This is a genomic window from Aeromonas sp. s5 (assembly GCF_040907865.1).
Lineage (GTDB): Bacteria > Pseudomonadota > Gammaproteobacteria > Enterobacterales > Aeromonadaceae > Aeromonas > Aeromonas dhakensis.
The window spans coordinates 113,482-170,904 of the sequence record NZ_JBFOCO010000023.1 but is presented as its reverse complement, the minus strand read 5'-3'; the positions used below and the strand labels follow the sequence as shown (position 1 = coordinate 170,904).

Sequence of the window (57,423 nt, the reverse complement as noted above, 5' to 3'; positions counted from 1 at the left end):
CCTTGCGATACTGGGTGCCCTCTATCCCGCCTGAGCCATACCTGATCCAAGGCGCCGCCTGAACAAGGCACCTGCAACCCAGGCGGCCAACCTCTCAAACACCAGACCCTGTCGCGCCGCCCATGGGGCGATGCCGGGTTTTTCCGCCAGAACAGGGCAACGCGGCAGCGCTATCTTGTCCGGGCTCCAGGCACAAGGTTCACACCCGCTGAACCTGCCTGCCCCCCCTGTTGCATCCTTCGCCCGATATCGGCTGGGCTGGAACATCCGTCCTGATATTTGCTCCTGATGGCGCTTGTCCCACGCTGCAATTTCATTGCATAAACCTGACGGGTGCCATCTGGAAAATAACGGCAGCCAATATCTGGCGAATAACGGCTGCCCGCGGCGAGCTTTGCCTGCAAATAAGCCGACAGCCATGCAAAATCACTGAATGATATGTCAGGAGCCGACGAATGGGCACAATAACCGCCCCCAGCTAGCATATTTTCCATGCATATAACAGCCCCTTTCAACGCAATGAAATGCATAGCCATGCATAGTTTTTTGCATTAACAGCGAAATAGTGCCAATCATTAACGCTTTATTCACAGGGCCGATCGCTGAGCATGATGGCGGGAAGCCGCGCCATTCGGCCTTCACCACCATAACGCACTATATGAAGCCATTTATCCCGTCATTTATCGTGCATTGAATGCCATTCTGGCTATATTTCAGAGCGTTGAGCCACCTCATAGAAATGCGATCCCGGTTTGCATCCCCTGAATACCCTTCATAGAATCCTCTCGTCTGAGATAACCAACCCAATCCATACCTCTGTTATCCGATCGCCTGCACAGGCGACCTTGACTCAATATGCGAGGCGATGTTTGCCACCCGTCATAATTGGCGGGAATGGCCGGCTATTGCCGAAATAAAGAGGAGAGCCCGCTCGTTGGCGAGCCGGGCGGCCATCAGAAGATGAGGGAGGGTGACCCGTACCTACACCAATAATGATTGAAAAAGGAGTATCGCCATGAGTGGTACCATCATCAAGTCAGCCAGAAATACCGCCAATGCACCGCAGGATCTGAGCCCCAGCACCCAGAGCGTGGCGTTCTCCCACTACAACAATATCTCCGCCCAGCTGCCGGTCGACCCGAAAACGGGCGCGCTGGTCGCAGGGGATATCAAGGCGCAGGCCAGACAGTGCCTCACCAATATCAAGGCCATCGTCGAGAGCATCGATCATGTGATGGATGACGTGGTCAAAATCACGGTATTTCTCAAAGAAATTGCCGATCTCGACGCGGTCAACGCCGTCTATGGCGAGTTTTTCCCCCACCTGCTGCCGACCCGCACAGTGCTGGCGGTGGCCGGTCTGCCGCTCGGCGCCGCCGTGCAGATGGATGCGCTCATCTCCAACGGCGAAGGCACCTTCCCGCAGGCGCCGTGCCCGCTGGTGAAGCTCGCCCGCAACAGCGACAAGGCGCCGCAGGATCCGCTCTCCACCCAGACCGTCGCCTTCTCCCACTACAACAATATCGGTGCCCAGCTGCCGGTCGATGCCGCGTCGGGCCAGCTGGTCGCCGGCGGTATCCAGCAGCAGGCGGCCCAGTGCCTGAATAACATCAAGGCCATTCTGGAGGGGATCGACGTGCCCTTCGACGATATCGTCAAGGTGACCGTCTATCTGAAAAACCTCACCGATCTGGATGCCGTCAACGAGGTCTACACTACCTTCTTCCCGGATTCCGCCATCGCCCGCGCCGCCGCCTATCTGCCGGCCCGCAGCGTGATTGCCGCCTCTGCCCTGCCGATGGACGCCCTGGTGCAGATGGATGCGGTCATCTCCCACGGTGACGGCACCCCGCCGCAGCTGGTGGAAGACAGACACAATCTGGTGATCCGCGCCCGCAATACTGACAAGGCACCGCGCAGCCCCCTGCACACCCAGACCGTCGCCTTCTCCCACTACAACCATATCGCCGGGCAGCTGCCGGTCGATCTCGCCACCGGCAAGATCCTGACGGGTTGCGTCAAGGAGCAGACCGCCCAGTGCCTGAACCATATCAAGGCGATTGTGGAGAGCATCGACCATGTGATGGACGATATCGTCAAGGTCAATATCCAGCTGAAGAACATCGCGGATCTGGCGGAGGTGGATGCCATCTACACCAAATACTTCCCGGCCTATCTGCCCGCCCGCACCGTGATTGGCGTGAGCGCGCTGCCCGCCGGCGCCCTGGTGCAGATTGATGCGGTGATGTCCAACGCGGAAAGTACCCCGCCGCAGGCGTAAGGTTTGCGGAAATAACAAAGAGACCGGCTATATGCCGGTCTCTTTTTTGGTAACAGGAAGGGGTATTATTTTTATGGCATCGTCTTAAAGAACGCGAACGTCCGATTACGCTTCGCTAATCGAACCTACGAGCTATTTAGATAGCTCTACTGCAATTTTTGGTTAAAAATATATGTGAAACCGCTTTTCCCATCAGTACGACAAAAATGCAAACTATCCAAAGCCACACATATTTCAAAGCTGAGTAATGCAACTAGCTTTTGCTTTGAAGATGCCAATGTCATTTTAAATAAGGAATCATCAACCGCTGACAGCCCTATTAATACAGGGTATATAGCCTCCCATATATCAAGTGCCTGTGGCATTACCTTATGAATATCAATGGCAATATTCTTCATATCCATTGAACATAGATTTTCATGGCTACAAAACATAAACTTTTCGTGCAGTACAGCCCTCAATGGCACATTACCGACCAGTGATTCATCAAGAATATTAGATAACTGCGATGCATAAAACTCGATATCTTCTCGTGCTTGCTGTAAATAATACTGGTCATTCATCTGTTTCTGTAAAGAAAGCTGACGAATCAAAACTACTAACGTAAAAAATCCGAGTATTGGTGCATAGATACCTCCAATTGCCGAGCCAAATTCAGCCCATCGAGAGTGGTCTTGTGACAAATCTCCGCCAAATGTATTTACATATAAAGCAATAGGGGAAAATAAAAGTACAAAAACAACAACTATAATAACCCAACCTCTTATAACCATAGCTTAGCCTTTATTAAGACAATGAAGATTAATCATCAAGAGAAAGTACTATCAACTCTCAGGCATTGAAATATATTTTTAATTTATTATTTTCCTTTGCCAATAAAAACGCCCCCCATCTTGCGATGGGGGGCGTTTTATCGTTCTGGCTATTGGGCCAGAGTGGCCCAATGGTCAGCTATTACAGGGATTCAGCGGTCGCAACCACGTTTTCCACGGTAAAACCGAATTCCTTGAACAGCAGCTCGGCCGGTGCGGACTCACCGAAGGTGGTCATACCGATGATCTTGCCGCCAAAGCCCACGTACTTGTACCAGTAGTCAGCGATGCCGGCTTCGATGGCCACACGCTTGGTGACGGAAGACGGCAGGACGGACTCTTTGTACTCGGCAGACTGGGCGTCGAACACGTCGGTAGACGGCAGAGAGACCACGCGCACGGCACGGCCCTTGGCAGTCAGCTGCTCATAGGCGGCAACGGCCAGTTCCACTTCGGAACCGGTGGCGATCAGGATCAGCTCCGGCGTACCGGCGCAATCCTTCAGCACGTAGCCACCCTTGGCTGTATCGGCCAACTGCTGGGCGGTGCGGTCCATCTGGGCCAGGTTCTGACGAGAGAAGATCAGAGAGGTCGGGCCGTCGGTACGCTCGATGGCGTGTTTCCAGGCGATGGCAGATTCAACCTGGTCACACGGGCGCCAGGTGCTCATGTTCGGAGTCAGACGCAGGGAGGCGATCTGCTCGACCGGCTGATGAGTCGGGCCATCTTCACCCAGACCGATGGAGTCGTGGGTGTAAACGAAGATGGCGCGCTGCTTCATCAGGGCGGCCATGCGCAGGGCGTTGCGGGCGTATTCCATGAACATCAGGAAGGTGGCGCCGTAGGGGATGAAACCACCGTGCAGGGCGATACCGTTCATGATGGCGGACATGCCGAACTCGCGTACACCGTAGTGGATGTAGTTGCCGGAGGCGTCGTCGTTGGTCAGGGACTTGGAACCGGACCACATGGTCAGGTTGGACGGCGCCAGGTCAGCGGAGCCACCCATGAACTCCGGCAGCAGCTTGCCGAAGGCTTCCAGGGCGTTTTGGGACGCTTTACGGGTGGCGATCTTGGCCGGGTTGGCCTGCAGGTTTTCGATGATCTTGGCGGAGTCGGCAGCCCAGTTGGCCGGCAAGTCGCCTGCGGTGCGGCGCTTGAACTCGGCAGCCAGTGCCGGGTGAGCGGCTTCATAGGCGGCGAACTTGGCAGCCCAGTCGGATTCCAGCTTGGCGCCCTTCTCCTGACCGTTCCACTCGGCAGCGATGTCGGCCGGGATAACGAACGGTGCGTGGTCCCACTTCAGGAAGGCACGAGCGGCGGCGATCTCGTCGTTGCCGAGCGGTGAGCCGTGGCAGTCGTGAGAGCCGGACTTGTTCGGGGAACCGTAACCGATGATGGTGCGGCAGCAGATCAGGGTCGGCTTGCCGGTCTCGGCCTTGGCGGCTTCGATGGCAGCGTTGATCGCTTCCGGGCTGTGACCGTCAACGGCCGGGATGACGTGCCAGCCGTAGGCTTCGAAGCGCTTGACGGTGTCGTCGGTGAACCAGCCTTCCACGTGACCGTCGATGGAGATGCCGTTGTCATCCCAGAACGCGATCAGCTTGCCCAGTTGCAGGGTACCGGCCAGGGAGCAAGCCTCGTGGGAGATACCTTCCATCAGGCAGCCGTCGCCCATGAAGGCGTAGGTGTAGTGGTCAACGATGTCGTGACCCGGCTGGTTGAACTGCTCGGCCATGGCCTTCTCGGCGATCGCCATGCCCACGGCGTTGGTGATGCCCTGACCCAGCGGACCAGTGGTGGTCTCAACACCCGGCGCGTAACCGTACTCCGGGTGACCCGGGGTGCGAGAGTGCAGCTGGCGGAAGTTTTTCAGATCGTCGATGGAGAGGTCATAACCGGAGAGGTGCAGCAGGGAGTACAGCAGCATGGAGCCGTGGCCGTTGGAGAGGATGAAACGGTCGCGGTCGGCCCACTTGGGGTTGTTCGGGTTATGTTTCAGGTGGCTGCGCCACAATACTTCGGCGATATCCGCCATTCCCATGGGGGCGCCCGGGTGACCGGAGTTGGCTTTTTGAACGGCATCCATACTCAATGCGCGAATGGCATTGGCAAGCTCTTTACGAGAAGGCATCTGTATCTCCTGCGATTGCTTCATTTGATGGCCAAGATTAAGGCGCGTCATTGTCCCAGCAGGGGGCGCGGCGTGCAAATATTATCTGGGCGAATAAAGCCGCTTTGGGAGCTCAATCGCTTTTCTTGACGGGGCAAACGATTGAGTCATGACCACTATCTACCCCAAATGGGGTGAAGAACGGATCTTGTTCGGCCAGGGGGCGGCAAAACCAAAATAGTGCTGGCAATCGAGGGGGTCGCTAACTAAAATGGACGTCCAGATGTAGATACCTCTACAATCATCCTATCATCACCCGGTTATTGCTGCGGCGATAACCCCAGACAAGCTGAGAATCCCATCATGGCAAAGCTGTTTACTTCCGAGTCGGTCTCCGAAGGCCATCCCGACAAGATTGCGGATCAGATCTCCGATGCGGTCCTGGACGCCATCCTCAAGCAAGACACCAAGGCACGCGTTGCCTGCGAGACCCTGGTCAAGACCGGCATGGTCATGGTGGCCGGTGAAGTAACCACCACCGCCTGGGTAGACATCGAGCAGATCGTGCGCGACACAGTGCGCGAGATCGGCTACACCCACTCCGACATGGGCTTCGATGCCGACTCCTGCGCCGTGCTGAACGCCATCGGCAAGCAGTCCCCGGACATCAACCAGGGCGTTGACCGCAGCGATCCGCTGGAGCAGGGCGCGGGCGACCAGGGCCTGATGTTCGGCTACGCCACCAACGAAACCGACGTGCTGATGCCGGCCCCCATCACCTACTCTCATCTGCTGGTGAAGCGTCAGGCTGAAGTGCGCAAGAACGGCACCCTGCCGTGGCTGCGTCCGGATGCCAAGAGCCAGCTGACCTTCGCCTACGACGACGCCGGCAAGATCATCGGTGTGGATGCCGTGGTGCTCTCTACCCAGCACGCCGAATCCATCAGCCACAAAGACCTGGTTGAAGCGGTGCGCGAAGAGATCATCAAGCCGGTGCTGCCGGCCGAGTGGATCAACAAGGACACCAAATACTTCATCAACCCGACCGGCCGTTTCGTTATCGGCGGCCCCATGGGTGACTGCGGTCTGACCGGTCGCAAGATCATCGTCGACACCTACGGCGGCATGGCCCGTCACGGTGGTGGCGCCTTCTCCGGCAAGGATCCGTCCAAGGTTGACCGCTCCGCTGCCTACGCCGCCCGCTACGTGGCCAAGAACATCGTCGCCGCCGGTCTGGCCGATCGCTGTGAAGTGCAGGTCTCCTACGCCATCGGCGTGGCCGAGCCGACCTCCATCAGCGTCGAGACCTTCGGCACTGCCAAGGTGGCCGAGGATCTGCTGGTCAAGCTGGTACGCGAGCACTTCGAACTGCGCCCGTACGGCCTGATCCAGATGCTGGATCTGAAGCGTCCGATCTACCAGGCTACCGCCGCCTACGGTCACTTCGGTCGCAACGAGTTCCCGTGGGAACAGACCGACAAGGCCGACCTGCTGCGTTCCGCCGCCGGCCTGTAAGCGTCAAGCTTGTGGTATAAAGGGGAGCCTGGCTCCCCTTTTGCTTGTCCGCCATTTGCCGAGAACCCGATGTCCGTCACAACTACCCGCCTCGATCCCGCCCTGCACGAGCAGCTGCTCACCCGCGTCGACGCCTGTTTTGTGCAGGCCGAAGCACGCCTTGGCCGCTCCTTTCCCCGCCCGCAGGTGCACTGCAACATGCGCGGTCGGGCGGCGGGTTCGGCGCGGCTGCAGACCTGGGAGCTGCGCTTCAACCCGGCCCTCTATCAGGCCAACCAGCAGGCGTTTCTGGCCGAAGTGGTGCCCCACGAGGTGGCCCACCTGCTGGTTTATGCCCTTTGGGGTGAACATAGCGGCGAAGGGCGTGGCAGATCGCGGGTGCTGCCCCACGGCCGCCAGTGGCAATCGGTGATGCGGGAGCTGTTCGGCCTTGAGCCCAGAACCACCCACAGCTTCGATCTGGCGGTACTGGCGCAGCCAACCATCCCCTATCGCTGCCTCTGCCAGCAGCATCAGCTGTCGGTGCGCCGCCACAACAAGGTGGTACGCGGCGAGGCCCGCTACCACTGCCGTCGCTGCAAGCAGCCGCTGGAGCGGGTCGTCACCTCGCAGTAAGCCAGCCGGTGTCGCGCCCTTGTGGTAGGGTGCCCGCCATCGTTCGTCAATCATCCCGTTTGCAAGGAATCCCATGCGTTTCATCTCTTCCCTCGCCCTGACCCTGCTGGCCGGTTTGCCGCTGCTCAGCACGCCCCTGCATGCCCAGACCTTTCGCGAAGCCAAGCAGGATCTGGTCAAGCTCTACCAGAGTCAGCCCGCTGTCACCACCATCTACTGCGGCTGCAACATCGACTATCAGGGCAAGAAAATGAGCCCGGATCTAGCCAGCTGCGGCTATGAGCCGCGCAAGCAGCCCAAGCGTGCCGCCCGCATCGAGTGGGAACACGTGGTGCCGGCCTGGGAGTTCGGCCACCAGCTCAAGTGTTGGCAGCAGGGGGGCCGCAAGAACTGCGGCAAAAGCAACGAGTTCAACCAGATGGAGGGGGACATGCACAACCTCTTCCCCGCCGTTGGCGAAGTGAACGGCGATCGGGCCAACTTCCGCTTCTCCGACTGGAACGGCACCCCGGATCAGTACGGCCAGTGCCGGATGCTGGTGGATTTCAAGGAGCGCCGGGTGCAGCCCCCCAAGGGGCCGGTACGGGGCCAGATTGCCCGTGCCTACCTCTACATGAGCCAGCAGTATGGGCTGCGTCTGGCGGCGCAACAGCGTAAACTGTTCGAAGCTTGGGACAGGCAGTACCCTGCCGACGGCTGGGAGTGCGAGCGCAACCGCCGCATCGGCAAGCTGCAGGGCAATACCAACCCCTTTATTGAAAAGCAGTGCCAGTAACCCCATTTGACCAGGGAGGGGGATCGCCCCCTCTTATCATGAAACCCTTCACCCTCTGTCTCGTGAGCCTTGCTCGCCGCCGTGCAGTAGGATATTGAAGGGTTTCCAAGCAAGAGACTGACTATCAGCCATGCGCATTCCACGTATCTATGAACCGGCCGCCCTGCAGGTGGGCCAGACCCTCGCCCTGTCGGAAGACGGCGCCAACCACATCGGCCGGGTACTGCGCATGCAGCCGGGTCAGCAGCTCGAGCTGTTCAACGGCGACGGCAACCAGTACCCCGCCACCATCGCCAATGTGGGCAAGAAGTCGGTGGAGGTGACCATCGACAGCTGCGACACCCGCTCGGTGGAGTCCCCGCTGGCCATCCACCTGGGTCAGGTGATCAGCCGCGGCGACAAGATGGACTTCACCATTCAGAAATCGGTGGAGCTCGGCGTCACCTGCATCACGCCGCTCTTCTCCGAGCGCTGCGGCGTCAAGCTGCCGGCCGATCGGCTGGAGAAAAAACGCGAACAGTGGCAGAAGGTGGTGATCAGCGCCTGCGAGCAGTGTGGCCGCAATACCGTGCCCGAGGTGCGCATGCCGATGGAGCTTGACGCCTGGCTGGCGGAAGAGACCCAGGAGCTCAAGCTCAACCTGCACCCACGCGCCCCTTACAGCATCAACACCCTGCCGGTTCCTGAGCACGGCGTGCGGCTGCTGATCGGCCCCGAAGGGGGGCTGTCTGAGCGGGAGATTGCTGATACGGTGGAGCACGGCTTCAAAGAGATGCTGCTCGGTCCGCGCGTGCTACGCACCGAGACGGCCGCCCTGACCGTCATCACAGCGCTGCAGTGCCGCTTCGGCGATCTGGCCTGAACCGCCCGCCACTGCGGGCGCCCATACAGAAGGAAACTCGGATGACCATCAAACTTGGCATCGTGATGGACCCCATCTCGTCTATCAACATCAAGAAGGATTCGAGCTTCGCCATGCTCGAAGAGGCGCAAAAGCGCGGCTATGAACTCTTCTATCTGGAGATGAAGGATCTCTACATGGAAGGGGGCCGCGCCTTTGGCACCATGCGCCCCCTCAAGGTGCGCCACGACTATCAGCACTGGTTCGAACTCGGTGATGTGGTCGATCAGCCCCTGTCGAACCTGGACACGATCCTGATGCGCAAGGATCCGCCGTTCGACACCGAGTTCATCTACGCCACCTACATGCTGGAGCGCGCCGAGGACGAAGGCTGCCTCATCGTCAATAAGCCGCAGAGCCTGCGCGATGCCAACGAGAAGCTCTACACCGCCTGGTTTGCCGAGCACACCCCGACCACGCTGGTGACGCGCCGCGCCGACAAGCTGCGCGCCTTCCACGCCCAGCACAAGGACGTCATCCTGAAGCCGCTCGACGGCATGGGCGGCGCCTCCATCTTCCGTATGAAGGAAGATGACGCCAACGTCGGCGTCATCATCGAGACGCTCACTGCCCACGGGAATCAGTACTGCATGGCGCAGACCTATCTGCCCGCCATCAAGGAGGGCGACAAGCGGGTGCTGGTGGTGGACGGCGCGCCTGTGCCCTACTGCCTGGCCCGCATTCCGGCCCAGGGAGAGACCCGCGGCAACCTGGCCGCCGGCGGCCGTGGCGAGGCGCGCCCCTTGAGCGAGTCTGACTGGGCCATCGCCCGCGCGGTCGGCCCGACACTCAAGGATAAGGGGCTCATCTTCGTCGGGCTCGACATCATTGGCGATCGCCTGACCGAGATCAACGTGACCAGTCCGACCTGCATCCGCGAGATCGAGGCCGCCTTCCCGGTGCACATCAGCGCCATGTTGATGGACGCCATCGAGCGTCGGCTGGCCAAGGCTTAAGCCGTCCCAGCCCAGCAGTGACGACAGATGATAAATAAAAGAGGCGGCCCCGGGGCCGCCTCTTTTCTATCCATCCATCAATCCATCTATCCAGCGTCAGTCACCTCAGCAGCGGAACTGCCCCACTTTCTCCTTGAGATCCCCCGACAGCTGCTCCAGCTCGTGGCAGTTCTGGTTGAGCTGGGTGGCCGCCCCGGTCGACTCGGTCGCGATATGGGCGATGTTGACCACGTTGCGGGTGATCTCCTCGGCCACCTTGCTCTGCTCTTCCGCCGCCGTGGCAATCTGGGTATTCATCTCGTTGATCACGTTGACCGAGCTGACGATCTCGCCGAGCGCCTGACCACAGGCCAGCACGGTACGGTTGGACTCCTCCACCTGCTCCAGCCCCTGCTCCATGCTGCTGGCCGCCTGATTGGCCCCCTGCTGCAACTTGACGATGGTCTTGCCGATCTCTTCGGTGGAGCGCTGGGTACGCTGGGCCAGGGTGCGCACCTCGTCGGCCACCACCGCAAAGCCACGCCCCTGATCCCCTGCCCGCGCCGCCTCGATGGCGGCGTTGAGGGCCAGCAGGTTGGTCTGCTCGGCGATGCCGCGAATGGCGTCCATCACGCTGCCGATGTCCCGGCTGTCATCCGCCAGCTGGGTGATCATGGCCGCCGTGTTCTGGATCTGGGAGGAGAGGTGTGACATGCGCGCAATGGCATCCTCCACTATCTGGTGGCCGTGCCGTGCGCTGTCGTCGGCATGGCGGGCCGCATCGGCCGCCTGGTTGGAGCTGTTGGCCACCTCGGCCACCGTGCTGCTCATCTGGTTCATGGCGGTCGCGGTCTGATCCGTCTCCGCCTGCTGCTGGGCAAACCGCTGGCGGCTCTCGACCCCGATATGGGCCAGCTGGGCCGATGCCCTGGCAAGCTGCTCGGCAGTCTCGTTGATCTGGGCGATGAGGCCGCGGAAATGGCGGATCACCTCGTTGAGGGAGTGCGCCAGACTGCCCATCTCATCCTTGCGCAGCACGGGAGCCAGCCGGCTCAAGTCGAGATCCGTCTGCATGCCGCGCAGGATCTGCCCCATGGCCGCCAGCGGCTGGCTGACGCTGCGCCCGGCCCAGATCCCGATGAACAGGACGCAGCCCCCCACCACCACAAACAGCGCGACAAACAGCTGGGTCAGCTGCTGCCTGAGCTGGTTGAGCTCGATCACCTTCTTCTCCGCCTCCTGCAGCTGGAACGCCACCTGCTCGCTCACCGCGTCGCTGACCGGGTCGATCACCTGATAGAGCGGCATGATGGCGGCGGCGAGCGCCGCGTTGTGCTCGCCCGGCGAGCCCTCCAGCAGCCCCATCACCTTTTCTATCTCCCGGTTGGCGGCGGCAAACAGCGCCTCCACCTTGTCCGCCCGCCTGCGCTCCTCGTCACTCATGTCATGGCTGCGATACTGGCGCCAGATGGTGGCGATCTCCTGCTGGGCGGCGCTCATGTCGGCCTTGGAGCGGGCCGGTTCGAAGCCCCCGACGTTGGCCTTGTTGGCGGCATCGATCACCTTGACCGCATAGAGATCGGCGATCTGCTTGAGCTCCTTGAGCTGGACCACCTCACCCTGATACATGGCGTTGATGCCGGTCATCAGCCGGGACATCGCCTGGGTTGCTCCTATGACCAGCAGCAACAACGCCAGCAGGGGAACCACACAGCCCAGGATCAACTTCTGCCTGATTGAAATACCTTCCATGGCTTTCTCTCCACTGAAACAGATTGACTGGTCTGAGCCGGCCGCCCAAAAAGCGGTTTTGCCAGACGAAGCGAGCTGCCATAATTGACTGCAAATACCTTTGCAATATTTGGCCCATATGCAAACACTGCAAAATCACTTCCTGCTCGCCATGCCGAGCCTCACCGACCCCTATTTCGAGCGCTCGCTGGTCTATCTGTGCGAGCACAACGAAGAGGGCGCCATGGGGCTGGTGGTCAATATTCCGGTGGACATGTCGCTGGAGACCATGCTGGATCAGCTCAAGCTGGCACCGCCCGCCAACCCGGAACTCAAACAGCCGGTGCTGCAGGGGGGGCCGGTTCACGCCGATCGCGGCTTCGTGCTGCACAGCTTCCGCCCCGGTTTCAACTCCACCCTGCAGGTGGGGGACGAACTGATGGTCACCACCTCCAAGGACATACTGGAGACCCTGGGTACCGAGGAGGCACCGGCGCACTGGCTGGTGGCGCTCGGTTACGCCGGCTGGAGCGCGGGGCAACTGGAACAGGAGCTGGTGGACGGCGCCTGGCTGGTGATCCCCCCCAATCCGGATCTGGTGTTCAAGACCCCCATCCACCAGCGCTGGCAACGCGCCGCCGCCAGCATCGGGGTCAATCCCGTTCACCTGTCCAGCGACATCGGCCACGGCTGATGCAATCTGCTGTGCAATTTGCGACGCATTCTGAGGAAATTACCCAATGTCATCACGCAGTATCATGGGCTTTGACTACGGCACCAAGAGCATAGGGGTCGCCATCGGTCAGGAGCTCACCGGCACGGCCAGCCCGCTGCGCGCCCTCAAGGCCAACGACGGCATCCCCAACTGGGACGAAATAGACAAGCTGCTCAAGGAGTGGCAACCGGACCTGCTGGTGGTGGGTCTGCCGCTCAACATGGACGGCACCGAGCAGGAGATCACGGTGCGCGCCCGCAAGTTCGGCAACCGCCTGCACGGCCGCTTCGGCAAGCAGGTGGAGTTCAAGGACGAGCGGCTCACCACTACCGATGCCCGCGCCCGCCTGTTCGAACAGGGTGGCTATCGGGCGCTGGAGAAGGGGAGCGTGGATGGCGTCTCCGCCCAGCTCATCCTGGAAGCCTGGATGGAAGAGCAATACGACTGATCTGCCGGGGTGAGGCGCTCGTGCGCCTCACCCCTTCTGCCCCTCTCAGGCCTTGGCCTGCGACAGTTCTCCCTCCTCGCCATGGCGCTCACCGGCCTGCATCATGCGGTTGAGCCAGGGCACCATCAGCCCCATCCCCCCCGCCACCAGCAGGGTTACCAGACCAATCTTGCCGAACACGTCCGTGTAGATGGGCAGGGTCTGCAGCGGATCCGTCACCCCTTGCGGCACCGCGGTAAAGGTCGCCACATAGCCCCCGAGCAGGGAGGCCATCGCCTGGGTCAGGAACCACATGCCGAGGATGAAGCCCATCAGCCGCTGCGGCACCAGCGCCGCCACCATGGCCAGCCCCAGGGCGCTGATCATCAGCTCCCCCAGACTCTGGAACAGATAGATGAGCACCATGAACCAGGGTGAGGTGAGCCCCTGCGCATCGGCAAACCAGATGCCGGACGCCGCCGCGGTGAGAAAACCGAGGGAGCAGAACAGCATGCCCAGGGTGAACTTGAGCGGCATGGTGAGATCCCGCCCCTGGCTGCCCAGCCGGGTATAGATCATCGCCAGCACCGGGCTGCCCAGCACTACCCAGAAGGGGTTGAGCGCCTGGAAGCTGACCGGGTTGACGGTCACCCCCAGCATTTCATGGTGCATGTTGTTGATGGCAAAAAAGTTGAGCGAAGTCGGCATCTGGGCATAGAGCACGTAGAACACCACCGCCTCCAGCATCAGCACGAAGGCCACGTACATCTTGTTGCGCCCGACGCTGTCGAGCTTGAAGGCCTCGCGAAAGAAGAAGACCACCACGGCCAGGGTCACCGTCATCAGCACCATGTTGGCGATCACCACGTGGTGCATCAACCAGGCGCAGAAGAAGACCAGAGCGACCGAGCCCAGCAGCACCAGCAGCAGCTTGCCGTAGTCGAGCGGCAGGTGATCGGGGGCCGAGCCTATCCCCTTGACCATGCGGCGGCAGGCGAAGAAGGTGAGCAGGGCGATCACCAGGCCAACCCCGCACAGGTTGTAGGTCACTGTGTAGCCGTAGTGATCGGCCACCACGGGAGCCAGCGACAGAGAGATGAGCGAACCGACGTTGATCGACATGTAGAACAGGGTGAAGGCGCCATCCAGCCGGGGATCACCGGGCTCGTAGCACTTGGCGAGCAGGCTGGCGGGGTTGGCCTTGAACAGGCAGTTGCCGACGGCGATGGTACCCAGTGCATAGAAGATGAGGTCGGGGTTGTAGATGGACATGCCGGTCATGAAGTAGCCGATGACCAGTACGATGGCCCCCAGCACCATGGTGCGCTTGGTCCCCAGAATATGGTCACCCACGTAACCGCCCACCGAGATGAGGCCGTACACCAGCGCCGAGAAGGCACCGAAGGTGATGAAGGACTGCTCCTGGGAAAAGCCCAGCTGCTGGACGAAGAACACCGCCAGCAGGCCCTGGACGCCGTAATAGCCGAAGCGCTCCCAGAGCTCGACGAAGAAGATCATGAAAAAGGGTTTGGGTTGTTGCAACAACCCGGTCGGGGTGGATGGACGCATGCTAACCTACCTGTCTGTATGTATTTTCTTATTCATATGAGCGGCCCCGCAGCCGGGTTGGCCAGGGGTCGCAAGCTTGCTGCCGCGATGCAGACGAAAGGGGGAACAGGCCGGCTGGCCCGGATGGGGTGATGCTGAGGGGGCGATGGTTTTCGCCATGCCATGAACCTCCCTGCTCGGGTCATCGACCCCTTGCTGGCGGCAGACCGAATATCGGTGGGCAACCAAAAATGGGGATCGAACGGACCTTCCTCTCCTGCCGCGACTCGCTTCCAGTCAAGATGGCCCGGCATTCACCGCATAACGTTAAAACATCGAGCAATCATCACTATTTATGATAATTAACTACATATGAAGCAAGTAAGCCGTAGATCACACTTGTAACTACACTATCAGTGAAGTTTTCTAATGCAGCGGAATTAGTTTTGTTAATCTCAAACGGGTCTTTGTTTTGCTGCTGCCCCCAGACCAGATGACAACGCCGGGCAAAGCCCGGCGTTTTTCAGAACAGGTGGGTCGCGGCAAATGGTGCCGTGACCCGCGGCCAGTGCCGACTCAGGGAGCCAGCTTGCTCAGGATGGCGTGGGCCGCCTTTACCCTCTCCTGGATGGGGTAGTTGCGGTTGGCCAACATGACGATGCCCACTCCCTTGGCCGGCACGAAGACCACATAGGCGCCAAAGCCGTTGGTCGAGCCGGTCTTGTTGAAGAGCCGCTGGCTCCCCATCTCCTTCGGCGCGGCCGTCGTCGGATTGGCCTTCATGATCACCTGGGCCGAGTTGCCTGCCAGCAGCGCCTGCTCGCTGACCGGATAGGGGTAACTCTCCCAGCCCAGTCCCTGGGTCATCCCGCCTACCGAGTAGTGCCCCTGGTGGGTCAAGGCGATGGCCTGCTGCAACCCCTTGTCATCCACCCCGTTGACGTTGGCCTTCACGAAAGCGAGCAGATCCGCCGAGCTGGTCTTGATGCCGTAGGCCTCATCGGCCAGCATGCCGGGATTGACCCTGATGGGCTTGTCCTCTTTCGAATAACCATAGGCGTAGTTCGCCATCGCCTGCTTCGGCACATTGATATAGGAGTGATGCATCCCCAGTCCGGGCAGCAGGGTCTGCTCCATCAACTGGGCAAACGGCTGCTGCAGACTGCTCGCCGCCAGATAGCCGAACAGGCCGATACTGGGGTTGGAGTACTGGCGATGGCTGCCCGGCTGATAGGCCGGCGTCCACTGGCGATAGTAAGCCTGCATCTGCTCGAGCGATTCCACCTCGTCGGGGAATTGCAGCGGCAGGCCCCCGGCACTGTAAGTGGCAAGCTCGGCCATGGTGATGCCATCAAAGACGGAGTCCTTGAGCCAGGGGGCGTGCCGGCTTGCCTTGTCATCGAGTTTCATCGCCCCCTTGATGACGGCGTAGGCCCCCAGGGTTGCGGTCAGAGGTTTGCTGACCGAACCGACCTCGAACAGGGTCTGCTCGCTGACCTTCTTCCCCGTCGCCAGCTCGGCAACTCCGTAGTTGAAGTAGTGAGCCTTGCCATCCTTGAGCACTGCCACCGCCATGCCCGGGATCCGTTGCTCTTTGAGCAACGGTTGGATGCTGGCATCTACCACGGAGCGCAGGGGCTCGGCCGGTGAAATGGCTTCGGCATGGGCCAGACCGGTCCACATCAGAGTGGCCACGGCCCCCCACAGGATGGTTTTTCGTTGTTTCATAGAACCCTCTCCTAAATCTATATGTAGGTTTGCTGACTCAATAACTAGCAGTGGTGAGAGCATATCTTCGAATAATGTGTGGAATATGAGGTTCTGTGAAGCCGATGTGAAGTTGCCAACCAAACCATCCAGATTCAATGAGTTATCCATGACTTGTCCCCCTTGTCATGCTACTGGCGTATAAGCTGTAGGGGCAACGACACCGAGGGGAGGCACCCGTGCAGACACAACCACAGATAACCCGGCTGCTGACGGCGCTGGAGCAGGTGATCCTGGGCAAGCCGCTGCAGCTCAAGATTGCCCTGGTGACCCTGCTGGCTCGCGGCCACCTGCTGATCGAGGATCTGCCCGGCATGGGCAAGACCACCCTGGCCCACGCCCTGGCGCAAGTGCTGGGGCTCGACTGCCGGCGGGTACAGTTCACCGCCGATCTGCTGCCGGCCGACCTGCTGGGGCTGCAGATCTTTGACCCCCAGCAGCAGCAGTTTCGCTTTCACCCCGGCCCCGTCTTTGCCCAGGTGTTGCTGGCGGACGAGATCAACCGCGCCAGCCCCAAGGTGCAGAGCGCCCTGCTGGAGGCCATGGCCGAGGGCAAGGTGAGCATCGAGGGGCAGAGCCACCCGCTACCCTCCCCCTTCTTCGTCATCGCCACCCAGAACCCGACGGATCAATCGGGCACCTACCCCTTGCCGGAATCCCAGCTCGATCGCTTCGCGGTGCGCCTCTCTCTGGGCTTTCCGACCCCGGAGGCGGAGCGGCGGCTGCTGCGTGGGGGCAGCCAGAGCGCTCCCCTCGAACGCCAGCTCGATGCCGCAGATCTTGCCGCCCTGCAGGCCGAGGCGGCGCAGATCCACCTCGCCGATGCCACCCTCGACTACCTGCTGGCACTGGTGCAGCAGAGCCGCTTCGACACCGAGCTGCCGCAGCCGCTCTCACCCCGCGCCGCCCAGACCCTGCTGGCGGTGAGTCGGGCCTGGGCGCTGGTGGCGGGCCGCCGCTTCGTCAGCGTGGAGGATGTGCAGGCGGTCTTCCCCTATGTGGCCGAGCACAGGCTCAGGGGGAGCTTCGGGGTGCAGCGCGGGGAAGCCTGCCCGCTCAGCCAGCGCCTGCTGGCCCGGGTCGATCCGGATCGCCCCTGATGAACTGGCACCAGCGCAGAGCCAGGTGGCAGCAAGGCTGGCTGGTCCGGCGCATCCCGCCGGCGCGCCAGCTCACCCTGCAGGGGCGCTGTCTGTTCATTCTGCCCACCCGGCTCGGCCTCTGCTATCTACTGGTGATGCTGGCCATCTATCTGCTCGGCACCAACTACCAGAACAACCTGGTATTGCTGCTGGCCTACGGCCTCGGCAGCCTGTTCATGGTCACCATGTGGCTCACCCACCGTAACCTGCTGGGGTTGGCCCTGCTGGGGGGGCCTGCCGTGCTGGGAGAGGTAGGCAGCCCCTTACCCATGCGCATCACGGTGCGCAGCGAACGGCCGCTGCAGGCACTGCAGTTTTCCCTCAATGAAGGGCGGCTCTGGCTGGCGCAGGTGGATGCGGTGCCCCAACCTCTGCTCCTGCCGGTGCTGGGTACCCGGCGCGGGCGACTGCCGCTGGAGAGGCTGCGGGTGGAGAGCCGCTACCCCCTCGGCCTGTTTCGCTGCTGGTCGCTGCTGGATTTGCAACTGGAGGGCTGGCTCGCCCCGGCCCCGGCGTACGGCCCATTGCGCGGGGAGGCCGCGACCGACGCGGCGGGCAACCGGGGACAACCCACCCCGGCCTCGATGGGAGATTTCGACATGCTGCGGGCCCACCAGAGCGGGGAGCCGCTCAGCCGGGTGGCCTGGAAACAGCTCGCCCAGGGGCGCGGCCTGCTGGTGAAGCAGTTTTGCGAGCCGGGGCAGGATGATACCCACCTCTCCCTCTCCCGGGTTGGCGGCCAGGATCTCGAAGCGAGGCTGGCGGTGCTCGCCTGGTGGTGTGGCGACTATGCCAAACGGGGCATTCCCTTCAGCCTGACCCTGGCGGGCCGGACGCTGGGGCCGGACAGCGGCCCCGCCTTTTTGCAGCGCTGCCAACTGGCACTGGCCCGCTTCGACGCCCGGGAGCCGATGCCGGAGACAGACCTCGATGCTGCTCGATAACCGGCGCCTGCTGCCGCTGCTCGCCCTGCTGCAGTTGCTGCTGATCCCGGCCCTCTGGCCCCAGCTGCAGCTCTGGGTGATGGCAGTCTCACTGCTTGCCCTTGGCGTGCGGGCCATGATGCTGTTGCGGGGCTGGCGCCCGCCGCCCGCCGCAATGCTGGCACTGCTGGCCATACTGGGCGTGGCGCTGCTGGGCTGGCAGTGGCGCCAGCTCGGCACCCTGCCGGCCCTCATCAACCTGCTCTGGCTCGGCTACGGCCTCAAGCTCATCGAGGTACGGCGGGAGCGGGATGTGGAGCAGGTGCTGCTGCTCGCCTTCTTTCTGGTCGCGCTGGCACTGGTGCAACGGCAAAGCATGGGGTGGGCCCTGGCGATGGCGGGGGCGCTCTGGCTGGCAGTCACCACCCTGCTGGCGGCGGTGCAGCCCCTCGGCCGACGGCTGTGGCTGCGCGCCGGCGTCACCCTGCTGCTGGCCGCGCCCCTGCTGCTCACCCTGTTCCTGCTGCTGCCAAGGCTACCGCCGCTCTGGCAGATGCCAAGCAGCAACCGCGCCCTCTCCGGCCTCTCGGAGGAGGTGGCCCCCGGCGACATCAGCGAGCTGGTCAACTCCTCCGAGCTGGCTTTTCGCATCAGCTTCGCCTCAGCGCCCCCCCTGCCCCAGGAGCGCTACTTCCCGCTGATGCGCCAGGAGCTGTTCGATGGCCGCCGCTGGTTGTTAAGCGATGAGGTGCGCCGCTGGCAACAGTCCCAATCCGTGCAGACGCAGCCGGCGGCAAACTCGACCACCCCGCTGCCTGCCGGCGGCTATCAGGTGATCGCCGAGCCCCAGCGCCACCGCTGGACCCTGGCCCTGACCGATCCCGAGGTGCTGAGCGGCCCGGTCACCTTGAGCCCCCTCGCCACCCTCTATCGTCGCGATCGGGGGGATGGCCGCATCAGCTACCAGGTCAGCACGGCCGCCACGGCGCCGCCAGCCAGCCAGGCGACCCGCCAGCTCAACCTGCAGTTGCCCGCCACCGGCAACCCCAAGGCTCGGGCCCACGCCCTGATGCTCAAGGCCCGCCATCCGACGCCGGAGGCGCTCGCCGCCGCCCTGCTGGGCGAGTTTCGTCAGGGCGACTTCTACTACACCCTGCAGCCACCACGGCTGGGGCAGGACGGGGTGGATGATTTCCTGTTCGAGAGCCGGCGCGGCTTTTGCGGCCACTACGCCATGGCCACCGCCTTCGTGCTGCGGGCGGCCGGCATCCCGGCCCGGCTGGTGACCGGCTACCTTGGCGGCGAGTGGAATCCGAGGGGCAACTATCTGGAGGTGCACCAGTTCGATGCCCACGCCTGGGTGGAGTATCTGGATGAGCAGAACAGCTGGCAGCGGCTCGATCCCACCGCCGCGGTGGCGCCCCAGCGCATCGAGGGGGGCATGCCGGCGGCCCTGGCTGGTGAGTTCGCCGCCGCTGACCCGCTCTCTTTGCAGCGCTATCGCAACTGGGCCCTGCTCAACCAGCTGCGCTGGTGGGGGGCCAACCTCGATTATCAATGGACCCGCTGGGTACTCAACTATGATGCGGCCAGCCTGTGGCAACAGCTGGGGCAACGCTGGCCGGCGCTCTCAGGCCATACCCACTGGCTTATTCTGGCCGCCCTGTCGGGGGTGGCGACTCTGGTGGGCGGGCTGCTGCTCTGGCGTGGCCCGACCCCGGCGAGACTGCGGCTATGGCAGCCCCTGCGCCGGCGCGCCGCCCGCCACGGCTGGCAGCCCTTGGCCGGGGAGAGCCTGGCCAGCTGGTGCGAGCGCCTCGCCGATCTCAGACCCTTGCTGGCGCGGCCGCTGCGACAGGGGGCCTGGCTCTACCGGCGCTGGCGTTATGCCCCTCTGTCACCCACGCAGCGCCAACGCACCCTGCGCCAGTTGCGGCGCCGGCTGCGCCAAATCTGCCGGCGCTGGGATGCCCACAGGTGACGGCAGTGTAGCGTCAACACACCTTGCACAAGGTACGGCGCCGGCTACGTCAGGTCTGCCGGCGCTGGGATGCACACGGCTGACGGCCAGGCAGCGTCAACATACCTTGTGCCAGTTGCGACGACGACTACGTCAGATCTGCCGGTGCTGGGATGCCAACAGCTGACGGCAGTGTAGCGTCAACACACCTTGCACAAGGTACGGCGACGACTGCGTCAGATCTGCCGGCGCTGGGATGCCCAAAGGTGACGACGATGAAACGGCGCCCAAACAAAAGGGGAGCCCATGGCTCCCCTTGTTATCAGACAACGGCGACTGCGAGGCTTATGCCTGCTTGCTGTTTTGCGCCGGATTGTCCCAGATACCCTCTTCCAGCTGGCTGCGGATCTCGGGGTACTTGTTGGCATCGAAGGTGGGCAGCTTGCCCAGCTTGAGCTGGTCGTTGTAATCCTTGGCCAGCTTGATGGCCACGCCCGAGAGCAGCAGGATGGCCACCAGGTTGACGATGGCCATCAGCCCCATGGAGACATCCGCCATGGCCCACACGGTCGGCAGCTCGCCCACCGAACCGAACATCACCATGCCCAGCACGAACAAGCGGAACAGCATCAGGCCGCCCTTGTGGTTGTGCTCGAGGAACACCAGGTTGGTCTCGGCGTAGGAGTAGTTCGCCACGATGGAGGTGAAGGCGAAGAAGAAGATGGCCGCCGCGATGAAGATGTTGCCACCGCCACCGATCTGGGAAGAGAGCGCCCGCTGGGTCAGCTCAACACCTGTGATGCCTGAGCCAGGCTCAAACTGGCCGGACATCAGGATGATGGCGGCGGTACAGGTACAGATGACGATGGTGTCGAGGAACACCCCCAGCATCTGCACATAGCCCTGGGAGGCCGGGTGCGGCGGATAGGGAGTCGCGGTCGCGGCGGCGTTGGGGGCGGAGCCCATGCCTGCTTCGTTGGAGAAGAGGCCGCGCTTGATGCCGTTGATCATCGCCTGAGAGATAGCGTAACCCAGCGCACCCGAGCCTGCCTGCTCAAGACCGAGAGCGGACTTGATGATGAGGCTGAACACGCCCGGCAACTCGTGAATGTTGACCAGCACCACGAACAGCGCCATCAGGATGTAAGCCAGTGCCATGAAGGGCACCACCAGCTCGGCGAAGCGCGCGATGCCGCGGATGCCACCGAAGATGATGAGGCCGGAGAGCACCACCAGTGCCAGACCGCTGACCCAGTCGGGAATGCCGAACGCCACGTTCATCGCCAGGCTGATGGAGTTGGCTTGCACCGCGTTGAACACCAGACCGAACGCCAGGATCAGGCAGAGCGAGAACAGCACCCCCATCCAGCGCATGCCGAGCCCCTTCTCCATGTAGTAGGCGGGGCCGCCACGGTAGTTGCCATCCTCATCCTTGACCTTGTAGAGCTGGGCCAGGGTGCTTTCGACGAAGGCGGTCGCCATGCCGATGAAGGCGATCAGCCACATCCAGAAGATGGCGCCTGGGCCACCCAGATAGATGGCCACCGCCACACCGGCCAGGTTGCCGGTGCCGACGCGGGCGGCAAGGCTGGTACAGAGGGCCTGGAAGGAGGAGATACCGGCCTTGTCTGATTTGCGGCTGTTGCGCAAAACGGAAAACATGTGGCCGAAGTGGCGGACCTGGATAAAACCCAGACGGAAGGTAAAGAAGATGCCGACGCCGATGAGCAGGTAGATGAGCACGGCTCCCCACATCAGGTCGTTAATCATTGCGATCAAGGTGTCCATATTTCTCTCGTTGTTATCACATCCATGGTCAGTCTGCGCTGACCCCTTGCTGTCGATTTCTGAATTTGCGGTTCACTAAAGGGGCGGAATCTAGCATAGCGAAGGAGTTCAGAATAGTGATCGGGATCACTGCGGAAACAAAAAACGAGCGTTTTAGCGCAATAAAGCTTCATTTAACTCGCAAAATTTCAACAAAACTGAGAATCCAATCAATCGGCCAACAAATTAGGCCCATAAGAAAACCTTTTGGCAATTATCTACATAGAGGTAGAAGCGGGAAAACGGAGGCAAACCATTACGCAAGCGTTTACCCATCGGGGATGCCAAAACGGCCCGGTTTCGCCAAACGTTTTACACGTAATAAAATTTCAAGTGGCTGACCACACAATTTATGTGATCGAGGGCACAAAACAGATAATCAACCAAAAAAGTTGTTTTTGACGAAGGATAATTTCAGCGACAAAAAACAGATAAAAGTCGTTTTTTATCAAACACTTTCATCCACTCCTTCCCGCCTGCGCCAGGGAGTGGCTGATAAGCATACAGCCCCCCCTATTGCAGGATGTGCCACATCCGTATTAATTAGGCAGGCAATGACGATGGGGCCTGCCCATCGCGCTTTTCTGAGCTTGAGTCGCCGGGATTTTGTAATTTTATTTCAGAACTGTCGTCTCACGCCCGCCACCCCCGAGCCTGCGTCCTCACCAAGAGAGTGCGCCCTCATAAAGAGATGATATTTGCCATGGCCGATAAATTAACCCAGCTGAAAGCCCTGACCACAGTTGTCGCCGACACCGGCGATATCGAAGCCATCAAGCGCTACCAGCCCATCGATGCCACCACCAACCCCTCTCTGGTGTTGAAGGCATCCGAGATCCCCGAGTACGCGGCGCTGATCGAAGACGCAGTCACTTGGGCCAAGGCCCAGAGCCAGGACAAGGCACAGCAAATCATCGACGCGGGCGACAAGTTGGCGGTCAACATCGGTCTGGAAGTGCTGAAGATCGTCCCGGGCCGCATCTCCACCGAAGTAGACGCCCGTCTCTCCTTCGACACCGAGGCCAGCATCGCCAAGGCCCGCAAACTGATCCGCCTCTACAACGACGCCGGCATCAGCAACGATCGCATCCTGATCAAGCTGGCCTCCACCTGGGAGGGGATCCGTGCCGCCGAGGTACTGGAGAAAGAGGGTATCCAGTGCAACCTGACCCTGCTGTTCTCCTTCGCCCAGGCTCGTGCCTGTGCCGAAGCCGGCGCCTTCCTGATCTCCCCGTTCGTGGGCCGCATTCTCGACTGGTACAAGGCCAAGAACGGCCGTGACTACACCGCCAGCGAAGATCCGGGCGTGGTCTCCGTCACCTCCATCTACAACTACTACAAGCAGCACGACTACCCGACCGTGGTCATGGGTGCCAGCTTCCGCAATACCGGCGAGATCCTGGAACTGGCCGGCTGCGACCGTCTGACCATTGGCCCGGCCCTGCTGGAAGAGCTGAGCAAGGCGGAAGGTGCCGTGGTTCGCAAGCTGGACTACACCGGCGAGCGCAAGGCCAAACCGACCCCGATGACCGAAGCCGAATTCCGCTGGGAACTGAACCAGGACGCCATGGCTCACGAGAAACTGGGCGAAGGCATCCGCATGTTTGCCATCGACCAGGGCAAGCTGGAAACCATGCTGGCCAGCCGCCTCTGATCACTGCGCCATCTGCCGACAAAAACCGGGTTCCCGCAAGGGCACCCGGTTTTTTTATGGGCGCAGGATCCGCTGTCATGGGTTCGTCACGAAAACGTTTTATTTTCAATTCCGGTATGTTATACGGATGGTGAAAACGAGAATAACCAAGGAGGGAGCCATGGAAATGTTCAACTTCGATTATGAAGATGTAGTTGAGCTCGGTTCACGTAGCCGCGGGACAACGGGAAAAAAACGTAAATGGCGTGAGATAGAGGCGTTGAAAGACAAGCATCGCCTGCAGAAGGAGCTGCAATCCATCGACATCGCCTACGAAGGTCTCTCAGACGAGATCGAGTTGTAAAAACAAGGCCCCGGTTAACCGGGGCCTTGTTTTTCAAGAGAGTGTCGATCCTCAGGAAGAGAGCGGCAGCGACAGGCGTCTGGCCAGATCCTGAAAGTGCTGGCTGATCTCGGGCCCGAACAGGGGATCCCCGATGGCGCGGTTCTGCCAGACCTGCTCGAGATGACGCCAGTCATCCTCGGTCAGCGAGTCGCGCAGATGGGGGAAGATGACCCCCTCTTCGTAGTTCATGTGCGCCTCCTGCAGCGCCACGAACTGCTCCAGCTTGGCGGTGAACTGATCGAGCGGAATGACCGCATCCATCAGGATCATCTCCACCATCTCCCTGAGCTCGGCACCGGCCTCCACCAGCTTGGCATGCTCCAGTTGCAGCCGGTTGGCCACATCCCCTTCCACTACCCGGTACTTGAGGTAGTAGTCATAAATGATGTCTTCCTTCGGATGGTGATACTTGTCCGATACCTCCCGCAGGTAATCCACCACGTCGCGGATCAGGAAATAGCTGACCCTTTCTTCGCTGCGAATTGCGGCCAGCTTCTGCTTGAGCAGACCCAGCAACCGGGCGATGTTGAGATGATCCTTGTGCAGACTCGCTAACATGGGCACTCCTTGCGCTGAAATGAGACGATTCTGATCCGAGTATACGGCCATTTATCGCGCCAACTTTGCACTCAATCAAGTCAGCTGCAGACAAAACGGCCAGTGGCGCATGCTGCTCCACCCTCCCGACGGAGCAAATCACGGCTGTCTGCCCCCGCGTTATTCGCAGACCGAGTGCCAGTTGATGGGGCTCATCCCCTGCTGGCTCAGCAAGCGGTTGGTCTCGGAGAAATGGCCGCAGCCGATGAAGCCGCGGTGGGCCGAGAGCGGGCTCGGGTGGGGAGCGCTCAGCACATGGTGGCGGCTCCGGTCGATGAAACGTCCCTTCTTCTGGGCGTGGGCGCCCCACAGCAGGAAGACCACCCCCTGACAGCTGGCATTGATCTGCTCGATGACCCGGTCGGTGAAGGTCTCCCAGCCCAGATGGGCATGGGAGTGGGCCTGGCCCGCCTGCACCGTCAGCACGGTATTGAGCAGCAATACCCCCTGGGTGGCCCAGGACTCCAGAAAACCGTGATTGGGTGTGACAAAACCCGGCAGATCCCGCTGCATCTCCTTGTAGATGTTCACCAGCGAGGGAGGCGTACGCACGCCGGGCAGGACGGAGAAGCAGAGGCCATGGGCCTGGTTCGGGCCGTGATAGGGATCCTGACCCAGGATCACCACCTTGACCTGATCCAGCTCGGTCAGCTTGAAGGCGTTGAACACGTCGGTGGCCGGCGGGTAGATCACCTTGCCCGCCTCCCGCTCGCTCCTGACGGTCGCCAGGGTTGCCTTGAAATAGTCCTGCTCCTTCTCGGAGCCAATCACATCAGTCCAGGTCAGCACCCCAATCTCCTCATTGAATCTGTCGGGGGAGGCGCTTATTTCGACTCGGCCGCTCGTGCGTGCAGGCCGATGCGCCTCTCTCCTCGATATACAGGGCCGGATGGATGGCCTGCGCCCTGTCCACCCACACGGGCACAGCGCAGCACGCCACCATCCTCGATGAATACGGCAGGCCCGGGGTCACCTTGCTTTTTACGCAGGCCAATCGGCCAGCACGCGCCCCCTGCCCCCATTAATGCAGCAAGGGGCTCAGGATAGGGGGCCAGCCCCCAAGACGCAACCAGGATGCCCCTGCGGGTTCCTTCTCCCGGCCAAGCCGTGGCCACCGCGCTCACCTTTCGGTCGCTGCTGGCCATCTTCGGGTGAGCAAGAGGTCGGCACCGAACTCCCACGTGACTCCCCATGGCCTCGTCTGGCGATGGTTGGGCCACTCTCCCGCTCGCCTGCCGACCCCCATCGCCCTCTTTATCCTTGGTTAAGCCTCTCCTTCACCTCTTTGGCGTATCCCCATCATTGGCTTATCCCCTTCGCCTACTGTATGGCGAATCCAGCTGCGAGCGGGCTGGAACATGAAAAGATGTAGTTAAATTACTAGATTTAATTAATGAAAGATGCATAATTTGGATATCTTTCATAATCATAAAAATGACCTATTTTTGATTAATCTCAATAATTTAATCCCTTCGCATTCACACAGATCGCGTATTTTTTGATTTAGATCAATTTTCGTAATATTACCATCGTGGTATATATGACCCAACAAAGTAAAGGTGTAAGGCAAGGGCCCTTTAAATCATCCCGGTGGTTTAAATACATCAGGGTAATGTCCTTACAGTTGAATCCGCTTTCCTATGAGGAGTCATACCATGATCAAGGGCATCCAAATCACCCAGTCTGCCAACGCCGCTCTGCTGAACTCGTTCTGGCTGCTGGACGAAGAGAAGCAACAGGCTCGCTGCATCTGCGCCAAGGGTGATGCCTTTGCCGCCGATCAGGAAGTCAGCCTCTCCGACCTGGGCCAGTTCGAATACCGTGAACTGCCGGTACAGGCCGAGCCGGCCGTCGAAGGTGGCCAGCACCTGAACGTCAACGTCCTGCGTCGCGAGACCCTGGAAGACGCCATCGCCAACCCGGAGAAGTACCCGCAGCTGACCATCCGTGTCTCCGGCTACGCCGTGCGCTTCAACGCACTGACCCCGGAACAGCAGCGTGACGTGGTGACCCGCACCTTCACCCAGAGCCTGTAAGTCGCTCTGCAGCAACCGGTATCATGAAAAACGGCCCAAACGGGCCGTTTTTTTTATGGCTTGAATTCACCCACCCCCGTTGACTGCCCTTGCTCGACAGGTTGGCAGCGCACGGCGCAGATATCGGTGGCTCAATGCTGATCCACCTTGACGGCTTGCGGCGGGTTGCTCAGCGCCTCGTGCATCTGTTGCTCGTCGAGCTGATCGCAGTAACGGGCCACCACCAGGGTTGCCACCCCGTTGCCGATGAGGTTGGTCAGGGCGCGGGCTTCCGACATGAAGCGATCGATGCCGAGGATCAACGCCAGCCCGGCCAGCGGCAGGTGGCCCACCGCCGAGATGGTAGCTGCCAGCACGATGAAGCCGCTGCCGGTCACCCCGGCCGCCCCCTTCGAGGAGATGAGCAGCACCACCAGCAGGGTGATCTGCTGGAACAGATCGAGCGGGGTGTTGGTGGCCTGGGCGATGAAGATGGCCGCCATGGTCAGATAGATGGAAGTACCGTCCAGGTTGAAGGAGTAACCGGTCGGGATCACCAGCCCCACCACCGACTTCTTGCAACCGAGCGCCTCCATCTTGACCAGCATGCGCGGCAATACAGATTCAGAAGAGGATGTACCAAGCACGATCAGCAGCTCTTCCCGAATATAGGAAATAAAACGCAGGATGCTGAAACCATTCGCTCTGGCAATAGAGCCCAGTACCAGGAAAATAAACAGCAGGCAGGTCATGTAGAAGCAGGCGATTAATTGTCCGAGCTGAACCAGCGAGCCGATACCATATTTACCGATGGTAAATGCCATGGCACCAAATGCACCCACCGGCGCCAGCCGCATGATCATGTTGATGATCCCGAAAATAACCTGGGAGAAGCTGTCGATGACATTGAATATCATCTTTCCCTTCTCGCCGATATGGTGCAGAGAGAAGCCGAACAGCACCGCAAATAACAGTACCTGCAGAATATTGCCGCTGGCGAAAGCGCCGATCACGCTGCCCGGGATCACGTCCAGCAGGAAGGGGATGATGCCCTGTGTCTTGGCCTGCTCGGCGTAGGCAGAGATGGCGCTGGCGTCCAGCGTGGCGGGGTCGACGTTCATGCCCGTCCCTGGTTGCAGCAGGTTGACCACGCACAGCCCGATGATGAGGGCGATGGTGCTGACCACTTCAAAATAGAGCAGCGCGATGGCGCCGGTTTTGCCCACCGCTTTCATGCTCTCCATGCCGGCAATGCCGGTCACCACGGTGCAGAATATAACCGGGGCGATGATCATTTTGATTAATTTGACGAAGCCATCTCCGAGCGGTTTCATGTCCGCTCCGAGGTCGGGATATATATGTCCCAGGATGACTCCGAGGGTGATCGCTAACAACACCTGAAAATACAGGCTGCTGACTATTTTTTTCTGCATTCTTAACGTCCTGTCAGTTTAATGAGATGTGTCATGGCAGAAATACGCATGCAGCAAGCCGTGACGAAATATGGATTATCTCGCCCGGTTCGTGCCGTTCCCTCATCACAACAGGGGCTACTTTCACATGTTGAAAGAAGCAATTAATAGACATCAATCACACAACAGATTTAACAACATTAACACCATAGCAACCAGGATGTATTTATTCCGCGATTGATTTATGCTGGCCCAGGAAATAAAAACAGCGCGAAAACAAAAATGCCCCGCAGTGCGGGGCATTTTTATGGGGCCAGCGTGGGCCAGGTTCAGATGGAAGTATCGAGCGGCTCGAAGCCCTTGACCAGATCGTCGATAGCCTTCATCTGCTTGAGGAAGCCTTCCAGCTTCTCCAGCGGCAACGCGCTCGGGCCGTCGCAACGGGCCACCTTGGGGTCCGGGTGGGATTCGATGAACAGACCCGCCAGGCCCACCGCCATGCCGGCGCGGGCCAGCTCGGCCACCTGCTCGCGACGACCGCCGGAGGCGGCGCCCATGGGGTCACGGCACTGCAGGGAGTGGGTCACGTCGAAGATGACCGGGTAGCCGCCGGTGCTCTTCTTCATCACCCCCAGCCCCAGCATGTCCACCACCAGGTTGTCATAACCGAAGTTGACGCCGCGCTCGCACAGGATCAGGCGATCGTTGCCGCACTCTTCGAACTTGTCGGTGATGTTCTTCATCTGGCTTGGGCTCAGGAACTGCGGCTTCTTGATGTTGATGACGTTGCCGGTGCGGGCCATGGCCTCCACCAGGTCGGTCTGGCGCGCCAGGAAGGCGGGCAGCTGGATGACGTCGACCACCTCGGCCACCGGTTTGGCCTGATGGGGCTCGTGCAGATCGGAGATGACCGGCATGCCGAAGGTCGCTTTCAGCTCCTGGAAGATCTTCATCCCCTCCTCCAGACCCGGACCGCGGTAGGAGTGGATGGAGGAGCGGTTGGCCTTGTCCCAGCTCGCCTTGAACACGAACGGGATACCCAGCTTGGAGGTCACTTCCACGTACTTCTCGCACACGGCCATCGCCATGTCGCGCGATTCCAGCACGTTCATGCCACCGAACAACACGAACGGTTTGTCGTTGGCGACGTCGATGCCATTGACCTTGATATTCTTCTGTTCCATCTCAGGCTTCCTTAGGTAAAAGGGCTTGCAGGGCTTGAATCCACATCCGGCCGCACAGCCCAGGGCTGCGCGGCCTCGATACTCGTCTGTTGCATCTCCCAGGCCTTGCATGCAGCGGCATGGGACTCTTCATTCGGCCAGGGCCTCGCATGCAGCGGGGCCGTCAGCCCCTCAGTGGAGGGGCTTGGGGCTCAGATCCAGGGCGGCCAGCTGGGCTTTCAGCACGTCGGCCACCGGATCGTCCGGACACTGTTCAATAAAGTACTCAAAATCGTCGGCAGCAAAGCGCGGGCAGTCGAGCTGCTCGTAGATGAAACCGCGATCCCGCGTCTCCAGTGGGTCGCCGGGCTTCATCCGCAGCAGCAGTTCGCTGCAGCGCAGCGCCTCTGTCATCCGGTCTTCCCGCAGCAGGGCGCCCTTGCTCACGTTGAGCAGCCGCTCGATGATCTCCCACTGGCCGGCAGGCTGCAGGTGATCCGAGGTGAGGGTGGCCAGATTGCCGAGGGCCCCGCGCAGCAGCAGCTCGATGTGGTGCAGGCTCAGCTCATCGCCGGTGAAGGGGTCCACATAGACCTCTCCCTCGCTGCCGGCGAAGCTCACCAGGAAGTGCCCGGGGAAGCAGATCCCCTCCACGTCCAGCCCGAGCTTGCGCCCCAGCTGGATGATGAGGATGCCAAGGCTGACCGGAATGCCCTGCTTGCGGGCCAGGACCTGGGCCAGATCGCAGTTGGCCACCGAGAAGTAGTCCTGCCAGTCGCCGTGAAACCCTAAGGTCTGGTAGAAGCCCTGTAGCAGCTGACGGCGCACCTGGTCGCAATCCCCTTCCTCGATGGCCTCGTCCAGCCAGGCGTCGAGCCGGGCCAGCTCCGCCGTCCCGCGGCCGCTGATGCCATGGATCTCGTCGCTCACCGACAGCGCCAGCTCGGCGATGTCATGGGCTTCGAAATCGGTCCATTCGTCTACGCGTATCATCGTCATCATCCTTAACCGAACAGGCTGGCCTGCTTGTAGACGGCCAGCTTGGCGATGAAGAAGAGCCAGCCGAGGGCTCCCAGAAACGCAAACCAGCGGATGCCGTTACTGCGGGCCAGGCGCAGTGCCATCATGGCCAAAAAAGCCACCACCAAGATGGCGGTCAGCTTCTCGCTGAGCCAGGGGGTGGCGTTGTTGAGCGGATTGAGATCCAGCACCATGCACAGCAGCACGCCTGAGAGCACCACCAGGCCGTTGAGCCAGCCGCTCAACCGAAGGGTACGGGCGCTGGCGGCGCGGCTCGAGCCGGTCTGCAGCCAATAAAAGCGCAACATGAACATCAGCACGGCCAGGCCAATCAGCAGCAGGTGCAGATGTTTGATAGCAAAATACATAACGTGTCCTTGAACAGAGGCAGGCCCGGCCCGCCCGTCATCATCACCGAGCCAGCCGCCCCAGGGTCACCCGCTCGTTATCGCCGTAATCGCGCACGGTTTCCACCTGCACGTAGCCCTGTTGCAGCAGGAGTTGACGCACCGCCTCCCCCTGCTGCCAGCCATGCTCCAGCAACAGCCAGCCGCCCGACAGCAGATGAGCCGGTGCGCCGGTCACGATGAGGCGAATATCCGCCAGCCCCTGCTCGTCCGCCACCAGGGCGGAGCGGGGTTCGAAGCGCACATCCCCCTCGTCGAGGTGCGGATCCGCCCCGTCGATGTAGGGCGGGTTGGAGACGATCATCGCAAAGTGCGGCGCCTGGCTTGACGAGGGCGCGACCAGCGGCTCAAACCAGCTGCCGTCGCGCACCTCGATGGGCAGACCCAGTGCGGCGCTGTTGACACGGGCCAGGGCGGCCGCTGCCGGCATCCTGTCCACCGCCCATACATCGGCATCCGGTCGCTCCGACTTGAGCGCCAATGCGATGGCGCCGGTGCCGGTGCCCAGATCCAGCAGGGCGCAGGGACCTGCTGGCAGCCGCGCCAGCGCCTGCTCGACCAGCACCTCGGTGTCGGGGCGCGGGATCAGGGTGGCGGGGCTCACCTTCAGCGGCAGCGACCAGAACTCCCGCTCGCCAATCAGGTGGGCGATGGGCTCGCCATTGAGACGGCGTTCGAGCCAGCCCTGCAGGGTCGCCTGCTGGGCGGCATTTAGCTCGCGCTCCGGCCAGGTCATCAGGTAGCTGCGCCGGCACTCCAGCAGATGGCAGAGCAGCGCATCGGCATCGGCGCGGGGGGATTCCCCCCCTGCCAGGGTCGCCATGATGTGGGCGCGAGCCTGCTGGATCTGCATCAGTTGCTCTCGGCCAGGGAGGCGAGCTGATCGGCCTGGTACTCCTGGATCATCGGGTTGATGACGCAGTCCAGGTCCCCTTCCATGATCTCGCCGAGGCGGTAGAGGGTGAGGTTGATACGGTGCTCGGAGAGGCGCCCCTGCGGGTAGTTGTAGGTGCGAATGCGCTCGGAGCGATCCCCCGATCCCACCAGGTTGCGACGGGTGCTCTGCTCGGCGGCGCGGTGGCGCTCATCCTCGGCCGCCTGCAGACGGGCGGAGAGTACCGACATCGCCTTGGCGCGGTTCTTGTGCTGGGAACGCTCGTCCTGGCACTCCACCACCAGGCCGGTGGGCAGGTGGGTGATGCGGATGGCGGAGTCGGTCTTGTTGACGTGCTGGCCACCGGCCCCGGAGGCGCGGAAGGTGTCGATCTTCAGATCCGAGGGGTTGATCTCGATCTGCTCGGCTTCCGGTACTTCCGGCAGCACGGCGACGGTACAGGCGGAGGTGTGCACCCGCCCCTGGGATTCGGTTTCCGGCACCCGCTGCACCCGGTGACCACCGGATTCAAACTTGAGGCGGCCGTAGACGTGCTCGCCCTCCACCTTGGCGATCACCTCCTTGTAGCCGCCGTGCTCGCCGTCGTTGCAGCTGACGATGGAGACGCGCCAGCCCTGGCGCTCGGCATAGCGCGAATACATGCGAAACAGATCGCCCGCAAAGATCGCCGCCTCGTCACCACCGGCGCCGGCGCGGATCTCCAGATAGCAGTTGTTGTCATCCTTGGGGTCGCGCGGCAGCAGCATCACCTGCAGCGCCTGCTCCTGCTCCTCGAAGGTCGCCTTGGCCAGCGGCAGCTCCTCCTGCGCCATCTCGCGCAGGTCGGCATCCTCCTCTTCCAGCATCTGGCGGGTGGCGTCCAGGTTCTCTTCGGCCTGGCGGAATTGCTGGAAAGCGTGAACGATATCTTCCAGCTGGGCATATTCCCGGGTCAGGGCGCGATAGCGATCCTGATCCGCGGCCACGTCCGGCTCGCCGAGCATGGCCTGTACTTCTTCGTGGCGCTCGATGAGGCCTTCCAGCTTTCTGATCAGTGACGGGTTCATAAATCTTGTGTTCTCGATGGAGGACGGGACGACCGGGTGATCGCCCCCAAACTATGACTCTTGTGACAACCCCAGCACCTGGCGCAACTGGGCCAGCTGGTGGTGATCCCCCTGGGCGGCGGCCTGGCGCAGGGCCTGGGTCGGTGCGTGGATCAACTTGTTGGTGAGGCGGTGGGCCAGCGCCTTGAGCGCCTGCTCGGCAGGCTCGCCCTGCTGCAGAGCCAGCAGGGCGCGCTGCAGCTCTTCATCGGCCACCTGTTGGGACTGGTGGCGGTAATCGCGGATGAGATCCACCGAGTGGAGGCTGCGATACCAGCCCATGAAGTCATCGCGCTCTTCCTGCACGATGAGCTCAGCCTCGGCGGCGGCCCGTTTGCGGGTCTCGAGGTTCTGCTCGATGATGCCCTGCAGGTCGTCCACCGTGTAGAGATAGGCGTCCGAGAGCTCGTCCACCTCCGCCTCGATGTCGCGGGGCACGGCGATGTCCACCAGGAACATGGGCCTGAAGCGGCGAGCCTTGAGCGCCCGCTCCACCATGCCCTTGCCGATGATGGGCAGGGGGCTCGCGGTGGAGCTGATGACGATGTCCGCCTCGTGCAGGTAGTCCGGGATCTCTTCGAGCGTCATCACCTGGGCGCCGAACTCCTCGGCCAGCAGCTGGGCCCGCTGCAGGGTGCGGTTGGCCACCATCATCTGGGTGACGTTCTGCTCGCGCAGGTGGCGGGCCACCAGTTCGATGGTCTCGCCGGCGCCGACCAGCAGCACCTTGGTCTGGGAGAGATCGGAGAAGATCCGCCGCCCCAGGCTCACCGCGGCAAAGGCCACCGACACTGCGCTGGCGCCGATCTCGGTATCGGTGCGCACCCGCTTGGCCACCGAGAAGGATTTCTGGAACAAACGCTCCAGCGCCCCCTTCACCGCCTCGGATTGCTGGGCATGGGCATAGGATTGCTTGATCTGCCCCAGGATCTGCGGCTCTCCCAGCACCAGGGAGTCGAGCCCGCAGGCCACCCGCATCAGGTGGCGGACCGCCTCCTCGTCCTGATGCCGGTAGATGGCTGAGACCACCTCGGCGGCATCCAGATCGTGAAACCGCTGCAGCCACTGCAACACCTGCTCGCCCTGCCCCTGCTCCAGGCTGCAGTAAAGCTCGGTGCGGTTGCAGGTCGAGACGATCACCGCCTCGCTTACACCAGGTTGGGCGACCAGTTCACGCAAGGCGCGATCGATGCAGTCCGGGCCGAAGGCGACCCGCTCCCGCAAGGCGACACTGGCGGTGTTGTGGTTGATTCCGAGGGCAAGCAAACTCATGAGTGGGCGTGGATCGTATCTGTGCGCAGGGAGTAAAGGCTGCCAATTGTACGAGAAAGGGTAAGTCTTTAAAAGCGATACGACCCCCCCGTATACTGTGCCAAATCACCTTTTCCGGAGCATGACCTTGTTGTTGCGTCTTTTCACCCTTGGCTGCCTGCTGTTGCTAGCCGGTTGTGCCACCACCCAACCCCAGCGCGATCAGGTCAACTGGCAGCAGGAGCGTACCCGGCTCGAGCAACTGACCCATTGGCAGCTGTCTGGCAAGATGGCCATCATCACCGCCCAGCAGAAGGGCAGCGCCCGGGTCAACTGGCAGCAGGATGGCGACGACTATCGCCTCAACCTCACCAGCCTGATCGGCACCCACATCCTGGAGCTCTCCCGCAGCAAGGGCGAGATCACCCTGATCGACAACGAGGGCAACCCGCACCAGAGCCAGGATGCCGAGGCGCTCGTCTATCAGCTCACCGGCTGGAACATTCCGGTGGCCGGGCTGCCGGCGTGGATCAAGGGCTTGCCGGGCGAGGCCCAGTTCGAACTCAACCCCGACCGCAGTCTGGCCAGCGTGCGTGACGGCCAGTGGCAGATCGTCTATGGCGACTACCGGGATCAGGACGGCTATCGCCTGCCGCACCTGCTCACCATGACCGGCCAGGGCAGCCGCCTCAAGCTGCAGATCAACCAGTGGACCATCACCCGCTGATGGCGGCCATCGACAAGGACTCCCCCATGAGCGCCATGCGCTGGCCGGCTCCGGCCAAACTGAATCTCTTTTTGCACGTCAACGGCCGTCGCCCGGACGGCTACCACGAGCTGCAGACCCTGTTCATCTTCCTCAACCACGGCGACTGGCTCGAGTTCGAGGTGATCCCGGCCAGCGATAGGCTCACCCTGAGCCCGGCCATTCCCGGCGTGCCCGATGAACAGAACCTGATCATACGCGCCGCCCGTCTGCTGCAGGCCAGGCTGCCGAGCCCGCAGGGGGCCCATATCAGGCTGGAGAAGGTGCTGCCCATGGGCGGTGGCATCGGCGGTGGTTCATCGGACGCCGCCACCACGCTAGTGGCCCTCAACCACCTCTGGCAAGCCGGCCTGAGCGAAGACGAGCTGGCCGAGCTCGGCGTGCAGCTGGGCGCCGACGTGCCGGTGTTCGTGCGCGGCAAGGCCGCCTTTGCCGAGGGGGTCGGTGAGCGGCTGCAGCCGGTCGAGTTGCCGAGCGCCTGGTATCTGGTGCTCAAGCCCGATTGCCATGTAGCGACCGCCGCCGTGTTCCAGGATCCGGACCTGCCCAGAGATACCCCGAAAATGGCATTGCACAATCTGCTGGAAGGGGAGTGGAAAAACGATTGCGAATTGCTGGTGAAAAAGCGCCACCCCGAGGTTGCCAATGCGCTCGGCTGGTTGCTAGAATACGCGCCGTCAAGAATGACGGGCACAGGAGCCTGCGTCTTTGCTCAGTTTGAAGACGAAGTGGCTGCTCGGGAAGTGTTGGCAAAAGTGCCGAGAGAGTGGGATGGATTTGTCGCCAAGGGCGAGAACATATCACCACTCTTCGCTACATTGCAACAAGTCAGTGATTGGGGTATCGCCAAGCGGTAAGGCAGCGGGTTTTGATCTCGCCATTCCTAGGTTCGAATCCTAGTACCCCAGCCATCTCCTGAACATCGAACAGGGTATATCGATTCACCTGCCGCAGCAGTCTTGCCGGGAGTGCACACTCCCCCTCGCCGGTTGCAGCACCCATCGTTACCCTGTCGTCTTCGGGAAGGTCACTGGTCATCATGGATGACGGGGCGTCGACCAGCACGACGCTCAACCGGCTTGCCGCATGTAACGTGGGCACCTGACCTGAAAGCAGCCTATAGTGGTCTGACCCGTCAACTTGATAAATCGTTTGCCCCCAAACGATAAGGGTCTAATCAGACTCCCCACATACTGGATGCAACCCCGAGGTTTCAAACCGTGCCTGACATGAAGCTGTTTGCTGGTAACGCAACGCCGGAACTAGCCCAGAAGATCGCAGATCGCCTGTTTATCAAACTCGGCAATGCTGCCGTAGGTCGCTTTAGCGACGGCGAGATCAGCGTACAGATCAACGAGAATGTACGTGGTGGCGATATCTTCATCATTCAATCCACCTGTGCCCCGACCAACGACAATTTGATGGAATTGATCGTGATGGTGGATGCTCTGCGTCGTGCTTCAGCTGGCCGTATCACTGCCGTAATTCCCTACTTTGGCTATGCCCGTCAGGACCGCCGCGTCCGCTCCGCCCGTGTTCCCATCACCGCCAAGGTCGTCGCCGACTTCCTCTCCAGCGTCGGTGTGGATCGCGTGCTGACCGTTGACCTGCATGCCGAGCAAATCCAGGGCTTCTTCGACGTCCCGGTCGACAACGTGTTCGGCAGCCCGGTGCTGCTGGAAGACATGAAGTCCAAGAACCTCGAATCCCCCGTGGTCGTGTCGCCGGACATCGGCGGCGTGGTACGTGCCCGTGCCATCGCCAAGCTGCTGGACGATACCGACATCGCCATCATCGACAAGCGTCGTCCCCGCCCGAACGTCTCCCAGGTCATGCACCTGATCGGTGACGTGGCCGGCCGCGACTGCATCATCGTCGACGACATGATCGACACCGGCGGCACCCTGTGCAAAGCCGCAGAAGCCCTGAAAGAGCGCGGCGCCAAGCGTGTATTCGCCTACGCCACTCACCCGGTCTTCTCCGGTTCCGCCGTGGAGAACATCAAGAATTCCGTGATCGACGAACTGATCATCACCGACTCCATCCCGCTCACCGCGGAGATGAAGGCGGTCGACAAGGTCAAGCAGCTGACGCTCTCTTCCGTGCTGGCCGAAGCCATTCGCCGCATCAGCAACGAAGAGTCCATCTCTGCCATGTTTGAGCATTGATAGACCCTGTTGTGACAAAAACCGCCAGCTGGCGGTTTTTGTCTTTCTAGTCCCAGTTACACCCGGTATTGCCCTGCCCCGTCGCAGGTTAAGGATTGTTCCATGAATCGCTTGCGCCCGCTGCTGCTCCTCGCCTTCTGCAGCTTCCTGTTCGCCTGTCAGCCCAACAATGAAAACCAGCCTTTCGTGCTGACCCTGGCTCATATGAACGACACCCACTCCCAGTTTGACCCGGTCAACGCCGAGCTGAAGGGGCCTCTCTTTGGCAAGCAGGGGGAGACCGACACTCTCTACACCCGCTTCGGCGGTTATCCGCGCCTGCTCACCATGGCGAAATCCTTCCAGGCCGACGCGCTGGCCAAGAACCAGCCGCTCCTGCTGCTGCATGGCGGCGATGCCTGGCAGGGCAGCGGCTACTTCAAGCTCAACGAGGGGATGGCCAACGCCGAGCTGCTGAGCCAGTTCGGCCTCGACGCCATGGCGCTGGGCAACCACGAATTCGATCTGGACAACCAGAAGCTGGCCCGCTTCATCAAGGGGGTCAACTTCCCGGTGCTGGCCGCCAACCTGGATACCCGCGACGACCCGGATCTGCGCCACGCCGCCAACCTCAAGCCGTTCGTCATCTACGCCTTCGACGGCAACCAGAAGAGCCCGGTCACCGACATCAACAACCTGCCCCAGGGCAAGCAACTGGTCGCCGTGATGGGGCTGGTGCTGGAGGACATGGCCAACATCTCCCCCAACGTCGGCAAGCTGCGGTTCGGCAATGAAGTCACCTCGGCCCAGGCCACGGTGGATCTGCTGCGCCAGCACGGCATCGACCACATAGTGGCGCTCACCCACATCGGCAACCAGCGGGATCTGGCGCTGGCGGCCAAGGTGAACGGCATCGACGCCATCGTTGGCGGCCACTCCCACAGCCTGCTCGGCGATTTTCGCAACATCGGCTGGGGCAACACCGGCGAATATGCACAGCTGGTCACCAACCCGGACGGGGTCGGCATGACCTGCGTGGTACAGGCCGGCTCCTATGCCCAGGCCATCGGGCTGGCCCGGGTCAGTTTCGACGCCCAGGGTCGGGTCATCGCCTGTCAGGGTCAGAACCAGCTGCTGGCCAGCCGCGACTTCTTCGCCGACCCGGCTCGCCAGCAGACACTGGATGAAACCCGCAGCAAGCAGGCCGGCAAGTTCATCGACGCCCAGCCCAATCTGGTGACCGTGGACGAGGATCCGCGCCTGCGCGGCATCATCGACAGCCACTACAAGCCCGCTCTGGAGCAGGCGTTCGGCCCCGTCATCGCCACCATCCCGGCCGCCCTGCAAAATGCCCGCCGCCCCGGCGACAACGGCAGCGACAGCCACGGCTCCGACGTCGCCCCGCTAGTGGCAGAAGGGCAGTATTACTGGGCCAATACCCCGGCGGTGCAGGCGCTGACCGGCGGTCCGGTCCACTTCGCCCTGCTGGCGGTGGGCGGCGTGCGCGCCGATCTGCCGGCCGGCGAGCTGCGCGAAGGGGATGCCGCACTCACCCTGCTGCCATTCAAGAACCAGCTCTCGGTGCTGACCCTGACCGGCGCCGATGTGCGCGCCCTCTTGACCGAGACCATCACAGCCACCCTGCCCGCCAGCGCCCACGCCGGCAAGTTCCCCTACGGCGGCCACCTGCGCTACACCTTCACCGAGACCACCCCGGGCAAGGGCGGCGCCCTGACCCAGTTGCAGTGGCAGAATGCCGACGGCCAGTGGCAGGATCTGGTGGACAGCCAGCGCTATCGGGTGGTGATGAACGCCTACAGCGCCAACGGCAACGATGGCTGGCAGGCGCTGGCCCGCGCCCAGGCGCAGCAAGCCGAGCGGCTGGATCTTGCCTGGCAGGATGGCAAGTTGACCGGCTTCCCGGTCGAGCGGGTGGAGCAGCGCGGCGATCAGCTCAGCGCCCGCTATGCCGCCGGTCATCAGCTTGACTGCAAGGCGAGCGGTGTGGATTGCGGCACCGACGCCGCCTCCTTCGTTGTCTACGTGCGCGATGCGCGCCCCACCCTGACCGCCCTGGACGAAGAGACGGTCACCCTGGCGCGTGCCGCGCAGTAACCCGGCCTCCGCCGGCAAGCCACAAAACGGGCCCCGCACTGGGGCCCGTTTTGCTGACGTTGGCCACCGGTTCCCCGCTTTTCCCCAGCACTGGCCGAGCTTTGGTTGAGTGATCGCCAGTCGGCGGCTAGAATATTGCGTCCCATTGCCCTGGGCAGTCGGCCCATTGCAAGCAGCGAGTGAAGAAATCAAGCGTGACAAGCCAAATCAAACTGATCGTGGGGCTGGGCAATCCCGGCCCGGAATATGCCAAGACTCGCCACAATGCGGGCGCCTGGTATGTGGAGCAACTGGCACGCTGGCACAATGTCAGCCTGCGCGAAGAGCCCAAGTTCTTCGGCCACACCGCCCGCATTCAGGTGGATGGCCAGGATGTGCGCCTGCTCATCCCGAACACCTACATGAACCTCTCCGGCAAGGCGGTGACCGCGCTGGCCCGCTTCTACCAGATCGAGCCGGAAGCCATGCTGGTAGCCCACGATGAGCTGGACCTGCCCCCCGGCATCGCCAAATTCAAGCAGGGCGGCGGGCACGGCGGCCACAACGGCCTCAAGGACATCATTGCCAAGATGGGCAACAACAACAATTTCTTCCGGCTGCGGCTGGGGATAGGTCACCCGGGCGCCAAGGAGCTGGTCGCCGGTTTCGTGCTGACCAAGGCGCCCAGCAGCGAGCAGAGCCTGATCGACGCCGCGCTGGACGAATCCCTGCGCGCCACCGACATTCTGTTCAAGCAGGACATGACCAAGGCCATGAACCGGCTGCACAGCTTCAAGGCCGAGAAAGTCTGAATAGAGATGCCTGACACGCGTCAGGCTCGCACAATATGACAGGGTCGCCCAAGAACCTGTCCACGCACTGTGACGAGAGGTCGTCAGCAAGGTGAAGCGCAGCGCAGGAACCGGAGCGTATAGTCATACGTGAGCGCTCTTGGTTTCACATAAGCGAGCAGCACATGAGCCTTGATCACAGCCTCGCAGCAAGAGCGTGGACAGGTTCTGCGGCCCTCAACAGCATCCATCAAGTAAGGTAACAATCCATGGGTTTTAAATGCGGTATCGTGGGCCTGCCCAATGTAGGCAAATCCACCCTGTTCAACGCGCTGACCAAGGCCGGCATCGAAGCCGCCAACTTCCCGTTCTGCACCATCGAGCCGAACACCGGCGTGGTACCGATGCCGGATCCCCGCCTCGACCAGCTGGCGGCCATCATCAATCCGCAGCGCGTTGTGCCGACCACCATGGAATTCGTGGACATCGCCGGCCTGGTGGCCGGTGCCTCCAAGGGCGAGGGCCTCGGCAACCAGTTCCTGGCCAACATCCGTGAAACCGAGGCCATCGGTCACGTGGTGCGCTGCTTCGAGGACGAGAACATCGTTCACGTGGCGGGCAAGGTCTCCCCGGCTGACGACATCGAGGTGATCAACACCGAGCTGGCTCTCTCCGATCTGGATGCCTGCGAGCGCGCCATCAACCGCCAGTCCAAGCGCGCCAAAGGCGGCGACAAGGATGCCAAGCTGGAAGTGGAAGTGCTGGAGAAGATCAAGGTGGCACTGGAAGACGGCCAGATGATCCGCGGCATGAAGCTGGACAAGGACGAGCTGGCCGCCGTCAGCCACCTCAACTTCCTGACCCTCAAGCCCACCATGTACATCGCCAACGTGGCGGAAGATGGCTTCGAGAACAACCCCTACCTGGATCAGGTGCGTGAAATCGCCGCCGCCGAGAACGCCGTCGTGGTGGTGGTCTGCTGCGCCATCGAAGCGGACATCGCCGAGCTGGATGACGAAGATCGCGCCGAGTTCATGGCGGATCTGGGCATCGAAGAGCCGGGCCTGAACCGGGTGATCCGCTCCGGTTACGAGCTGCTCAAGCTGCAGACCTACTTCACCGCCGGCGTGAAGGAAGTGCGTGCCTGGACCATTCCGGTGGGCGCCACCGCCCCGCAGGCCGCGGGCAAGATCCACACCGACTTCGAAAAAGGCTTTATTCGTGCCCAAACCATCGCCTTCGAAGACTTTATCGCCTACAAGGGTGAGCAAGGCGCCAAGGAAGCGGGCAAGATGCGCGCCGAAGGGAAGGATTACATCGTCAAGGATGGCGATATCATGAACTTCCTGTTCAACGTCTAATCCCATGAGAGGCCAGCATTTGCTGGCCTCTTTTTTTATCTGGCCCAAGCACCTATCTGCCGGATATGTCGTAAAAAAAACCAGATTGTTGGGCTTTTGCGCGACAGCGACCAATAACTCGCCAAACGCACTCAAATTCGTTTTTTCAGACAAAAAAAGGGTTGACGCCCCAGAGCCAGATACGCATAATTCGGCCCGCACAGTGACGAGGCAACGAGGCACTGGAAGCAAGGTTGGCTATGTAGCTCAGTTGGTTAGAGCATCGCACTCATAATGCGGGGGTCACAGGTTCGAATCCCGTCATAGCCACCATCTCTAGTTGGGGTATCGCCAAGCGGTAAGGCAGCGGGTTTTGATCTCGCCATCCCTAGGTTCGAATCCTAGTACCCCAGCCATTATTTCAGTTGTCGACACTAAGGTGTTGGTGACAGGTCAAGGGAAGCAGTGATGGGTGTTGAACTCGTCAATGTGTCTAGGTTCAAATCCTGGTATCCCGGCCATTGTTAAAAGATGTTTGATAGACTCTGTCAGACATTGTTTTTGGGGTATCGCCAAGCGGTAAGGCAGCGGGTTTTGATCTCGCCATCCCTAGGTTCGAATCCTAGTACCCCAGCCATTTTTAAAAAGATGTTTGATAGTTTCTGTCAGACATTGCTGTTGGGGTATCGCCAAGCGGTAAGGCAGCGGGTTTTGATCTCGCCATCCCTAGGTTCGAATCCTAGTACCCCAGCCATCATTCTGTTCTCTTCCACCCAGTGGTTGACAACAAACGGCTATGTAGCTCAGTTGGTTAGAGCATCGCACTCATAATGCGGGGGTCACAGGTTCGAATCCCGTCATAGCCACCATTTTGAAAAACGTTCCTTCAATCATCTGATTGTAAAGAACACTGTTGGGGTATCGCCAAGCGGTAAGGCAGCGGGTTTTGATCTCGCCATCCCTAGGTTCGAATCCTAGTACCCCAGCCATTTTTACTTGTATTCGACGCGAGTCGTGCACAAGACGGCTATGTAGCTCAGTTGGTTAGAGCATCGCACTCATAATGCGGGGGTCACAGGTTCGAATCCCGTCATAGCCACCATTACTCTTGCGGAAGTGGCGAAATTGGTAGACGCACCAGATTTAGGTTCTGGCGCCCTAGGCGTGAGAGTTCGAGTCTCTCCTTCCGCACCATCGAAAGCAGTACCAAATAGACCAGCCCAGGCTGGTTTTTTTGTATCCGGCGTTTGCCACTCTTCTTCCCCTCTCCATGCCATCGCACGTCTGCAACCCCTCCCATGTATCAACAGCTGGGCCTTGTGCTCTCCTCTGCGACGGCGCTCATGCCCGGCTTTCGCTTAATGCCGTCCTTTTCATGTCAGATTACTGCGGGCAATAAAAAGGCGGCCCGCAGGCCGCCATGTCATATGTGCCGTCAGAACGGGAAGAACCAGGGGATGGCGATGACGCTCACCACCATCACCAGCGCCGTAAAGGGCACGCCGATGCGCACGAAGTCCACGAACTTGTAGTTGCCAGGGCCCAGCACCAGGGTGTTGACCGGCGAGGAGACCGGCGTCATGAAGGCCGCCGAGGCGGCGATGGCGATGGTCATGGCAAACGGATAGGGGGAGACCCCCATCTGCTGGGCCGTGCCGAGCGCGATCGGAGCCATCAGTACCGCCGTCGCGGTGTTGGAGATGAACAGCCCGATGACGGCGCACAGGGCGAACAGACTGGCCAGCATCACCCGCGGCCCCATCTCCCCCACCGTCGAGATAAGCGCGCCGACGATGAGATCCACCCCGCCGGTCTGTTGCAGCGCGAGCGCGAAGGGCAGCATGCCGACGATGAGGATCAGGGTCGGCCAGTGGATGGACTTGTAGGCGCTCTCCATGTCGATACAGCGAAACTTGCCCATCAGCAGGCAGGCGATCAATGCCGCGATGACATTGGGCACGGGATCGGTCACCATCAGCACTATCATGACCCCGAGCGCGATCAGGGCGTGAATGGCCTGACTGCGGGCCGGCGCCATCTCGTCCACTTCGGCCGGCAGCCCCAGCAAGAGGAAGTCGCGGCTGTGGGTCTGCAGCAGGCGGATCAGGCTCCAGTTGCCCACCACCAGCAGGGTATCCCCCATCTGCAGCGCCTCGTCCACCAGCTTGCCGCCAAGCGCCTCGCCGGCGCGGCGGATCCCCACCACGTTGAGGCCGTAGTGGGAGCGAAACGCCACCTCACGGATGCTCTTGCCGAGCAGGCGGGATTCCGGGATGAGCGACACCTCCGCCATGCCCACCTCCCGTGCCTGGTCGGAGAAGTATTCGCCACGCAGGATCATGGGCTCGAGTCGCGCCTCGCTACAGAACTCGCGCACGTCCACCTCGGGGTCGGACATGTCGATCAGCAGCACATCCTTGGCCTGGAACTCGGTCACCCCGGAGACGGTCACCATCACCCGCCGGAACTTGCGCCAGCGCTCCACCCCGATGACGTTGGCCCCGTAGCGGGCCCGCAGTTGCAGCTCGTCCAGGGTCTGGCCGATCAGGGGGGAATCGGGCCGCAATGCCAGCCGGCGCGCCCGGCCGGCCAGCCGATAGTCGCGAATGAGATCGCGCATGGTGCTGCGCCCGCTCTGCTTGTGCTTGCCCTCCTCCTCGCTACGTACCAGGGAGGTGCGCATCAGCAGCATGTAGAGGATCCCCATCCCCAGGATGATGACCCCCATGGGGGTGAAGCCGAAGAAGCCGAAGCCGTGGATGTCGTGGCGCATCAGCTCGCTGTTGACCACCATGTTGGGCGGCGTCGCCACCAGGGTCATCATGCCGCTGATGAGGCCGGCAAAGCCGAGCGGCATCATCAGCCGGCCGGCCGGGATCCCCATCCGGTTCGCCACGCTCAGCACCACAGGGATGAAGATGGCCACCACCCCTGTGCTGCTCATCACGGCCCCCAGCAGGGCGACCGCCACCATCAGCAGCACCAGCAATCGGGTCTCGCTGCTGCCGGCTACCTTCACCAGTGCGTCCCCCACCTGATAGGCGATGCCGGTGCGCACCAGCCCCTCCCCCACCACGAACAGGGCGGCAATCAGGATGACGTTGGGATCGCTGAACCCCGCCAGCGCCTGTGGCAGGGTCAGGGTGCCGCTCAGCACGAACAGTATGATGATCAGCAAGGCAACCACGTCCATGCGGACCCTGTTGCTCACAAACAGATAAATGGCGCCCACCAGCATGCAGAGGACCCAGACCAACTCGGAATTCACGCTCGCTCCTTTCGTTCAACACCACCCCGACCGCAGCGGGGGGATTCCATCAGACCACAGCCCATTCATCCCCATTTTGTGACATGTCAATAAAGGGCAGGGCATCATCGCATATCAGGGTGTCATCGGGGGCCTAAAGTTGCTTGCGGTTTGTCCATTCTTTGAGGTGGCTCGGCCCTGCACGGACAAAAGTCCTGCAAACACCCCCACGCCGCCCCTAGAATAGGCCCGGTTCACGCCCCCCTATTTTCCAAGGAAATGAAAATGAGCATATTCGAGTGGTTCAGCATCAATCACACCCTGGTGACCATACCGCTGGGTGGCGGCTACGCCATGTCGTGGATCGAAGCCGTCGGCACCCTGTTCGGGCTGGCCTGCATCTGGTGCGCCAGCCAGGAGAAGACCATCAACTACCTGTTCGGGCTCATCAACGTCAGCCTGTTCGCCATCATCTTCTTCCAGATCCAGCTCTACGGCTTGTTGCTGCTGCAGCTGTTCTTCTTCTGCGCCAACCTCTATGGCTGGTACGCCTGGACCCGCCCGGCCAATGCCCAGGGGGATACCCTGCAGATCCGCTGGCTCAGCAAGTCCAAGCTCGTCGCCACCGCCGCCGTGAGCGTGCTGGCCATCGCCCTGCTGACCCTCTATATCGACCCGGTCTTCGCCGCCCTGGCACGCACCTCGGTCGCCCTGCTCAACCTGTTTGGCGCCAACCTCGCCACGCCCGAGCCCTCCCCCGATGCCTTCCCCTTCTGGGATGCCAGCATGACGGTGCTCTCCGTGGTGGCCCAGATCCTGATGACCCGCAAGTACGTGGAGAACTGGATCCTCTGGGTGGTCATCAACATCATCAGCATCGGCGTCTACGCTGCCCAGGGGGTCTATGCCATGTCCCTTGAGTACCTGATCCTGCTGTTCATCGCCGCCAACGGCACACGCCTCTGGATGGTCAGCGCCAAACGTCCGCAACAGGAAGTGATCGCATGAGCCTGCTACCCCATCTGCAATGCCGCCCGGATCAGATCGCCGAACGGGTGGTGCTGTGCGGCGACCCGGCCCGGGTCGACCGCATCGCCAGCCAGCTCGATGAGTGTGACGTGCTGGGCCAGCACCGGGAATTTCGCCTGATCAACGGCCGCTATCAGGGGCTACCCATTACGGTGTGCAGCACCGGTATCGGCGGCGTCTCCGCCGTCATCGCGTTGGAGGAGCTGGTGCAGGCGGGTGCCCGCGCCCTCATCCGGGTCGGCTCCGCCGGCGCCCTGCAGCATGAGATCGCGCTGGGGGATCTCATCGTGGTGGAGGGGGCGGTGCGCAGCGAAGGCGCCTCGCAGGCCTATCTGCCGCCTGAGTACCCCGCCTGCGCCGACATCCGCCTACAGGCCGCTCTGCTCGCCCATCTCGGCGCCAGTGGCCAGCCTCACTGGCACGGGCTGGTGCGCTCCCACGACAGCTTCTACCGGGATGACGAGCAGGAGGTGTGTCGCTACTGGCACGCCCGCGGTGTGCTCGGGGCGGACATGGAGAGCGCCTCCCTGCTCGCCGTCGGGCGCCTGCGCAAGGTGCGGGTGGCCGCCGTGCTCTGCAACGTGGTGGCCTTCGAGCAGGACGTGCAAGCGGGGGTGAGCGACTACGCAGCCAGCGAAGCCGCCATGATGACCGGCGAGCGGCTGGCCATCGCCGCGGCCCTCCACGCCCTGACCCAATAGAGCGGGTCTGCCGGGGCCGCAAAGGCCCCGGCAAAACGTTACGCCCGGCACATTCGGGGGCACCAGCGCTGGCATCCAGCCCCCGCCCTTGCTAGCCTCATGACCCTCGTCAAGCCGGGCCTTCCCCATGCAGCAACAACCCTACCCCCTCGGTCGCTTTCACGCCGAGCTTGCCGCTCTCGAACCGCGCTTTGCCGCGGCGCTGACGGCCTGCACCCTCTATTCTCGCCGCTACCTGCCGGGCGAACCCATCATGCGCCAGGGAGAGCAGTGCGAGCACCTCTATCTGGTGGCCCAGGGTCGCATCTCCCTCAACAGTGCGGTGCACTCGGGGCGGCTGTTTCAACTCGGCGAAATCGAGTGCCACCAGCAGATCTTCGGCGAGATGGAGTTCTTCAGCGCCACCCCGGTGCAGTGGAGCGTGGTGGCCGAGACCGAGCTGGACGCCGACGTCATCTGCGCCGACAAGCTGGCCAAGCGGCTGCTGGCCGAGCCCGAGCTGACCCTCTTCTTCGCCGCGGCGCTCGCCAGCGACTATCTGGATACCCTGGACATCACCACCAGCCGGCTGCTGCACCCTATCGCCTACAACATCGCCTTCGAGCTGTGGCGCGAGCGCCAGCGCACCCCCATGCTCGGCTCGCGCAAGCGGGCCCACGAGGCGGCGCGCTTCGGCACCACGGAGCGGGTCTACCGGCGTGCCCTCAAGGAGCTGATCGAACAGGGTATCGTCGCCGATGGCCCCGACGGCCCCGTCATCGCCGATCTGGCCAGGCTGCGCGCCTATCTCGACCTTTGATTTCAATCCACCCCATTTCGATTCACCCTGTCAGGAGAGTGCCATGTCAACCAATCCCGAGTTCACCTTCTTCAGCCGCTTCGTCGCCGACATCCAGGCCGGCCGCAAGACCATCACCATTCGCGACGAGAGCGAGGCAAACTGGCAACCCGGCCAGCGCCTGGCGCTGTTCACCAACCCGGAGCACCAGCCCTTTGGCACCATAGAGGTGCTCTCGGTCAAGGCGGTCGCCTTCGATGAACTGAATGACGAGCACGCCCGTCAGGAGAACATGACCCTGCCTGAGCTCAAACAGGTGATCCGTGACATCTACCCCACCCTGCCGCCGCTCTATGTCATTGAATTCAAACTGCTTGCCTGAGCCGGATTTGGCCTTTGCCGAGCGATGTGTTAATAGTGTCCTCTTTTGAATCAGGGAGGTGATCCGAGTGTTTGAGATAGCGAGCCTGCGAGAGGGCATGATGCACGGGGTCGAGCTGTTCCAGCTGCTGCTGGAGATCATCTCCATCGCCTGCGTGGTGATAGGGTTGGGCAAGACCCTCTGGCTGGCGGCGCGGGTGCGGGATCATGAACCGGGCTTTCCCCACATCCGGCTCTGTTTCGGCAGCTGGCTCATTCTGGCGCTGGAGTTCCAGCTCGCCGCCGACATCCTGGCCACCACGGTGGCACCGAGCAAGGAGGAGCTGATCCGCCTCGCCATCATCGCGGTGATCCGCACCTTCCTGAACTACTTCCTTGGCAAGGAGCTGGAAGCCCAGACCGAGCGCCAGCAAGACAAGGCAGAGCGCCAGCTGGAACAGCGCAGCGAACAGGCCAAGGTCGCCCAATAGCCTGCTTTCCTTGCCCGGCATCCGCGCTGGGTACCGTGCCATCCCGCCCCCCCGTGGCTCGGGATGGCCCAGTTGTGATCCTCCCCTCACTTCTGACAATCAGCCACCAATGGAACCCTTTTCAAGGTTTTCACTGCCCTGTTGACTTCCCGCGCATCTGCGTAAGATAGACATTATCCTCCCCCAACCGGCCCAGTTGATGAACCCGCAACCTCTCCACACACCCGACATCGATCTCGATAGTTGCGTCATCTACCAGATCTACCCCATGAGCTTTCAGGACAGCGACGGCGACGGCATGGGCGACATCAACGGCATCCGCCAGCGTCTCGGTTATCTGGCCACCCTGGGGGTCGACATGCTGTGGCTCACCCCCCTCTATCGCTCCCCCAAGCGGGACAACGGCTACGACGTGGCGGACTACCGCGCCATCGACCCCGCCTTCGGCACCCTGGCCGAGATGGAGCAGCTGATCGCCGAGGCGGCCGCTCACGGCATCGGCATCATGATGGATATCGTCGCCAACCACACCTCCACCGAGCACGCGTGGTTTGTGCAGGCGCTGGCAGGCGACCCCCGCTATCAGGCCTATTACGTGTTTCGCGATCAGGCCTTCGTCGATGCCCACCCGGTTACCTCGATTTTTGGCGGTAGCGGCTGGCAATACGTGCCGGCGCTGGATTGCTACTACCTGCACAACTTCGACGCGAGTCAGGCCGATCTGGACTGGGACAACCCGGCGGTGCGGGTCGAGATGGCAGAGGTAATCCACTTCTGGCTGGGCAAAGGAGTAAAGGGATTTCGCTTCGATGTGATAGATATGGTCAGCAAGAGCTGGTCGCCCCTCGCCATGAGCAACGGCCCCCGTCTGCACGACTATATCCGCGAGCTCAATGCCGAGAGCTTCGGCGGCCAGGGGATCATCACGGTGGGGGAGACCTGGGGAGCGGACCTCACCCATATGCAGAACTATTCGAACCCCGATGGCAGCGAGTTCAGCATGGTATTCAACTTCGAGCACCTGGGGTTGGGGCAGGACAAGTGGTCATCCCGCTTCGACCCCCTCGCCTTCAAATGGGCCATGGCCCGCCACCAGCAGGGGCTGCACGGGCGGGGCTGGAACAGCCTGTTTCTCGGCAACCACGACCTGCCCCGCGCCGTCTCCCGCTTTGGCGACGACAGCCCGAAGTGGCGGGAAACCAGCGCCAAACTGTGGGCCATGGTGCTGCATCTGATGCAGGGCACCCCCTTCATCTATCAGGGGGAGGAGCTCGCCATGACCAACCGCCACTGGCAGCCGGGAGAGCTGCGCGATGTGGAGGCGATCAACTACCGCGCCAGTCAGGCGGGGCTGGACCCTGCCGAGCTCGCTCGCCGCCTCGATGCTATCGGCCGCGACAACGCCCGCACCCCGATGCAGTGGGATGCCGGCCCCAGCGCGGGCTTCAGCACGGCCACCCCCTGGATTGCCCTCAACACCAATAACCTAGAGATCAACGCCGCCGAGCAGCTGGCCCGCCCCGATTCGCCGTTTCACTGCTATCGCCAGCTCATCGCCCTGCGCAAGGCCCACCCCGTCATTCGCCACGGTGACTTCGAGCTACTGGATGGGGACGACCCGGAGCGCATCGGCTATCGCCGCTGCTGGCAGGATCCGGCGAGTGGAGAACGGCACACCCTGCTGCTGCTTGCCAACCTCACTGACCACCCCCTGGTCATGCCGCACTTTGACCAGGTGGAGGCAGGTGCCCCCCTGCTGATCAGCAACTACCCGGGGCAGCCCGCCGCCACCTTTGCCCCCTATCAGGCGGCGGCCTGGCTGCTGCCAGCAAGGGAGTAACGGCACTCCCTGGCTCGGCGCCAGCCTTCGTCAAGGGGGCTGGCCCCTGTGCTTCCCCCTGCTTATTCCCCTCCCGCTGACCTTGCCGACCCGCACCGGCGATTTACTCACTTAAAAACTTCGCATTTAACGGCTCGTACGACACCGATTTGAAATATCCGAACCGGCCTCGCTATCGACAATTGAAATAGTGCAACACCCTGTTTTTGCTGGAAATAAACAGCATCAAAAAAGACTCGTTTGTCATCAAGTGACTATATTCAACGCGGTTTAGCCTGGGTTAAAAGTCAATTCAGATTTGCGCCCTTGTGGTTCTTGGCGAGCCCCTTATGGTTTCCATCCGAAGCGTGCGGCGCAGCGCCGTACGCCGACGTTCAGGCTTGCGGGCACCAACCCGCCATAACAACAGGACATCATCATGCGCAAAACCGGTGTGGCACTCGCCATCTCCAGCCTCTTCTGGTTCCACTCGGCCATGGCGGCCCCTCTGCTCTTCCCGGACGACCCCGCCCTCACTAACGGCCAGCACTCCCCCGCCCTCGAGCGCAGCTTCCAGCTGGCCCAGGACGATCTGGGCAACCGGATCCACCAGCTCCACCTGCCCCTCCAGACCGAGCCGGAACTGGTGGCGGAGCTGGAGCAGATCGGCAGGGAGCAGGGCTTTTCGGTCAGCACCCACGCTGACATGTACGCCTGGACCGAGGACAACATGTGGCTGTCGCGCGATGGTGCCCTCGTCTTCCGTCCCCTGGCGCCGCTGGCCGACAAGGGGCGCTACCACGCCTTCGTCACCGCCCTCACCGAGCAGAGCCCGGAGGCCGAGCAGGAGGGGCACCACAGCCTCGGCAGCCAGGATTCCCAGGGGCTGGATGATTACATGCTCTCCCAGGCCAACAGCTTCGCCGAGGCGCAGGGACGCGAGCTCATCCCCACCTTCTCCATCATCGATGGCGGCAACATGCTGACCGGCCAGCGCCCAGACGGTACCCCCTATGCCCTGATCGGTCGCGACGCCCTGCTGCAAACCACCCTGCACCACAGCCGGCTGGATAGCGAGCGTATCGCCACCCGCCAGCAGAAGATGGAGCGCGACGGCGAGTTTCGGCTGCAACTCAGCGAAGAGGAGTGGCTGGGCAGCCCTCATACCTTCCAGAAGGGCCATGACACCGAGGTGGACCTCATCCTGCTGGAGGCGGCCAACCTGCTGCCACAGGGGCTGGATGAACCGCAGCGCCATGCCTTTGCCAGAACCGCGCGCGCCAAGGCCGAGCTGGCTCAGTACGAGGTGAACTGGGCGACCCGCCAGGCGGCGGAGCAGCGCATGTTTCTGAGCACTCAACAGGGGGAGCGCATCGCCGAGCGCTATCGCGCCATCCACGGCCAGCCGCTGCCGGCCTCCTTCGACCTGCTGGCCCAGCTCAAACGGGAGTACGCAGGGCTGGTGGTAACCGCCGAACTGCACGCCGACTTCGGCGATGAGCAGATAACCGATGCGCTGCAGACGCTGACGGCCGATACCGCCACCCTGACCCGGCTTGGCCGCATGTTGCAGGCCGGCGGCTATCAGCGAACTGGGCTGACCGGGGCCGAGCAAGCGCACCAGACCCGCCGCTTCCTCGCCATGATGGCCATCAGCCAGCGCCTGATGGCGCAGGAGCTCAAGGTGGCCGAGCGGGATCTGGTGATCCTGGCCCAGCCCGGTTTCCACCTCGACATGGCCATGCGCCCGCTGGCCGATGGCCGCATCCTCTTCAATGATCACGCCGCCAGCGCGGCGCTGATCGAGCAGGTGCTGGCCAGCGATGCCACCCTGAGCGACAGCGAGCGGCAGGAACTGGCCAAGAGCGTGACCGACCTGCGCCAGCAGGGCGAGCGCTGGCACAAGATCCATGCCCTTATCCATCAGCAACTGAGCGATGCCGGCCTGACCCCCATCGCCACCCCGGGCGCCTTCAGCGTGGGCAAACGGCCGGTGAACTGGATGAACGGCATCATGGGCACCCGTCAGCAGCCCTTCTACATCACCAATGCCGCCAGCATAACCCCCCTCAATGAAGTGTTCGCCGCCTGGTTGCAGCGCGAGGTGGCCGGGCTCACCCCCTATTTCGTGGGGCAGGCTGCCAGCAACCGACGGGACGGCTTGAACCAGGCGGAGGCCCTGCTGCGCGGCAGCGGCGGGCTGGACTGCATCACCCTGCACCACGAGTAGTGCGAGGGTCGCAGATTTGACTCACCGGCAAATTCTGGGTATTTTGCGACCAGAATTTTTATTGGACCGCTTTTCAATGTTGTACATCCTGTTCAAATGCTCGGTCAGGAGGCTGTGCTCCGTGCACTAACACGATGAAGTGTTGCCCGGAGCCCATCGACTGAATCTTCATCAGCTGCGCGAATGCCCTCTCTTTGGGAGGCTGCCCCGCATCTGATGAAAACAGGAGACACAGGCCGGCGAGATGCTTCATCGCCGGCCTTTTTGTCTCTGCCATTTGGCAGCGTTTCACCTTGCTGAGACGGGGGGCCGGTACGTCGCGTACCTGCCCCCCGTTTTTTTATGGATGTTACAACCATGAGTGTGCTCACTATCCACAACCTGACCTATCACATCGGCGACAAGACCCTGTACCAGCAGGCGAGCTTTCGTCTCAACGCCGGCGAGCATGTCTGCCTCACCGGCCACAACGGCGCCGGCAAGAGCACCCTGCTCCAGCTGATCCAGGGGGAGCGTCTGCCAGACGGCGGCGACATCCTCTGGCAGCCCGGCATCAAGGCGGGCTATCTCGACCAGCACGCCGCGCGGGATGGCCACCTCACCCTGCGGGGCTACCTGCAGTCGGTATTCGCCGACCTCTATGAGGCGGAAGCCGAGATGCTGGCCCTCTACGCCGACCCCAAACTGGGGCCGCAGCAGCTGGCCCGGGCGGCCGATCTGCAGGCGCACCTGGAGAGCCAGGGTTTTTACCAGTTAGATCCGCGCATCGACGAGGTGGCGGCCGGCCTCGGTCTGACCCAGCTCGGCATGCAGACCCGGCTAGCCAGTTTAAGCGGCGGCCAGCGCCACAAGGTGATGCTGGCCGGCCTGCTGCTGCGCACGCCGGAGGTGCTGCTGCTCGACGAGCCGACCAACTACCTGGACACAGCTCACGTCGACTGGCTGGCAGGCTATCTGGAGCGCTTCCCCGGCGCCTTCCTGGTGGTCTCCCACGACCGCGCCTTCGTCAACCGCATCGCCACCGCCATCGCCGACATCGACCGCCAGCAGATCCACACCTATCGCGGCAACCTCGACCAGGCGCTGGCCCAGAAGGGCGCCGCCGAGACGCTGCACGCCCGTCAATACCAGGCCCAGCAGCGGCAGATCGACAGGCTCGAGCAGTTCATCGCCAAGAACGGGGCCGGGGTCAACGCCAGCATCGCCAACGGCCGCAAGAAGCAGCTGGCGCGCATCGAGCGACTGGCGGCCCCCGAGCAGGCCAAACCGGTCACCCTCAGCTTTCGCGCCGCCCAGGGGGGCCAGCCGCAACTGCTGACCGCAAGCGAGCTGGAGATCGGCTACCACCAGCCCCTGCTGGCGCCGCTCAGCCTGCAGCTGCGCCGCGGCGAGAAGGTGGTGATCGCCGGCTTCAACGGCATCGGCAAGTCGACCCTGCTCAACACCCTGACCGGCCGCCTCGCCCCGCTCGCCGGTGAACTGGCCCTGGCCCCCGGCCTCAAGTCGGGTTACTTCGAGCAGGCGTTGCACTGGCCCGATCCCGCGGTCACCCCGCTGGCTCTGGTCAAGGCGGCCGCCCCCGGGCTGGATGACAAGGGGGCCCGCCAGCAGCTGGCGCGCCTTGGCATCGGCGGCAAGCTGGCCATCCAGCCCATCAGTGCCCTGAGCGGCGGTGAGCAGACCCGGGTCAAGCTGTGCCGACTGGCGCTGCAGCCCACTCATCTGCTGATATTGGATGAGCCGACCACCCACTTGGATGCCGCCACCAAGGCCGCCCTGCGCCAGGCCCTGTGCGACTACCCGGGCAGCGTGCTCGCCGTCTGCCACGAGCCGGCCTTTGTGGCCGACTGGCCGGATCGGGTGGTAGACATCCAGCATTTCGCCGCCGTGTCGACCCAAGCTTAAGGAATAAAAGTTATGTTGCTGAAAGTACTGCTGTTTTTGATTGCGTTTCTGGTCGGGGCCGATGAGCTGATGCTGGGCCCCCTGCTCGCCCCCATCGGCGCCGAGCTGGGGGTCGCTCCGGAGCGGGTGACCCTGTTCATCACCGCCTACAGCGTGGCGCTGGCCCTCATCGCCCCCCTGCTCGGTGGCCTGTCGGATCGCCGCGGCCGGCTGCTGGTGATGCTGCCGGCCTCTCTGCTGTTTGGCGCCGCCTCGGTGGCCACCGGCCTGGTGGCGAGCTTCGAGGTTGGGCTGGCGACCCGGGTGATCACCGGGCTGGCCAGTGCCGGCATGCTCCCCATCGCCTTCGCCATGGCGGCGGACGGGGCACCGGCCGACGCCATGAAGCGCATCGCCTGGGTACAGTCGGGGCTCACCCTCGGCATGATCTCGAGCCCGGCGGTGGGCGCCCTGCTGGCCCAGCTCAGCAGTTGGCGCACCCCCTTCATCGTGCTCGGCCTCTGCGCCTGGGCCGTGGCGGCGGCCTTGGCCTGGCTCACGGCGCGCACGCCGCAGGTTCATGCCAGCGGCACACACCCCGCGGTGCAGGGCTCGGTGCTGGCCATTCCGGGGGCACTCGGTGCCCTGCTCGCCATGGGGTTGGGACTGGGGGGTGGCATCGGCCTGTTCAACCTGGTTGGCCAGCACCTGCACGACAGCCAGGGGCTGCCTGTCTGGTCGGTGGGGCTGCTCTACGGCGCCCTTGGCGTTATCAGCGTGGTCGGCAACGTGCTGATGCCGCGCCTGGCCGGCTATGTGGAGAGCGGCCGACCCCTGATGCGCGGCGCCCTGGTGGTGTGCGCCCTGGTCAGCGCCTTCTTCTACCTCTATCCGGCCGACAGCCTGGCCAGCCTCGCCCTGCCGCTGGGCCTGTGGGCGCTGGCCGGCGGCATCGGCTCACCGGCGCTGCAGGGTTACATCGCCCAGCTCGCCCCGGCCCAGCGCGGCATGCTGATGTCGCTGGCCATGACCCTGATGCACCTCGGGGTAGCGCTCTGGTCCGCCGTCGCCGGCTTTGCCTACAGCGCCGGCCCCACGGCCATGGCCCTGCTGGCCCTGTTGCTGTTTGGCGGGGCCATCCTCGCCCTGCGCCCGGTGCAGCTGCCGGGCTGAGTACAACAGGCACAATGACAAGAGGGCTCCCGCGGGAGCCCTCTTCATGACCTCTGCCATGTGGCAGACGACGCCTGGTAACCAGCCCCTTCACAAGCCGGGGAAGTGCATCACCCAGGGATGGCGCTCACTCTGCCGGCCACAGGGACAACAGCTGCTGCACGGCCCGATCGGCCTGCTCTGCGCTGGCAAAGTTGGCAAACCCCATCATCACCCCCCTTTGCTGCGCCGGGTTCATGTACCAGCTACTCAGGGCATGCAACGCCAGCCCATTGGCTTGGGCGACCTCAACCAACTGCTGATCCGTCACGCCCCCGGCAACCTGCGCCAATAGCTGGATCCCGCCAGCCTGCGGCTGCACCCGCAACCGGTCGCCCAGGCGGGTGGCCAAGGCATCGACCAGATAACCATGCCGCTCGGCATAGACTCTGCGCATCTTGCTCAGGTGGCGGGTGAAATGCCCCTGATCCATGAAGTCTGCCAGGGTGGCCTGCAGCACCGGATTACCCGCGCCGGGCAGCTGCGCCACCAGCTCGCGAAAACGGGCGACCTGTGCCTCGGGCACCACCAGATAGGCCAGCCTAAGGCCGGGGTAGAGCACCTTGCTGAAGGTCCCCGTGTAGAGCACGCGCCCCTGATGATCCAGGCTCTTGAGGGGGGGCAAGGGCCGGCCGTGGTAGCGAAACTCGCTGTCATAGTCATCTTCGATGATCCAGGCGTTGCGCCGCTCCGCCCACTCCAGCAGCGCCAGTCGACGCGGCAGGCTGAGGGCCACCCCCATCGGGCTCTGGTGGGTGGGGGTGACCACCGCAAACCGGGCCTCGCCGGCGGTTTGCTCACCCTGGCTGACATCCATGCCGTGCATGTCGACGGGCACCGGGTGCAACCGCAGGCCCGCCTGCTGCAAAAACTGGCGCGCATGAAAATAGCCTGGCTCTTCAAACCAGCCCAGATCTCCCGCTCGCAGCAGGGCGCGGCACACCAGATCCAGCGCCCCCCGATAACCAACCGTGATGAATACCTGTTCGTGGCTGCAGCGGATCCCCCGTGAAATGCCCAGATAGGTGGCGATGGCGCGGCGCAGGGCCGGGTGCCCGGCAGGATCCGGCGTCACCATCTCCATATTGCGCAGATGCCGGGTGGCAAGCCGGGCCCAGCTCTTGCGCGGGAACAGATCCAGCGCGGGCACGCCCAATTGGAACGGCAGGATTTCGCTGTGAGGGATCCCCTGGGTCGGCGCAGGTGTGGCGGCGGGTCGGGGAGAGGGGGGCGCCTCGACGAGCCTGTTCAGCCCGGCGGCAACCACAGTGCCCGCGGCACCACGGGATATCAGATACCCTTCACCGATCAGCATCTGATAGGCCATTTCAACCGTGCCACGCGCAAGGTTGAGTTCGCTTGCCAGACTGCGCACCGAGGGTACACGGTCACCGGCGTTCAAGGCTCCGCTCGCGATGGCATGGCAATAGCGCTGGTATATCTGCAGATAGAGCGGGGTTGCCTGCTCCCGGCTGAGGTTCAGATCCTGAATGTCCATGAGAGGGGTCCATGAAATATGGCTCTGTATTCTATCACTTCCGTTGTTTATCCATTATCCACTCCTGTTGGCATCACGATAGAAGAGCAGCATGACAATATTGGCTGATAACACCCTGTACCATGAAAACATGGTATATGGCGCCATCACGGGCGTGCATTGGCTGACCGCTATTTGCTGATCAGCGTCAGCTTGTCAGTGGTAAAGGTGGTCGTACCGTGGCCATCTGTCGCCGACTTTATTTCATCAGCTTCGGCATTGAATTTTTCGGCAGACAAGGTGACCTTGCCAGAATATTCCATGCCATCCTGGCTTTTTCTGACCGAATCGGCAGAGACAGTCACAGACTCATTATCATTTACCTTCAATATGACATTGCCGGTAAACTCCTGAACCGTTCTGGTTTTATCTGCAGATATTTCCATGGCCATGGCCGAGGAGGTAAATAACAGTGAAAGAGACAGCAGCGCCGCCTTATTAACAGTGAACTCGAACACGACACACTCTCCTTGGTATAGCGCTATCAGTTGGCGTATTTTTTATACAAGCCTGCGTGATACGTCAAGATTAAAATCCGTCGCCTCCCGCCCGTCTTTATATCACGCTGTGGCCGAATTATCTCTGCCAGCCTGCCGGTTGTCGGCAATCAATAAAAGGGAGTCAAAGGAAATCCAATTACTCCCTGTTATCTGTATGGACTACTCCATATGACCATTCTTGTCCCTGTTACCCCTTGGCCGCTTTTTTTATCCTCACATTATCAACCTAGCGCTCAGTTAAAGGGGAAATAAAACATATGCATTACCTGCCCTCCTTGCTGAGATATTCCCTGGAATAGATTGGCCCACCTCTCGCCGGCCCCGATTGCTGGGAGCCGACACTCGGTCACTGCGGCCCCTCGCTCATGGCGGCATGACGGGTTGCCCCGCGCAGGATATCGCGCCGCGGTTATCTGAATAGACCCGAATCAAGGTGGTTTTCCGCCCTATCAAGCAGGAATATCAGTATGCCCTTACCTTCCAGGATCGCGGACGAGAGCCGCGAGCACATCATGGTGCAGCGCCCTCACTCACTCTGTGTGCTCCCCCCGCTGGCCGCGCTCGGCTATCCGTTTCTGTTAGTGATCTTCAACACATTGGTCGGCCAGAACGGCGCTGCCAGTCTG

Annotated in this window: 48 protein-coding genes and 9 tRNA genes (1 of these 57 only partly in view); 39 read left to right on the top strand and 18 right to left on the bottom strand. The window is 62.0% G+C overall.

The annotated features are described in order from the left end of the window. Window positions 1–1,015: 1,015 nt before the first annotated feature. A complete protein-coding gene (locus AB5Y94_RS13590) occupies window positions 1,016–2,281 on the top strand; it encodes a RidA family protein (protein ID WP_368205779.1) in 1,266 nt (421 codons plus the stop codon). Between the two features lie 146 nt (window positions 2,282–2,427). Here the strand turns inward: AB5Y94_RS13590 and AB5Y94_RS13585 are convergent, their stop codons facing one another. Together AB5Y94_RS13585 and tkt are read right to left on the bottom strand one after the other, a co-directional pair. Then, the gene (locus AB5Y94_RS13585) at window positions 2,428–3,054 is read right to left on the bottom strand and encodes a hypothetical protein (protein ID WP_128830433.1); all 627 of its coding nucleotides are present in this window, start codon (window positions 3,052–3,054) and stop codon (window positions 2,428–2,430) included. A 181-nt stretch (window positions 3,055–3,235) separates the two neighbouring features. Next, entirely contained in the window at window positions 3,236–5,227 is a 1,992-nt protein-coding gene (tkt, locus tag AB5Y94_RS13580) for a transketolase (RefSeq protein ID WP_043171818.1), read from the bottom strand. A 342-nt stretch (window positions 5,228–5,569) separates the two neighbouring features. Between tkt and metK the strand changes: the two genes are divergently transcribed. The 5 genes from metK to gshB all read left to right on the top strand — a co-directional run bounded on the left by metK (window position 5,570) and on the right by gshB (window position 9,968). Beyond that, window positions 5,570–6,721, top strand: a complete 1,152-nt coding sequence (gene metK, locus AB5Y94_RS13575; protein ID WP_025201323.1) for a methionine adenosyltransferase — start codon at window positions 5,570–5,572, stop codon at window positions 6,719–6,721. Between the two features lie 69 nt (window positions 6,722–6,790). Then, window positions 6,791–7,336 (top strand): SprT family zinc-dependent metalloprotease, encoded by a 546-nt coding sequence (locus tag AB5Y94_RS13570; protein WP_368205777.1) that lies wholly within the window; start codon window positions 6,791–6,793, stop codon window positions 7,334–7,336. Between the two features lie 73 nt (window positions 7,337–7,409). Further along, window positions 7,410–8,111: an endonuclease gene (locus tag AB5Y94_RS13565; protein WP_268037325.1), complete on the top strand. Its 702-nt coding sequence runs from the start codon at window positions 7,410–7,412 to the stop codon at window positions 8,109–8,111. A gap of 130 nt (window positions 8,112–8,241) precedes the next feature. After that, the gene (gene rsmE / locus AB5Y94_RS13560) at window positions 8,242–8,973 is read left to right on the top strand and encodes a 16S rRNA (uracil(1498)-N(3))-methyltransferase (protein WP_368205775.1); all 732 of its coding nucleotides are present in this window, start codon (window positions 8,242–8,244) and stop codon (window positions 8,971–8,973) included. Window positions 8,974–9,014: 41 nt separating this feature from the next. Continuing rightward, window positions 9,015–9,968 (top strand): glutathione synthase, encoded by a 954-nt coding sequence (gene gshB, locus AB5Y94_RS13555; RefSeq protein ID WP_368205774.1) that lies wholly within the window; start codon window positions 9,015–9,017, stop codon window positions 9,966–9,968. A 105-nt stretch (window positions 9,969–10,073) separates the two neighbouring features. Here the strand turns inward: gshB and AB5Y94_RS13550 are convergent, their stop codons facing one another. Further along, the gene (locus AB5Y94_RS13550; RefSeq protein WP_201881702.1) at window positions 10,074–11,699 is read right to left on the bottom strand and encodes a methyl-accepting chemotaxis protein; all 1,626 of its coding nucleotides are present in this window, start codon (window positions 11,697–11,699) and stop codon (window positions 10,074–10,076) included. 118 nt (window positions 11,700–11,817) lie between these two features. Between AB5Y94_RS13550 and AB5Y94_RS13545 the strand changes: the two genes are divergently transcribed. Together AB5Y94_RS13545 and ruvX are read left to right on the top strand one after the other, a co-directional pair. Beyond that, window positions 11,818–12,372 (top strand): YqgE/AlgH family protein, encoded by a 555-nt coding sequence (locus tag AB5Y94_RS13545; protein ID WP_005303325.1) that lies wholly within the window; start codon window positions 11,818–11,820, stop codon window positions 12,370–12,372. A gap of 46 nt (window positions 12,373–12,418) precedes the next feature. Beyond that, window positions 12,419–12,841 carry a Holliday junction resolvase RuvX gene (gene ruvX, locus AB5Y94_RS13540; protein ID WP_368205772.1) on the top strand — a complete coding sequence of 141 codons (423 nt, stop codon included), beginning with the start codon at window positions 12,419–12,421 and terminating at the stop codon, window positions 12,839–12,841. A gap of 45 nt (window positions 12,842–12,886) precedes the next feature. On the opposite strand, the gene dtpB is transcribed toward ruvX, so the two are convergent. Together dtpB and blaMOX are read right to left on the bottom strand one after the other, a co-directional pair. Beyond that, window positions 12,887–14,389 carry a dipeptide/tripeptide permease DtpB gene (dtpB, locus tag AB5Y94_RS13535; RefSeq protein WP_368205770.1) on the bottom strand — a complete coding sequence of 501 codons (1,503 nt, stop codon included), beginning with the start codon at window positions 14,387–14,389 and terminating at the stop codon, window positions 12,887–12,889. Between the two features lie 555 nt (window positions 14,390–14,944). Continuing rightward, on the bottom strand, window positions 14,945–16,096 hold the full coding sequence (blaMOX, locus tag AB5Y94_RS13530; RefSeq protein ID WP_362847510.1) for a CMY-1/MOX family class C beta-lactamase: 1,152 nt from the start codon (window positions 16,094–16,096) through the stop codon (window positions 14,945–14,947). A gap of 218 nt (window positions 16,097–16,314) precedes the next feature. Here blaMOX and AB5Y94_RS13525 point away from each other — a divergent pair, with 218 nt between their 5' ends. Genes AB5Y94_RS13525 through AB5Y94_RS13515 form a run of 3 tightly spaced genes read left to right on the top strand, consistent with a single transcriptional unit; the run spans window position 16,315 to window position 20,181 of the window. Continuing rightward, on the top strand, window positions 16,315–17,235 hold the full coding sequence (locus AB5Y94_RS13525) for an AAA family ATPase (protein ID WP_362847513.1): 921 nt from the start codon (window positions 16,315–16,317) through the stop codon (window positions 17,233–17,235). Then, complete coding sequence (locus AB5Y94_RS13520) at window positions 17,235–18,221, top strand: DUF58 domain-containing protein (protein WP_362847516.1); 987 nt, start codon at window positions 17,235–17,237, stop codon at window positions 18,219–18,221. The genes AB5Y94_RS13525 and AB5Y94_RS13520 overlap by 1 nt, the downstream gene beginning before the upstream one ends. After that, window positions 18,208–20,181: a DUF3488 and DUF4129 domain-containing transglutaminase family protein gene (locus tag AB5Y94_RS13515; RefSeq protein WP_368205767.1), complete on the top strand. Its 1,974-nt coding sequence runs from the start codon at window positions 18,208–18,210 to the stop codon at window positions 20,179–20,181. The genes AB5Y94_RS13520 and AB5Y94_RS13515 overlap by 14 nt, the downstream gene beginning before the upstream one ends. 324 nt (window positions 20,182–20,505) lie before the next feature. Here the strand turns inward: AB5Y94_RS13515 and AB5Y94_RS13510 are convergent, their stop codons facing one another. Continuing rightward, the gene (locus AB5Y94_RS13510; protein ID WP_005298492.1) at window positions 20,506–21,948 is read right to left on the bottom strand and encodes a sodium:alanine symporter family protein; all 1,443 of its coding nucleotides are present in this window, start codon (window positions 21,946–21,948) and stop codon (window positions 20,506–20,508) included. 742 nt (window positions 21,949–22,690) lie between these two features. Here AB5Y94_RS13510 and tal point away from each other — a divergent pair. Both tal and AB5Y94_RS13500 read left to right on the top strand, forming a co-directional pair. Then, the gene (tal, locus tag AB5Y94_RS13505; protein ID WP_010633233.1) at window positions 22,691–23,641 is read left to right on the top strand and encodes a transaldolase; all 951 of its coding nucleotides are present in this window, start codon (window positions 22,691–22,693) and stop codon (window positions 23,639–23,641) included. Window positions 23,642–23,801: 160 nt separating this feature from the next. Continuing rightward, window positions 23,802–23,984, top strand: coding sequence for a DUF3545 family protein (locus AB5Y94_RS13500; protein ID WP_005298488.1), 183 nt, complete (start codon window positions 23,802–23,804; stop codon window positions 23,982–23,984). Between the two features lie 51 nt (window positions 23,985–24,035). On the opposite strand, the gene AB5Y94_RS13495 is transcribed toward AB5Y94_RS13500, so the two are convergent. Together AB5Y94_RS13495 and ung are read right to left on the bottom strand one after the other, a co-directional pair. Further along, on the bottom strand, window positions 24,036–24,584 hold the full coding sequence (locus AB5Y94_RS13495) for a hemerythrin domain-containing protein (protein ID WP_005298486.1): 549 nt from the start codon (window positions 24,582–24,584) through the stop codon (window positions 24,036–24,038). A gap of 159 nt (window positions 24,585–24,743) precedes the next feature. Beyond that, a complete protein-coding gene (ung, locus tag AB5Y94_RS13490) occupies window positions 24,744–25,412 on the bottom strand; it encodes a uracil-DNA glycosylase (RefSeq protein ID WP_017765029.1) in 669 nt (222 codons plus the stop codon). Window positions 25,413–26,278: 866 nt separating this feature from the next. On the opposite strand from ung, the gene grcA reads away from it, so the two are divergent. Continuing rightward, entirely contained in the window at window positions 26,279–26,659 is a 381-nt protein-coding gene (grcA, locus tag AB5Y94_RS13485; RefSeq protein WP_005298483.1) for an autonomous glycyl radical cofactor GrcA, read from the top strand. Between the two features lie 131 nt (window positions 26,660–26,790). Here grcA and AB5Y94_RS13480 read toward each other — a convergent pair whose 3' ends face one another. The 7 genes from AB5Y94_RS13480 to hemA form a co-directional block, all read right to left on the bottom strand. Continuing rightward, complete coding sequence (locus AB5Y94_RS13480) at window positions 26,791–28,071, bottom strand: dicarboxylate/amino acid:cation symporter (RefSeq protein ID WP_368205765.1); 1,281 nt, start codon at window positions 28,069–28,071, stop codon at window positions 26,791–26,793. A 308-nt stretch (window positions 28,072–28,379) separates the two neighbouring features. Further along, complete coding sequence (gene kdsA / locus AB5Y94_RS13475; protein ID WP_005298479.1) at window positions 28,380–29,234, bottom strand: 3-deoxy-8-phosphooctulonate synthase; 855 nt, start codon at window positions 29,232–29,234, stop codon at window positions 28,380–28,382. 171 nt (window positions 29,235–29,405) lie between these two features. Beyond that, window positions 29,406–30,206, bottom strand: a complete 801-nt coding sequence (locus tag AB5Y94_RS13470; RefSeq protein WP_005298477.1) for a SirB1 family protein — start codon at window positions 30,204–30,206, stop codon at window positions 29,406–29,408. A gap of 11 nt (window positions 30,207–30,217) precedes the next feature. Further along, complete coding sequence (locus AB5Y94_RS13465; RefSeq protein WP_010633227.1) at window positions 30,218–30,601, bottom strand: SirB2 family protein; 384 nt, start codon at window positions 30,599–30,601, stop codon at window positions 30,218–30,220. A gap of 43 nt (window positions 30,602–30,644) precedes the next feature. Beyond that, on the bottom strand, window positions 30,645–31,493 hold the full coding sequence (prmC, locus tag AB5Y94_RS13460; protein WP_368205764.1) for a peptide chain release factor N(5)-glutamine methyltransferase: 849 nt from the start codon (window positions 31,491–31,493) through the stop codon (window positions 30,645–30,647). Then, the gene (prfA, locus tag AB5Y94_RS13455) at window positions 31,493–32,581 is read right to left on the bottom strand and encodes a peptide chain release factor 1 (RefSeq protein ID WP_017785090.1); all 1,089 of its coding nucleotides are present in this window, start codon (window positions 32,579–32,581) and stop codon (window positions 31,493–31,495) included. Before prfA ends, prmC begins: the two co-directional genes overlap by 1 nt. Window positions 32,582–32,632: 51 nt before the next feature. Continuing rightward, window positions 32,633–33,892 (bottom strand): glutamyl-tRNA reductase, encoded by a 1,260-nt coding sequence (gene hemA, locus AB5Y94_RS13450; protein WP_005298470.1) that lies wholly within the window; start codon window positions 33,890–33,892, stop codon window positions 32,633–32,635. A gap of 121 nt (window positions 33,893–34,013) precedes the next feature. Between hemA and lolB the strand changes: the two genes are divergently transcribed. The 15 genes from lolB (at window position 34,014) to AB5Y94_RS13375 (ending at window position 42,203) form a co-directional block, all read left to right on the top strand. Next, window positions 34,014–34,598 carry a lipoprotein insertase outer membrane protein LolB gene (gene lolB, locus AB5Y94_RS13445; RefSeq protein WP_017765024.1) on the top strand — a complete coding sequence of 195 codons (585 nt, stop codon included), beginning with the start codon at window positions 34,014–34,016 and terminating at the stop codon, window positions 34,596–34,598. A gap of 26 nt (window positions 34,599–34,624) precedes the next feature. Further along, complete coding sequence (gene ispE, locus AB5Y94_RS13440) at window positions 34,625–35,494, top strand: 4-(cytidine 5'-diphospho)-2-C-methyl-D-erythritol kinase (protein ID WP_026140914.1); 870 nt, start codon at window positions 34,625–34,627, stop codon at window positions 35,492–35,494. Then, window positions 35,474–35,548 (top strand) — tRNA-Gln (locus tag AB5Y94_RS13435). The genes ispE and AB5Y94_RS13435 overlap by 21 nt, the downstream gene beginning before the upstream one ends. Window positions 35,549–35,857: 309 nt before the next feature. Continuing rightward, window positions 35,858–36,805 (top strand): ribose-phosphate pyrophosphokinase, encoded by a 948-nt coding sequence (locus AB5Y94_RS13430; RefSeq protein WP_005298464.1) that lies wholly within the window; start codon window positions 35,858–35,860, stop codon window positions 36,803–36,805. A gap of 102 nt (window positions 36,806–36,907) precedes the next feature. After that, complete coding sequence (locus tag AB5Y94_RS13425; RefSeq protein WP_368205762.1) at window positions 36,908–38,899, top strand: bifunctional UDP-sugar hydrolase/5'-nucleotidase; 1,992 nt, start codon at window positions 36,908–36,910, stop codon at window positions 38,897–38,899. Window positions 38,900–39,093: 194 nt separating this feature from the next. Then, complete coding sequence (pth, locus tag AB5Y94_RS13420) at window positions 39,094–39,690, top strand: aminoacyl-tRNA hydrolase (RefSeq protein ID WP_368205761.1); 597 nt, start codon at window positions 39,094–39,096, stop codon at window positions 39,688–39,690. Window positions 39,691–39,938: 248 nt separating this feature from the next. After that, entirely contained in the window at window positions 39,939–41,030 is a 1,092-nt protein-coding gene (ychF, locus tag AB5Y94_RS13415) for a redox-regulated ATPase YchF (RefSeq protein WP_005298458.1), read from the top strand. Between the two features lie 235 nt (window positions 41,031–41,265). Then, a tRNA-Met gene (locus AB5Y94_RS13410) sits at window positions 41,266–41,342 on the top strand. A gap of 8 nt (window positions 41,343–41,350) precedes the next feature. Continuing rightward, a tRNA-Gln gene (locus AB5Y94_RS13405) sits at window positions 41,351–41,425 on the top strand. A gap of 146 nt (window positions 41,426–41,571) precedes the next feature. Beyond that, a tRNA-Gln gene (locus tag AB5Y94_RS13400) sits at window positions 41,572–41,646 on the top strand. Window positions 41,647–41,688: 42 nt separating this feature from the next. Beyond that, a tRNA-Gln gene (locus AB5Y94_RS13395) sits at window positions 41,689–41,763 on the top strand. Window positions 41,764–41,801: 38 nt separating this feature from the next. Next, window positions 41,802–41,878: transfer RNA gene (locus AB5Y94_RS13390), tRNA-Met, on the top strand. Between the two features lie 45 nt (window positions 41,879–41,923). Then, window positions 41,924–41,998, top strand: a tRNA-Gln gene (locus AB5Y94_RS13385). Window positions 41,999–42,034: 36 nt separating this feature from the next. Continuing rightward, a tRNA-Met gene (locus AB5Y94_RS13380) sits at window positions 42,035–42,111 on the top strand. Between the two features lie 8 nt (window positions 42,112–42,119). Further along, a tRNA-Leu gene (locus AB5Y94_RS13375) sits at window positions 42,120–42,203 on the top strand. Between the two features lie 241 nt (window positions 42,204–42,444). Here the strand turns inward: AB5Y94_RS13375 and AB5Y94_RS13370 are convergent. After that, window positions 42,445–44,277, bottom strand: a complete 1,833-nt coding sequence (locus AB5Y94_RS13370) for an SLC13 family permease (protein WP_368205760.1) — start codon at window positions 44,275–44,277, stop codon at window positions 42,445–42,447. Between the two features lie 264 nt (window positions 44,278–44,541). Between AB5Y94_RS13370 and pnuC the strand changes: the two genes are divergently transcribed. From pnuC to AB5Y94_RS13325, 9 genes are all read left to right on the top strand, one after another. Next, window positions 44,542–45,264 carry a nicotinamide riboside transporter PnuC gene (pnuC, locus tag AB5Y94_RS13365; RefSeq protein ID WP_010633219.1) on the top strand — a complete coding sequence of 241 codons (723 nt, stop codon included), beginning with the start codon at window positions 44,542–44,544 and terminating at the stop codon, window positions 45,262–45,264. Further along, the gene (locus tag AB5Y94_RS13360; RefSeq protein ID WP_368205758.1) at window positions 45,261–45,986 is read left to right on the top strand and encodes a nucleoside phosphorylase; all 726 of its coding nucleotides are present in this window, start codon (window positions 45,261–45,263) and stop codon (window positions 45,984–45,986) included. Before pnuC ends, AB5Y94_RS13360 begins: the two co-directional genes overlap by 4 nt. A 127-nt stretch (window positions 45,987–46,113) precedes the next feature. Then, window positions 46,114–46,785, top strand: coding sequence for a Crp/Fnr family transcriptional regulator (locus AB5Y94_RS13355; RefSeq protein WP_368205756.1), 672 nt, complete (start codon window positions 46,114–46,116; stop codon window positions 46,783–46,785). 43 nt (window positions 46,786–46,828) lie between these two features. After that, window positions 46,829–47,146, top strand: coding sequence for a N(4)-acetylcytidine aminohydrolase (yqfB, locus tag AB5Y94_RS13350; protein ID WP_216988621.1), 318 nt, complete (start codon window positions 46,829–46,831; stop codon window positions 47,144–47,146). Between the two features lie 67 nt (window positions 47,147–47,213). Further along, the gene (locus AB5Y94_RS13345) at window positions 47,214–47,615 is read left to right on the top strand and encodes a DUF1622 domain-containing protein (RefSeq protein WP_043171172.1); all 402 of its coding nucleotides are present in this window, start codon (window positions 47,214–47,216) and stop codon (window positions 47,613–47,615) included. Between the two features lie 199 nt (window positions 47,616–47,814). Continuing rightward, window positions 47,815–49,455 carry an alpha-glucosidase gene (locus tag AB5Y94_RS13340; RefSeq protein WP_368205753.1) on the top strand — a complete coding sequence of 547 codons (1,641 nt, stop codon included), beginning with the start codon at window positions 47,815–47,817 and terminating at the stop codon, window positions 49,453–49,455. 418 nt (window positions 49,456–49,873) lie between these two features. Then, window positions 49,874–51,664 (top strand): hypothetical protein, encoded by a 1,791-nt coding sequence (locus AB5Y94_RS13335; protein ID WP_368205751.1) that lies wholly within the window; start codon window positions 49,874–49,876, stop codon window positions 51,662–51,664. 357 nt (window positions 51,665–52,021) lie between these two features. Next, window positions 52,022–53,569 carry an ABC-F family ATP-binding cassette domain-containing protein gene (locus AB5Y94_RS13330; RefSeq protein WP_368205750.1) on the top strand — a complete coding sequence of 516 codons (1,548 nt, stop codon included), beginning with the start codon at window positions 52,022–52,024 and terminating at the stop codon, window positions 53,567–53,569. A 12-nt stretch (window positions 53,570–53,581) separates the two neighbouring features. Then, window positions 53,582–54,721: an MFS transporter gene (locus AB5Y94_RS13325; protein WP_368205748.1), complete on the top strand. Its 1,140-nt coding sequence runs from the start codon at window positions 53,582–53,584 to the stop codon at window positions 54,719–54,721. A 127-nt stretch (window positions 54,722–54,848) separates the two neighbouring features. Here the strand turns inward: AB5Y94_RS13325 and AB5Y94_RS13320 are convergent, their stop codons facing one another. Further along, a complete protein-coding gene (locus AB5Y94_RS13320; RefSeq protein WP_274437905.1) occupies window positions 54,849–56,258 on the bottom strand; it encodes a PLP-dependent aminotransferase family protein in 1,410 nt (469 codons plus the stop codon). 170 nt (window positions 56,259–56,428) lie between these two features. Beyond that, window positions 56,429–56,755 carry a hypothetical protein gene (locus tag AB5Y94_RS13315; protein ID WP_042049954.1) on the bottom strand — a complete coding sequence of 109 codons (327 nt, stop codon included), beginning with the start codon at window positions 56,753–56,755 and terminating at the stop codon, window positions 56,429–56,431. Window positions 56,756–57,264: 509 nt separating this feature from the next. On the opposite strand from AB5Y94_RS13315, the gene AB5Y94_RS13310 reads away from it, so the two are divergent. Then, window positions 57,265–57,423, top strand: partial view of a hypothetical protein gene (locus tag AB5Y94_RS13310; protein WP_368205747.1) — the 5' end (the start) only. Its footprint extends 867 nt past the window's final position; 159 of the gene's 1,026 nt are visible here — the first part of the coding sequence; the start codon lies at window positions 57,265–57,267; the stop codon falls past the right edge of the window.

Bases quoted from the DNA above. Each gene is read 5' to 3' on its own strand.
- AB5Y94_RS13590 (WP_368205779.1), top strand. From the start codon at position 1,016: ATGAGTGGTACCATCATCAAGTCAGCCAGAAATACCGCCAATGCACCG.
- AB5Y94_RS13585 (WP_128830433.1), bottom strand. From the start codon at position 3,054: ATGGTTATAAGAGGTTGGGTTATTATAGTTGTTGTTTTTGTACTTTTA.
- tkt (WP_043171818.1), bottom strand. From the start codon at position 5,227: ATGCCTTCTCGTAAAGAGCTTGCCAATGCCATTCGCGCATTGAGTATG.
- metK (WP_025201323.1), top strand. From the start codon at position 5,570: ATGGCAAAGCTGTTTACTTCCGAGTCGGTCTCCGAAGGCCATCCCGAC.
- AB5Y94_RS13570 (WP_368205777.1), top strand. From the start codon at position 6,791: ATGTCCGTCACAACTACCCGCCTCGATCCCGCCCTGCACGAGCAGCTG.
- AB5Y94_RS13565 (WP_268037325.1), top strand. From the start codon at position 7,410: ATGCGTTTCATCTCTTCCCTCGCCCTGACCCTGCTGGCCGGTTTGCCG.
- rsmE (WP_368205775.1), top strand. From the start codon at position 8,242: ATGCGCATTCCACGTATCTATGAACCGGCCGCCCTGCAGGTGGGCCAG.
- gshB (WP_368205774.1), top strand. From the start codon at position 9,015: ATGACCATCAAACTTGGCATCGTGATGGACCCCATCTCGTCTATCAAC.
- AB5Y94_RS13550 (WP_201881702.1), bottom strand. From the start codon at position 11,699: ATGGAAGGTATTTCAATCAGGCAGAAGTTGATCCTGGGCTGTGTGGTT.
- AB5Y94_RS13545 (WP_005303325.1), top strand. From the start codon at position 11,818: ATGCAAACACTGCAAAATCACTTCCTGCTCGCCATGCCGAGCCTCACC.
- ruvX (WP_368205772.1), top strand. From the start codon at position 12,419: ATGTCATCACGCAGTATCATGGGCTTTGACTACGGCACCAAGAGCATA.
- dtpB (WP_368205770.1), bottom strand. From the start codon at position 14,389: ATGCGTCCATCCACCCCGACCGGGTTGTTGCAACAACCCAAACCCTTT.
- blaMOX (WP_362847510.1), bottom strand. From the start codon at position 16,096: ATGAAACAACGAAAAACCATCCTGTGGGGGGCCGTGGCCACTCTGATG.
- AB5Y94_RS13520 (WP_362847516.1), top strand. From the start codon at position 17,235: ATGAACTGGCACCAGCGCAGAGCCAGGTGGCAGCAAGGCTGGCTGGTC.
- AB5Y94_RS13515 (WP_368205767.1), top strand. From the start codon at position 18,208: ATGCTGCTCGATAACCGGCGCCTGCTGCCGCTGCTCGCCCTGCTGCAG.
- AB5Y94_RS13510 (WP_005298492.1), bottom strand. From the start codon at position 21,948: ATGGACACCTTGATCGCAATGATTAACGACCTGATGTGGGGAGCCGTG.
- tal (WP_010633233.1), top strand. From the start codon at position 22,691: ATGGCCGATAAATTAACCCAGCTGAAAGCCCTGACCACAGTTGTCGCC.
- AB5Y94_RS13500 (WP_005298488.1), top strand. From the start codon at position 23,802: ATGGAAATGTTCAACTTCGATTATGAAGATGTAGTTGAGCTCGGTTCA.
- AB5Y94_RS13495 (WP_005298486.1), bottom strand. From the start codon at position 24,584: ATGTTAGCGAGTCTGCACAAGGATCATCTCAACATCGCCCGGTTGCTG.
- grcA (WP_005298483.1), top strand. From the start codon at position 26,279: ATGATCAAGGGCATCCAAATCACCCAGTCTGCCAACGCCGCTCTGCTG.
- AB5Y94_RS13480 (WP_368205765.1), bottom strand. From the start codon at position 28,071: ATGCAGAAAAAAATAGTCAGCAGCCTGTATTTTCAGGTGTTGTTAGCG.
- kdsA (WP_005298479.1), bottom strand. From the start codon at position 29,234: ATGGAACAGAAGAATATCAAGGTCAATGGCATCGACGTCGCCAACGAC.
- AB5Y94_RS13470 (WP_005298477.1), bottom strand. From the start codon at position 30,206: ATGATACGCGTAGACGAATGGACCGATTTCGAAGCCCATGACATCGCC.
- AB5Y94_RS13465 (WP_010633227.1), bottom strand. From the start codon at position 30,601: ATGTATTTTGCTATCAAACATCTGCACCTGCTGCTGATTGGCCTGGCC.
- prmC (WP_368205764.1), bottom strand. From the start codon at position 31,493: ATGCAGATCCAGCAGGCTCGCGCCCACATCATGGCGACCCTGGCAGGG.
- prfA (WP_017785090.1), bottom strand. From the start codon at position 32,581: ATGAACCCGTCACTGATCAGAAAGCTGGAAGGCCTCATCGAGCGCCAC.
- hemA (WP_005298470.1), bottom strand. From the start codon at position 33,892: ATGAGTTTGCTTGCCCTCGGAATCAACCACAACACCGCCAGTGTCGCC.
- lolB (WP_017765024.1), top strand. From the start codon at position 34,014: ATGACCTTGTTGTTGCGTCTTTTCACCCTTGGCTGCCTGCTGTTGCTA.
- ispE (WP_026140914.1), top strand. From the start codon at position 34,625: ATGAGCGCCATGCGCTGGCCGGCTCCGGCCAAACTGAATCTCTTTTTG.
- AB5Y94_RS13425 (WP_368205762.1), top strand. From the start codon at position 36,908: ATGAATCGCTTGCGCCCGCTGCTGCTCCTCGCCTTCTGCAGCTTCCTG.
- ychF (WP_005298458.1), top strand. From the start codon at position 39,939: ATGGGTTTTAAATGCGGTATCGTGGGCCTGCCCAATGTAGGCAAATCC.
- pnuC (WP_010633219.1), top strand. From the start codon at position 44,542: ATGAGCATATTCGAGTGGTTCAGCATCAATCACACCCTGGTGACCATA.
- AB5Y94_RS13360 (WP_368205758.1), top strand. From the start codon at position 45,261: ATGAGCCTGCTACCCCATCTGCAATGCCGCCCGGATCAGATCGCCGAA.
- AB5Y94_RS13355 (WP_368205756.1), top strand. From the start codon at position 46,114: ATGCAGCAACAACCCTACCCCCTCGGTCGCTTTCACGCCGAGCTTGCC.
- yqfB (WP_216988621.1), top strand. From the start codon at position 46,829: ATGTCAACCAATCCCGAGTTCACCTTCTTCAGCCGCTTCGTCGCCGAC.
- AB5Y94_RS13340 (WP_368205753.1), top strand. From the start codon at position 47,815: ATGAACCCGCAACCTCTCCACACACCCGACATCGATCTCGATAGTTGC.
- AB5Y94_RS13335 (WP_368205751.1), top strand. From the start codon at position 49,874: ATGCGCAAAACCGGTGTGGCACTCGCCATCTCCAGCCTCTTCTGGTTC.
- AB5Y94_RS13330 (WP_368205750.1), top strand. From the start codon at position 52,022: ATGAGTGTGCTCACTATCCACAACCTGACCTATCACATCGGCGACAAG.
- AB5Y94_RS13325 (WP_368205748.1), top strand. From the start codon at position 53,582: ATGTTGCTGAAAGTACTGCTGTTTTTGATTGCGTTTCTGGTCGGGGCC.
- AB5Y94_RS13320 (WP_274437905.1), bottom strand. From the start codon at position 56,258: ATGGACATTCAGGATCTGAACCTCAGCCGGGAGCAGGCAACCCCGCTC.